The organism is Acinetobacter sp. YH01004 (assembly GCF_013420455.1).
GTDB lineage: Bacteria > Pseudomonadota > Gammaproteobacteria > Pseudomonadales > Moraxellaceae > Acinetobacter > Acinetobacter towneri.
Map to the genome: position 1 here is coordinate 1 of NZ_VOXZ01000006.1, position 57,671 is coordinate 57,671.

General features: G+C 40.3%; 54 protein-coding genes and 1 pseudogene (1 of these 55 running past the window's edge). 32 read left to right on the forward strand and 23 right to left on the reverse strand.

From position 1 onward, the window contains the following. From FTT71_RS05780 to ahpF, 5 genes are all read left to right on the forward strand, one after another. On the forward strand, window positions 1-554 hold a 554-nt coding region (locus FTT71_RS05780; protein ID WP_180160795.1), incomplete at its 5' end, for an RNA-guided endonuclease TnpB family protein. Window positions 555-726: 172 nt separating this feature from the next. Next, a complete protein-coding gene (locus tag FTT71_RS05785) occupies window positions 727-1,518 on the forward strand; it encodes a hypothetical protein (RefSeq protein ID WP_004972923.1) in 792 nt (263 codons plus the stop codon). Window positions 1,519-1,548: 30 nt separating this feature from the next. Further along, window positions 1,549-2,676, forward strand: a complete 1,128-nt coding sequence (locus tag FTT71_RS05790; protein ID WP_104852204.1) for a toxic anion resistance protein — start codon at window positions 1,549-1,551, stop codon at window positions 2,674-2,676. Window positions 2,677-2,732: 56 nt separating this feature from the next. Then, window positions 2,733-3,650: a hypothetical protein gene (locus FTT71_RS05795; protein WP_131261786.1), complete on the forward strand. Its 918-nt coding sequence runs from the start codon at window positions 2,733-2,735 to the stop codon at window positions 3,648-3,650. Window positions 3,651-3,866: 216 nt separating this feature from the next. Further along, the gene (gene ahpF / locus FTT71_RS05800; RefSeq protein WP_096901839.1) at window positions 3,867-5,432 is read left to right on the forward strand and encodes an alkyl hydroperoxide reductase subunit F; all 1,566 of its coding nucleotides are present in this window, start codon (window positions 3,867-3,869) and stop codon (window positions 5,430-5,432) included. A 236-nt stretch (window positions 5,433-5,668) separates the two neighbouring features. On the opposite strand, the gene FTT71_RS05805 is transcribed toward ahpF, so the two are convergent. The 3 genes from FTT71_RS05805 to arsC form a co-directional block, all read right to left on the reverse strand. Next, window positions 5,669-5,938, reverse strand: a complete 270-nt coding sequence (locus FTT71_RS05805) for a YfhL family 4Fe-4S dicluster ferredoxin (RefSeq protein WP_004972931.1) — start codon at window positions 5,936-5,938, stop codon at window positions 5,669-5,671. Window positions 5,939-5,965: 27 nt separating this feature from the next. Continuing rightward, window positions 5,966-7,348: a tRNA 5-hydroxyuridine modification protein YegQ gene (yegQ, locus tag FTT71_RS05810; RefSeq protein WP_180160796.1), complete on the reverse strand. Its 1,383-nt coding sequence runs from the start codon at window positions 7,346-7,348 to the stop codon at window positions 5,966-5,968. A 315-nt stretch (window positions 7,349-7,663) separates the two neighbouring features. Continuing rightward, window positions 7,664-8,092 (reverse strand): arsenate reductase (glutaredoxin), encoded by a 429-nt coding sequence (arsC, locus tag FTT71_RS05815; protein WP_154320582.1) that lies wholly within the window; start codon window positions 8,090-8,092, stop codon window positions 7,664-7,666. A 98-nt stretch (window positions 8,093-8,190) separates the two neighbouring features. Here arsC and FTT71_RS05820 point away from each other — a divergent pair, with 98 nt between their 5' ends. The 3 genes from FTT71_RS05820 (at window position 8,191) to arsH (ending at window position 10,348) form a co-directional block, all read left to right on the forward strand. Further along, window positions 8,191-8,508, forward strand: coding sequence for a metalloregulator ArsR/SmtB family transcription factor (locus tag FTT71_RS05820; protein ID WP_136144348.1), 318 nt, complete (start codon window positions 8,191-8,193; stop codon window positions 8,506-8,508). Window positions 8,509-8,512: 4 nt separating this feature from the next. Then, window positions 8,513-9,571 carry an ACR3 family arsenite efflux transporter gene (gene arsB / locus FTT71_RS05825; RefSeq protein ID WP_004972938.1) on the forward strand — a complete coding sequence of 353 codons (1,059 nt, stop codon included), beginning with the start codon at window positions 8,513-8,515 and terminating at the stop codon, window positions 9,569-9,571. A 72-nt stretch (window positions 9,572-9,643) separates the two neighbouring features. Beyond that, on the forward strand, window positions 9,644-10,348 hold the full coding sequence (gene arsH, locus FTT71_RS05830) for an arsenical resistance protein ArsH (RefSeq protein ID WP_180160797.1): 705 nt from the start codon (window positions 9,644-9,646) through the stop codon (window positions 10,346-10,348). Window positions 10,349-10,396: 48 nt separating this feature from the next. Here the strand turns inward: arsH and cadR are convergent, their stop codons facing one another. Continuing rightward, the gene (cadR, locus tag FTT71_RS05835) at window positions 10,397-10,798 is read right to left on the reverse strand and encodes a Cd(II)/Pb(II)-responsive transcriptional regulator (RefSeq protein WP_179990669.1); all 402 of its coding nucleotides are present in this window, start codon (window positions 10,796-10,798) and stop codon (window positions 10,397-10,399) included. Between the two features lie 75 nt (window positions 10,799-10,873). Between cadR and FTT71_RS05840 the strand changes: the two genes are divergently transcribed. The 3 genes from FTT71_RS05840 to FTT71_RS05850 all read left to right on the forward strand — a co-directional run bounded on the left by FTT71_RS05840 (window position 10,874) and on the right by FTT71_RS05850 (window position 12,181). Then, window positions 10,874-11,494 carry a cation transporter gene (locus FTT71_RS05840; protein ID WP_096901843.1) on the forward strand — a complete coding sequence of 207 codons (621 nt, stop codon included), beginning with the start codon at window positions 10,874-10,876 and terminating at the stop codon, window positions 11,492-11,494. Window positions 11,495-11,720: 226 nt separating this feature from the next. Then, window positions 11,721-11,975, forward strand: a complete 255-nt coding sequence (locus FTT71_RS05845; protein ID WP_004972946.1) for a hypothetical protein — start codon at window positions 11,721-11,723, stop codon at window positions 11,973-11,975. A gap of 20 nt (window positions 11,976-11,995) precedes the next feature. After that, window positions 11,996-12,181, forward strand: coding sequence for a hypothetical protein (locus tag FTT71_RS05850; protein WP_004972947.1), 186 nt, complete (start codon window positions 11,996-11,998; stop codon window positions 12,179-12,181). Between the two features lie 59 nt (window positions 12,182-12,240). Here the strand turns inward: FTT71_RS05850 and FTT71_RS05855 are convergent, their stop codons facing one another. Further along, window positions 12,241-13,020 carry a ferredoxin--NADP reductase gene (locus tag FTT71_RS05855; protein WP_004972950.1) on the reverse strand — a complete coding sequence of 260 codons (780 nt, stop codon included), beginning with the start codon at window positions 13,018-13,020 and terminating at the stop codon, window positions 12,241-12,243. Between the two features lie 102 nt (window positions 13,021-13,122). Here FTT71_RS05855 and tsaA point away from each other — a divergent pair, with 102 nt between their 5' ends. Then, window positions 13,123-13,878, forward strand: coding sequence for a tRNA (N6-threonylcarbamoyladenosine(37)-N6)-methyltransferase TrmO (tsaA, locus tag FTT71_RS05860; protein WP_035310989.1), 756 nt, complete (start codon window positions 13,123-13,125; stop codon window positions 13,876-13,878). On the opposite strand, the gene FTT71_RS05865 is transcribed toward tsaA, so the two are convergent. Next, on the reverse strand, window positions 13,875-15,134 hold the full coding sequence (locus FTT71_RS05865; RefSeq protein ID WP_180160798.1) for a DUF4010 domain-containing protein: 1,260 nt from the start codon (window positions 15,132-15,134) through the stop codon (window positions 13,875-13,877). The two genes, tsaA and FTT71_RS05865, sit on opposite strands and share 4 nt — an antisense overlap. 116 nt (window positions 15,135-15,250) lie before the next feature. Further along, a complete protein-coding gene (locus FTT71_RS05870; protein WP_180009055.1) occupies window positions 15,251-16,231 on the reverse strand; it encodes a hypothetical protein in 981 nt (326 codons plus the stop codon). A 201-nt stretch (window positions 16,232-16,432) separates the two neighbouring features. Between FTT71_RS05870 and FTT71_RS05875 the strand changes: the two genes are divergently transcribed. The 4 genes from FTT71_RS05875 (at window position 16,433) to FTT71_RS05890 (ending at window position 20,831) form a co-directional block, all read left to right on the forward strand. After that, window positions 16,433-18,190, forward strand: a complete 1,758-nt coding sequence (locus FTT71_RS05875; protein ID WP_004972956.1) for a GspE/PulE family protein — start codon at window positions 16,433-16,435, stop codon at window positions 18,188-18,190. A gap of 111 nt (window positions 18,191-18,301) precedes the next feature. Further along, on the forward strand, window positions 18,302-18,658 hold the full coding sequence (locus FTT71_RS05880) for a NirD/YgiW/YdeI family stress tolerance protein (protein ID WP_179988821.1): 357 nt from the start codon (window positions 18,302-18,304) through the stop codon (window positions 18,656-18,658). A 143-nt stretch (window positions 18,659-18,801) separates the two neighbouring features. Next, complete coding sequence (locus FTT71_RS05885) at window positions 18,802-19,464, forward strand: response regulator transcription factor (RefSeq protein WP_004972960.1); 663 nt, start codon at window positions 18,802-18,804, stop codon at window positions 19,462-19,464. A 17-nt stretch (window positions 19,465-19,481) separates the two neighbouring features. Beyond that, entirely contained in the window at window positions 19,482-20,831 is a 1,350-nt protein-coding gene (locus tag FTT71_RS05890) for a HAMP domain-containing sensor histidine kinase (RefSeq protein ID WP_004972962.1), read from the forward strand. A 111-nt stretch (window positions 20,832-20,942) separates the two neighbouring features. On the opposite strand, the gene hemP is transcribed toward FTT71_RS05890, so the two are convergent. Continuing rightward, entirely contained in the window at window positions 20,943-21,113 is a 171-nt protein-coding gene (gene hemP, locus FTT71_RS05895) for a hemin uptake protein HemP (protein WP_004972965.1), read from the reverse strand. Window positions 21,114-21,251: 138 nt separating this feature from the next. Between hemP and FTT71_RS05900 the strand changes: the two genes are divergently transcribed. Beyond that, the gene (locus tag FTT71_RS05900) at window positions 21,252-22,151 is read left to right on the forward strand and encodes an NUDIX domain-containing protein (RefSeq protein ID WP_179990675.1); all 900 of its coding nucleotides are present in this window, start codon (window positions 21,252-21,254) and stop codon (window positions 22,149-22,151) included. A gap of 74 nt (window positions 22,152-22,225) precedes the next feature. On the opposite strand, the gene FTT71_RS05905 is transcribed toward FTT71_RS05900, so the two are convergent. The 3 genes from FTT71_RS05905 to FTT71_RS05915 all read right to left on the reverse strand — a co-directional run bounded on the left by FTT71_RS05905 (window position 22,226) and on the right by FTT71_RS05915 (window position 25,844). Then, entirely contained in the window at window positions 22,226-22,744 is a 519-nt protein-coding gene (locus FTT71_RS05905; protein ID WP_096901888.1) for a hypothetical protein, read from the reverse strand. A gap of 72 nt (window positions 22,745-22,816) precedes the next feature. After that, on the reverse strand, window positions 22,817-25,210 hold the full coding sequence (mrcB, locus tag FTT71_RS05910; RefSeq protein ID WP_180160799.1) for a penicillin-binding protein 1B: 2,394 nt from the start codon (window positions 25,208-25,210) through the stop codon (window positions 22,817-22,819). 103 nt (window positions 25,211-25,313) lie between these two features. Next, window positions 25,314-25,844, reverse strand: coding sequence for a hypothetical protein (locus FTT71_RS05915; RefSeq protein ID WP_167846107.1), 531 nt, complete (start codon window positions 25,842-25,844; stop codon window positions 25,314-25,316). Window positions 25,845-26,133: 289 nt separating this feature from the next. Between FTT71_RS05915 and FTT71_RS05920 the strand changes: the two genes are divergently transcribed. Next, a complete protein-coding gene (locus FTT71_RS05920; protein ID WP_207973958.1) occupies window positions 26,134-27,051 on the forward strand; it encodes an NAD(+) kinase in 918 nt (305 codons plus the stop codon). Beyond that, window positions 27,051-27,320, forward strand: a complete 270-nt coding sequence (locus tag FTT71_RS05925; protein ID WP_004972971.1) for a YeaC family protein — start codon at window positions 27,051-27,053, stop codon at window positions 27,318-27,320. The genes FTT71_RS05920 and FTT71_RS05925 overlap by 1 nt, the downstream gene beginning before the upstream one ends. A gap of 86 nt (window positions 27,321-27,406) precedes the next feature. Here the strand turns inward: FTT71_RS05925 and FTT71_RS05930 are convergent, their stop codons facing one another. Further along, window positions 27,407-28,417, reverse strand: coding sequence for a glycosyl transferase family protein (locus FTT71_RS05930; RefSeq protein WP_180060925.1), 1,011 nt, complete (start codon window positions 28,415-28,417; stop codon window positions 27,407-27,409). Between the two features lie 240 nt (window positions 28,418-28,657). Here FTT71_RS05930 and FTT71_RS05935 point away from each other — a divergent pair, with 240 nt between their 5' ends. The 5 genes from FTT71_RS05935 (at window position 28,658) to FTT71_RS05955 (ending at window position 35,177) form a co-directional block, all read left to right on the forward strand. Beyond that, window positions 28,658-29,800, forward strand: a complete 1,143-nt coding sequence (locus tag FTT71_RS05935; RefSeq protein ID WP_096901859.1) for an acyl-CoA dehydrogenase family protein — start codon at window positions 28,658-28,660, stop codon at window positions 29,798-29,800. Between the two features lie 351 nt (window positions 29,801-30,151). After that, window positions 30,152-31,261, forward strand: a complete 1,110-nt coding sequence (gene pheA / locus FTT71_RS05940; RefSeq protein ID WP_004972976.1) for a prephenate dehydratase — start codon at window positions 30,152-30,154, stop codon at window positions 31,259-31,261. Between the two features lie 73 nt (window positions 31,262-31,334). Then, window positions 31,335-32,426, forward strand: coding sequence for a histidinol-phosphate transaminase (gene hisC / locus FTT71_RS05945; RefSeq protein WP_004972978.1), 1,092 nt, complete (start codon window positions 31,335-31,337; stop codon window positions 32,424-32,426). 3 nt (window positions 32,427-32,429) lie between these two features. Further along, the gene (locus FTT71_RS05950) at window positions 32,430-34,676 is read left to right on the forward strand and encodes a bifunctional prephenate dehydrogenase/3-phosphoshikimate 1-carboxyvinyltransferase (RefSeq protein WP_136144523.1); all 2,247 of its coding nucleotides are present in this window, start codon (window positions 32,430-32,432) and stop codon (window positions 34,674-34,676) included. Between the two features lie 135 nt (window positions 34,677-34,811). Next, window positions 34,812-35,177 (forward strand): hypothetical protein, encoded by a 366-nt coding sequence (locus FTT71_RS05955; protein ID WP_004972981.1) that lies wholly within the window; start codon window positions 34,812-34,814, stop codon window positions 35,175-35,177. 73 nt (window positions 35,178-35,250) lie between these two features. Here the strand turns inward: FTT71_RS05955 and FTT71_RS05960 are convergent. Next, window positions 35,251-35,996, reverse strand: a pseudogene (locus FTT71_RS05960) (IS5 family transposase). 450 nt (window positions 35,997-36,446) lie between these two features. On the opposite strand from FTT71_RS05960, the gene yaaA reads away from it, so the two are divergent. Beyond that, window positions 36,447-37,226, forward strand: coding sequence for a peroxide stress protein YaaA (gene yaaA / locus FTT71_RS05965; protein WP_179990676.1), 780 nt, complete (start codon window positions 36,447-36,449; stop codon window positions 37,224-37,226). An 82-nt stretch (window positions 37,227-37,308) separates the two neighbouring features. Here the strand turns inward: yaaA and FTT71_RS05970 are convergent, their stop codons facing one another. The 3 genes from FTT71_RS05970 to FTT71_RS05980 form a co-directional block, all read right to left on the reverse strand. Further along, complete coding sequence (locus tag FTT71_RS05970) at window positions 37,309-38,751, reverse strand: deoxyribodipyrimidine photo-lyase (protein ID WP_180160800.1); 1,443 nt, start codon at window positions 38,749-38,751, stop codon at window positions 37,309-37,311. A 254-nt stretch (window positions 38,752-39,005) separates the two neighbouring features. After that, complete coding sequence (gene slyD / locus FTT71_RS05975; protein WP_004972992.1) at window positions 39,006-39,488, reverse strand: peptidylprolyl isomerase; 483 nt, start codon at window positions 39,486-39,488, stop codon at window positions 39,006-39,008. Window positions 39,489-39,771: 283 nt separating this feature from the next. Continuing rightward, entirely contained in the window at window positions 39,772-41,082 is a 1,311-nt protein-coding gene (locus tag FTT71_RS05980) for a D-alanyl-D-alanine carboxypeptidase family protein (RefSeq protein ID WP_180079903.1), read from the reverse strand. A 203-nt stretch (window positions 41,083-41,285) separates the two neighbouring features. On the opposite strand from FTT71_RS05980, the gene FTT71_RS05985 reads away from it, so the two are divergent. After that, complete coding sequence (locus FTT71_RS05985; RefSeq protein WP_180160816.1) at window positions 41,286-42,989, forward strand: M61 family metallopeptidase; 1,704 nt, start codon at window positions 41,286-41,288, stop codon at window positions 42,987-42,989. Window positions 42,990-43,084: 95 nt separating this feature from the next. Here the strand turns inward: FTT71_RS05985 and FTT71_RS05990 are convergent, their stop codons facing one another. The 3 genes from FTT71_RS05990 to FTT71_RS06000 form a co-directional block, all read right to left on the reverse strand. Further along, a complete protein-coding gene (locus FTT71_RS05990) occupies window positions 43,085-43,870 on the reverse strand; it encodes an rRNA large subunit pseudouridine synthase E (RefSeq protein ID WP_096901872.1) in 786 nt (261 codons plus the stop codon). A 258-nt stretch (window positions 43,871-44,128) separates the two neighbouring features. Further along, a complete protein-coding gene (locus tag FTT71_RS05995) occupies window positions 44,129-44,395 on the reverse strand; it encodes a type II toxin-antitoxin system RelE/ParE family toxin (protein WP_154320646.1) in 267 nt (88 codons plus the stop codon). After that, on the reverse strand, window positions 44,349-44,633 hold the full coding sequence (locus FTT71_RS06000) for a type II toxin-antitoxin system Phd/YefM family antitoxin (RefSeq protein WP_154320647.1): 285 nt from the start codon (window positions 44,631-44,633) through the stop codon (window positions 44,349-44,351). Before FTT71_RS06000 ends, FTT71_RS05995 begins: the two co-directional genes overlap by 47 nt. Window positions 44,634-45,013: 380 nt before the next feature. Between FTT71_RS06000 and FTT71_RS06005 the strand changes: the two genes are divergently transcribed. Both FTT71_RS06005 and FTT71_RS06010 read left to right on the forward strand, forming a co-directional pair. Further along, window positions 45,014-45,835 carry a PhzF family phenazine biosynthesis protein gene (locus FTT71_RS06005; RefSeq protein WP_179991074.1) on the forward strand — a complete coding sequence of 274 codons (822 nt, stop codon included), beginning with the start codon at window positions 45,014-45,016 and terminating at the stop codon, window positions 45,833-45,835. A gap of 240 nt (window positions 45,836-46,075) precedes the next feature. Then, window positions 46,076-48,892, forward strand: coding sequence for a pitrilysin family protein (locus FTT71_RS06010; protein WP_154320649.1), 2,817 nt, complete (start codon window positions 46,076-46,078; stop codon window positions 48,890-48,892). A 96-nt stretch (window positions 48,893-48,988) separates the two neighbouring features. Here FTT71_RS06010 and FTT71_RS06015 read toward each other — a convergent pair whose 3' ends face one another. Both FTT71_RS06015 and FTT71_RS06020 read right to left on the reverse strand, forming a co-directional pair. Continuing rightward, a complete protein-coding gene (locus FTT71_RS06015) occupies window positions 48,989-50,053 on the reverse strand; it encodes an amidohydrolase (protein ID WP_179989590.1) in 1,065 nt (354 codons plus the stop codon). 143 nt (window positions 50,054-50,196) lie between these two features. Next, window positions 50,197-50,598 carry a DUF3144 domain-containing protein gene (locus FTT71_RS06020; protein WP_004973007.1) on the reverse strand — a complete coding sequence of 134 codons (402 nt, stop codon included), beginning with the start codon at window positions 50,596-50,598 and terminating at the stop codon, window positions 50,197-50,199. Window positions 50,599-50,706: 108 nt separating this feature from the next. Between FTT71_RS06020 and FTT71_RS06025 the strand changes: the two genes are divergently transcribed. Continuing rightward, complete coding sequence (locus FTT71_RS06025; protein ID WP_167846097.1) at window positions 50,707-51,339, forward strand: hypothetical protein; 633 nt, start codon at window positions 50,707-50,709, stop codon at window positions 51,337-51,339. 121 nt (window positions 51,340-51,460) lie between these two features. Here the strand turns inward: FTT71_RS06025 and FTT71_RS06030 are convergent, their stop codons facing one another. Further along, the gene (locus FTT71_RS06030) at window positions 51,461-52,927 is read right to left on the reverse strand and encodes a CHAD domain-containing protein (protein ID WP_167846096.1); all 1,467 of its coding nucleotides are present in this window, start codon (window positions 52,925-52,927) and stop codon (window positions 51,461-51,463) included. A 204-nt stretch (window positions 52,928-53,131) separates the two neighbouring features. After that, window positions 53,132-54,598: a CYTH domain-containing protein gene (locus tag FTT71_RS06035; RefSeq protein ID WP_179993750.1), complete on the reverse strand. Its 1,467-nt coding sequence runs from the start codon at window positions 54,596-54,598 to the stop codon at window positions 53,132-53,134. Between the two features lie 503 nt (window positions 54,599-55,101). Between FTT71_RS06035 and FTT71_RS06040 the strand changes: the two genes are divergently transcribed. The 3 genes from FTT71_RS06040 to hemL form a co-directional block, all read left to right on the forward strand. Further along, window positions 55,102-55,491: an Mpo1-like protein gene (locus FTT71_RS06040; protein WP_373682974.1), complete on the forward strand. Its 390-nt coding sequence runs from the start codon at window positions 55,102-55,104 to the stop codon at window positions 55,489-55,491. A 642-nt stretch (window positions 55,492-56,133) separates the two neighbouring features. Further along, a complete protein-coding gene (thiE, locus tag FTT71_RS06045; RefSeq protein WP_096900945.1) occupies window positions 56,134-56,754 on the forward strand; it encodes a thiamine phosphate synthase in 621 nt (206 codons plus the stop codon). A 46-nt stretch (window positions 56,755-56,800) separates the two neighbouring features. After that, a protein-coding gene (gene hemL / locus FTT71_RS06050; RefSeq protein ID WP_131260835.1) for a glutamate-1-semialdehyde 2,1-aminomutase crosses the window boundary here: on the forward strand, window positions 56,801-57,671 show its 5' portion. The gene runs 431 nt beyond the window's last position; the window shows 871 of its 1,302 coding nt (coding positions 1-871); its start codon is at window positions 56,801-56,803; its stop codon lies off the right edge, out of view.

Sequence of the window (57,671 nt, forward strand, 5' to 3'; positions counted from 1 at the left end):
CGATTGGTATTGATCTAGGCTTAAAAGATATTGCCACCTGTTCTGATGGCACTGTAATTTCAAATCCAAAATTCTATCGAAAATATGAGCAGACATTAGGTATTGCTCAGAGAGCCAGGAATAAGAAGCGTGTTCGTGCATTACACGCCAAGATTGCAAATAGTCGAAAAGATCATTTGCATAAAGCAAGCACCAAGCTTGTGAATGAAAATGCATTGATTATTGTAGGTGACTTGAGTGCTAAAAAATTAGTAAAAACCAAAATGGCAAAATCTGTTTTGGATACAGGATTTTCGGCACTAAAAACAATGCTCAAGTATAAATGCGAGAACGCAGGCGTATTGTTTGAAGAAGTCCAAGAAGCCTATACCACCCAAATCTGTTCGTGCTGCGGTGAGATCACCTCAAGTAGTCCCAAAGGTAGGACAGATCTTGGAATAAGAGAATGGGAGTGCATGAGCTGTGGTACAGTTCATGATCGAGATATAAACTCAGCTCTAAACATTCTTGCGCTTGGGCATAAGCGTCTAGCTGTAGGAATCACCCTCTTTTAAGGGGGTGAGGATGTCAAGCACTGGTGTTTTGAATCAGGCATCTTGTGACTGATGTTATGCGAATCTATAAAAAAGCATTTAAGCAGATCGAAATAAAAAATTGCAAAATATTACATGACCTTAGCCGAAAAACACGTACTATAAAATCATGTAAAGAGGGTTGTGATGGTCTATGGCTCAGTTTGAAGTGTTACTGCCTTTGCAAGAGATTACGGTGGATCGTGCAGAGCTTTTGGCGATTCAACGCAATGATTTAGTTCCGTTGTTGAATGATCAATATCGTCTAAATCATTATGCAGATCAGGTGATTCAAGCGCAGTCAGTTTTATTGGATGGGGTGGATCCACATTTAACTCAGCAATTGAGTGTGACCATTGAGCAGTTGATTCAGGCGCTTGGCAAATCTAAAAAAGTGTTAAAGCAACGTAAGTTTAATGCACTACAAAAGTGGCTAGGCATAGATTTGGAATATGGCGCGGGGCAAGTGCAATATTATAAAAACCTAGATCATTTATTAGGACAAGCAGATCGTTTAAGCCAAAAGCTGCAAATCGAAATTCAGAAATCACAATCACGTTTTCAGCAGTTGGTTGGTTTGCGTGAGCAAATGGCGAAATACATTCAAGCTGCCGATGAGTTTTTAGTGGAATATCCACGATTTGTGCGCAATCAGCATCCTTTGGATAATTTTAGCGAACGACTGGCCAAGAAAATTTATAGTTTAAAGACTTTGCAAAGTAGTAATGATATTGCGATTACTCAAATGCAACTTTCACAGCAACTCTCTTTTAGTTTGTTAGATCGCTTTAAAGAAGCGCAGCAGGTACTCATTCCTGCATGGCAATATCATGTCAAACAAAGTCAGCAAAGTGGCTCACACAGTCAGCTAGAAAAGCTGGATCAAAGTCGTGAGCATTTAATTAAGACATTAAGAAAATCCTTAGAAAAACCTGCGCAATCATAAGGCATGGTTTTGATTAGATAGAGGCGAAATATGACAACTTCTGAACAACGCAACGTCGCTGTGCAAGTGAGTGATGAACAGACTCAGCAACAATTTCAGCAACTCAATTTGCAGGAAATTGGCTTACAGCCTGATGACTTTCAGGAGGTGCTGGCTGCGCGTAAAGAATTAAGCGATCTTAGCCATCATTCGGTTGCAGAATATGGCAAAAATATCGCCACTAAAACGTCAAGTTATACCGATGAGCTTTTAGGTTTGGTGCAAAATAAGGATTTGGATGTCACAGGGCAAAAGCTGAATCAGGTGGTGCAGGTTGCACAGCAGTTAAATACCAACAGTATTTTAAATCCAAACAAAAGCAGTGGCTTTTTGGGTGGTTTATTCAATAAGTTAAAAGGCGCTAAACAAAGTTTTGATCAAAACTTTAACAGCACCAAAGCGCAAATTGATAGTCTGGTCACAGAAATTGAAAGCTCACAAAATGGTTTAAAAAACCGTGTAGATACACTGGATAAAATGTTTCATGGTGTGCAAGATGAATATAAACAATTGGGGATTTATATTGCAGCAGGTAAGTTAAAACAGCAGGAAATTCAGCAGCAAATTTCTGAATTTTCCGCGCAGCCGCAGGATCAGACCACGACTCAAAAAATTTATGATCTCAATCATCTTGCTAATAATTTAGAAAAGCGGGTGAGTGATTTGCAGGTGTTGCAACAATCTGCCATGCAAACTTTGCCGATGATTCGGATTATCCAGTCCAATAATTTAATGTTGGTCGATAAATTTTATGCGATTAAAAACATTACCTTACCTGCGTGGAAAAACCAGATTAGTTTGGCGATTTCTTTAAATGAGCAGAAAAACAGTGTGCAACTGGCCAACAGTATTGATGATGCCACCAATGAATTGCTGCGCCGTAATGCAGATTTATTGCATCAAAACTCGGTTGATACTGCCAAAGCCAATCAGCGTTCGGTGATTGATATTGAAACCCTTGAACACGTACAAAATACCCTCATTAAAACAGTGAACGATGTGATCCAGGTACAAAAAGAAGGCATGCAAAAACGTGCAGAAGCGACTACGCGTTTGCGAGCCTTACAGGAGAATCTGAATCAATTGGTGATTGGTTCAAGTCAACAGTCTGGTCAATAAATGCATTTTGACAATGACTTCATTTAATCTGAAATTTACCTGATAAGGAGTCGGATTTGCCCCCACTTGATGAATATGCCATTCAGCCACAGCAGCTAAAAACAGGTGTTGTGGCATTACAGCAGCGTCAAAAAAAGCTCAGTTTTTTGGCTGTGCTGTCTATGACGGTGGTGCTTATATCGGCAATTGGCTTTTTTATTCAGCAAGATGTGATTTATAGCTTCTTTGGTTTAAGCACTGAAGTTCAGCAATTACACATGCCTGCAAGTGTCGATGCGACTTTGGCAAATTTAGGGCAGCAACCTGATTATTTTTTCAGTTTGTTGAACTGGTTGGGTTGGTTGATTTTAAAACTGTCGGTGTCATTTATTGGTGCATTCGTACTAGTTCATCTACTCAAGAAAATTCGTTTTTTTTATATTCGCTTTCAGTCCTTTGTCTTGAAATTTGTAGCTTGGTTGCTGAGTTTTATTTTACTTTGGTCGGCATTGAGTTATGTTCAGCATGACCGACAAGATGATACGCAGCAGGTATATGCCAAAATTGTGCATTATGAAAAGCACATTCAAGAAAGTGAATTGGCGCGTTATTTACAAAATGCAGAAATGGCAGCGCCTGTTAAAGCCTATTTGTTGGCGCAAACGGCATTGATGCATCATCCCGCAGATAAAGATGCAGCCATTCCGCAAGTGTTGACCTTGGTCAAAGCAGAGCAGCAAGATCCGCAATTTTTACATTATGGATTTAAACCTGAACAATTATGGACGATGCAGCAGCAAGTTTATGGCAAAGCTTTAACGCCTATGGCGCAAAGCGTACATAAGCAAGTGCAGCAAGCACAGCAATTAAATACGCTGGTTTATTATATGAATCTCGCGGTTATGGCGCTTATGTTAATACTGTCTGCGGTACTCTGGTTTTTATCGCGACATTTACAGCAGCGTATTCTGCGGATTCAACAACAACTTGAATAAAAAATGATTAGGCTCAATTGCTTAAGGCAGACATTCAGTTTTTATGTTAATGTCTAAATTGAATAGCTTTAGGTATTTTAAATGAAATAGTAAGCTTGAAACTCACTATCATTTAAAAAAACGATCATAAATATAAAAATAAACCGTTTCCCCTATGTAACTATTTTTCGTAAGATGACATCAACAAATAAATTTACTCCCTTGGAGACGTTAGCCATGTTAGACCAAAATACTTCTACACAACTTAAAACTTTATTAGAACGTCTTGAAAGCCCAATCGAGCTTGTCGCGACTTTAGATGGTTCTGATAAATCTGCCAAAATTAAAGAATTGGTTGAAGAAATTGCAGCACTTTCGCCACAAGTTACTGCACGTTTTGACGGTAACAACGCACGTGCACCAAGTTTTGGGATTGCAAAAGTAGGTGAGCAACCGCGCGTATTCTTCGCAGGTTTACCAATGGGGCACGAGTTCACTTCATTAATTTTGGCTTTATTGCAAACTTCTGGTTATGCACCAAAAGTATCGGATGAAGTATTAACGCAAATCAAAGAATTGAATCTTTCATCTCACTTTGATGTGTTTGTATCGTTGAGCTGCCACAACTGTCCAGATGTAGTACAAGCTTTGAACCTCATTGCGATTTACAACCCTGGCACAACAGCAACCATGATTGATGGTGCATTCTTCCAAGAAGAAGTTGAGCAGCGCAAAATTATGGCTGTGCCGATGGTATTCCAAGATGGCAACCACATTGGTCAAGGTCGTATGACTTTGGAAGAAATTGTAGCTAAATTAGATACAGATTCTGCGAGCAAAGATGCAGCGAAACTGAATGCCAAAGAGGCGTTTGATGTCTTGGTAATTGGTGGCGGCCCTGCAGGGAATACATCTGCAATCTATGCAGCACGTAAAGGTATTCGTACAGGTATTGTGGCTGAGCGTATGGGCGGTCAGGTGATGGATACCATGGATATTGAAAACTTCACTTCTATCCAAAAAACACAAGGTCCAAAGTTTGCGGCAGAAATGGAAGCGCATGTGCGTGAATACGATGTCGATATTATGAATCTACAAAAAGTATCTGCCATTAAAGGTGCTGATGAAACTGCCAATGGTTTGGTCGAAGTGACTTTGGAAAATGGCGCAACACTTGAATCGAAAACGGTGATCTTGTCTACAGGTGCACGTTGGAGAGAGATGAATGTACCTGGTGAAGCAGAATACCGTACCCGCGGCGTGGCATACTGCCCACACTGTGATGGCCCGTTGTTTAAAGGCAAACGTGTTGCAGTGATTGGTGGTGGTAACTCAGGTGTAGAAGCAGCGATTGACCTTGCAGGGATTGTAGAGCATGTGACTTTGGTAGAGTTTGATACTAAATTACGTGCAGACCAAGTCTTGCAAAACAAATTGAACAGCTTGCCAAATACTACTGTAATTACCAATGCATTATCGACTGAGGTGATTGGTGATGGCGCACAAGTGACTGCATTGAAATATAAAGACCGTGCGACAGATGTTGAGCATACTGTTGAACTTGCAGGAATTTTCGTACAAATTGGTTTATTACCAAATACGGACTTCTTAAAAGAGTCAAAAGTAGAGCTGACGAATCGTGGTGAGATTGTGATAAATGAGCGCAATGAAACCAATGTAAAAGGTGTATTTGCGGCAGGTGACTGTACAACTGTACCGTACAAGCAAATCATCATTGCAACAGGTGAAGGCGCGAAAGCATCACTTTCAGCATTTGATTACATCATCCGTTCAGGTCAATAAGTCTGAACGAATACATCTGAATACGCGGATTAACCATCCTTAAATTGTATTCGCTAAAAAGATAGCGCCTGAGTTCCCCAATACTCAGGCGCTATGTTCAGTAAAGTGCGTTATCGCACAGTATTAAAAGTTTATTTATTCTATTTTTGGTTTTAAGAACTGAGTCGGCTAACAACTCAGTTCTTTTTTTATTTTTAACATCCAGTTTGATTTACAGCAGTTAGATTCATTTCAGTCTAATTAGCCTTATTATTTTGTCCAAATAAATTCAACTGATTAAACTTTTCCTGTAGCTGCTCTTTGGTTTCGACATGCTCAGGATGCGGAATAATACATTCAATTGGGCAGACTGAAACGCAGGTTTGATAGTCATAAAACCCAACACATTCTGTGCAACGCGCCACATCAATTTCATACACCTTTTCACCCTCATAAATTGCTTCATTCGGGCATTCGGGTAAGCACATATCGCAATTGATGCATTGGTCGGTAATCAGGAGTGCCATCGCAATACTCGCTTAGTTTATTGCCACTTAGTTGGCTTGATAAGCCAACGATGAGGCAGAAATATCTGCAGTCGAATTTGGTAAGTTGCGAATCAGCAGGGCATAACGCATATCGACATCTGCAGGTATAGGGATTTCTACAATATGCCCTGAACCTTTGGCATCTTCAATCAGATTGCCTTTTTTATCTTTAATTTCAGTTAAAGTGAAATAGATATTGCCTTGTGGCGTCATCAATTCTAAAGAATCGCCCACTACAAAACGGTTTTTTACATCAATTTTAATGTAGTCACCATTGCGTTCTAAGACTTCACCACAAAATTGCTGATGATCAAAACTTGATGAACCTGTTTCGTAGTTTTGGTATTCGCTGTGCACATGACGACGCAAGAAACCTTCGGTATAACCACGGTTAGCTAGGCCTTCTAATTGAGTCATTAATGCAGGGTCAAATGGTTTGCCTGCAAGTGCATCATCAATGGCTTTACGGTAAATTTGTGCAGTACGTGCGCAGTAGAAATAAGATTTGGTGCGACCTTCAATTTTTAGTGAATGGATGCCCATTTTAGTTAAACGGTCAACGTGCTGCACTGCGCGTAAATCTTTAGAATTCATAAAATAAGTGCCGTGTTCATCTTCTTCGGCAGCAAACATATCTTCGTCATTACGTTGTAATAACACAGGCTTGTTAAATTGATGCTGTGCCTGCATGTGTTGTTCATCTGCATCGGCAGTTTCAGAAAGATTTTTGACAGGAATTACGTCACCTGTTTCATCTTCTTTTGCATCGTGAATTTTATATTCCCAACGGCAGGCATTGGTACATGCGCCTTGGTTGGCATCACGTTTATTCATATAGCCTGAAAGCATGCAACGACCTGAATAGGCCATGCACAGCGCACCATGCACAAATACTTCAATTTCCATGCCAGGCACGTTGTTTTTAATTTCTTCAATTTCATCAACCGACAATTCACGCGAAAGAATGACACGGGTTAACCCCATATTTTGCCAGAATTTCACCGTTGCCCAGTTCACCGCATTGGCTTGTACCGATAAATGTACAGGCATGTCGGGGAAATTTTCACGCACCATCATAATCAGACCTGGGTCAGACATGATCAGCGCATCGGGTTGCATGGCAACCACAGGTTCTAGGTCACGAATAAAGTTTTTGAGTTTGCTGTTATGCGGTTGGATGTTCACCACCACATAAAACTTTTTGCCTAATTCATGTGCTTCTTGAATACCAATTGCTAAGTTTTCATGATCAAATTCGTTATTACGCACGCGCAAACTGTAACGCGGCTGACCTGCATAGACTGCATCTGCACCATAAGCAAAGGCATAGCGCATGTTTTTTAAAGAACCAGCAGGAGAGAGAAGTTCGGTGACGTGGGAAATGGTCATGATCAAAAAGCAATAGCAGAAATATGGCTTTATTGTATGAATCTAAATTTAGGATTCAACCTAGTAAATAGCTCGGGATTCAGAAGAAAACTCGTGCTGCTTGGGAAGGGAGATAAAAATTCAATCAGTGGTTTTGCAAGGTCGTTTTGATCTGAAATTAGAAAGCATGTTTTATCCATCACATGGAGAGCATCTGTTGTAAATGATCTTGATATAGAAAGTTCCTCATCCTGAGCCATACAGAATCTAAGAGAAGGGACTTTCATACCAATTTGACTCATTGCCTATAATCAATTTCTGATGGATAAAAGCGTGTTAACGTACTCGTTGCCCATGTTCATCAATGACCACCTCACCATCTTCTTTGCTGAAGCTTTTTAGTTGTGGTTGAGTGAGCAAGTCTAAGACCAGTTCAGAAGGGCGGCACAATTTCACACCTAACTCGGTCACGACAAATGGACGATTAATTAAAATCGGATGCTCGACCATCAATGCAATTAATTCCGCATCGCTGTGTGAGCTACCTTCAAGTTGCAACTGTTCGTATGGTTCTACATTTTTGCGGATTGCATCGCGCACGCTTAAACCTGCTTGTTGAATCATGCTAGTAAGTTCAGCTTGTGTAGGTGGGGTTTTTAAATATTCAATAATTTCAGGTTCTTGTCCTGTATTACGAATTAATTCTAAAGTATTGCGTGACGTTCCACAGGCAGGGTTATGAAAAATTTTGATGCTGTTGCTCATGTGTAGTGACCCGTTTTAGTCCGATAAAAATTCAATATTGCATTTATATATGGATATGCGTATATTCGCAATAGTTAATATTGAAGTGCAGATAAAAAATGAATCAAACTGATTTTTTTAAATGTTTGTCAGACCCAACCCGACTGGACATTCTGAAATTGGTGATGGCTCAACACAATATTTGTGTATGCGAATTGACAGAACAATTGCAGTTAAATCAACCGAAAATATCACGTCATTTGGCGTTGTTACGGAATTTATCTATTTTGCTAGATCAACGTCAGGGGCAGTGGGTGTATTACCGTTTGAACCCAGATTTACCCGAATGGGCGTTTGCTGTTTTAAATATTATCGCGCAGCAAGATGTCAGCCCGATGAAGCACATCAACCCTACAATTGCAACACATTGCGAGTAAGCACATGGCACAGTCCAAACTTTCTTTTTTAGATCGTAATCTGACCTTATGGATTTTTATTGCCATGGGGCTAGGTGTTGCGATTGGCGTGGTATTTCCTGCAGTATCGGCAAGCTTAGATCAAATGAGTGTGGGAACAGTCAATCTTCCCATTGCGATTGGTTTGATTTTGATGATGTATCCACCATTGGCAAAAGTCGATTACGCAGCTTTGCCAGAAGTGTTTAAAGACCGCCGAACCTTGTTGTTGTCTTTGGTACAAAACTGGTTGATTGCTCCGTGTTTGATGTTCGCTTTGGCGATTATTTTCTTGCAAAACTATCCTGAATATATGACAGGTTTGATTTTAATTGGTCTGGCACGCTGTATCGCGATGGTCTTGGTCTGGAACAACTTGGCTTGTGGTGATAACCAATACGTGGCTGCATTAGTTGCGTTTAACAGTATTTTTCAGATTGTATTCTTTAGTACTTATGCATGGCTGTTTCTGAGTTTCTTGCCGCCGTATTTTGGCGTGGCAGGACAAGTGATTGATGTTGGTTTTTGGACAATCACCCAAGCTGTTTTAATCTATTTGGGTATTCCTTTTTTGATGGGCTTTTTAACACGCTTGATTTTAGTGAAAAGCAAAGGCTTAGATTGGTATCAAACGTCTTTTTTACCCAAAATTAGCCCATTTAGTCTGTTGGCATTGCTATTTACCATTGTGGCGATGTTCGCACTAAAAGGCGCAGAAGTACTGAGCTTGCCGATGGATGTTTTACGAATTTCCATTCCATTGATTATTTACTTCGTTGCCATGTTCTTTATTAGCTTCTTTATGAGCAAATGGATGGGCAATGATTATCCACGGACGACCGCCATTTCCTTTACCGCAGCAGGGAATAATTTTGAATTAGCACTTGCTGTTGCCATTGCAACGTTTGGCTTGGCTTCTCCCGTTGCATTTACCACGATTATTGGCCCTTTGGTTGAAGTGCCTGTGTTGATTGCTTTGGTGAGTGTGTCTTTATGGCTGCGTAAAAAGTTTTATCAAAATGAGTCGATTGTCAGTTCAAAGTAATTTTCTTCATTTTGAGGTTTAAGATAAAAACATGGGCATGCGTTGCCCATTTTAGTTTTAAGAGTATGCAGCATGGTATTACCCAATATTGATTTAGATTTATTGCCTACACCAAGTTTTGAACAGGTGCAGGCAAAGCCGTTGAACCATCCGCCACGTATTTTATTGATGTACGGTTCAAACCGTGAGCGTTCTTATAGTCGTTTGGCGGTACAGGAAGCGGGCAGAATTTTGGAGCACTTTGGCGCTGAGGTAAAAATTTTCCATCCCAAAGGTTTGCCTTTACCTGAAGATGGCGATGCTTCACATCCCAAAGTTCAAGAGCTGCATGAATTGTTGGCGTGGGCAGAAGGTATGGTTTGGTGTAGCCCAGAACGTCATGGTTCGATGAGCTCAATTTTTAAAGCACAAATTGACTGGATTCCACTTGCTGCAGGTGCAATTCGTGCCACACAAGGTAAAACGCTTGCTTTAATGCAAGTGTGTGGCGGGTCGCAGTCATTTAACAGCGTCAATCAATTGCGTATTTTAGGACGTTGGATGCGGATGATCACCATTCCCAATCAGTCTTCTATTCCTAAAGCCTTTTTAGAGTTTGAGGAAGATGGCCGCATGAAAGCGTCTAGCTATTACGACCGTATTGTCGATGTGATGGAAGAGTTATATAAATTTACTTTGCTGACTCGCGGGCAAGCAGCATATTTGGTAGATCGTTATTCTGAACGTGTGGAAACTGCCGAGCAGTTGTCGCAACGTGTTAATCAGAAGTGTTTATAATTCAATTTTAGATAAGCAAAACCGCATGAGAAAAGGCTGAGAGAGCGATTATTCGGCTTCAAGTCGCTTTAAAATCTGACAATCATCAATGGTTGTTTGCGTGGTGCAGGCTTGTCTAAGTTGCTGAAGTTGTAGCTGAAAATGCTGCAACTCGGCAATTTTATCTTCTACATGCCTTAAATGTTCATCAATCAATTCATTCACAGCGCAGCAGTTTTGTTTCGGCTGTTTTTCTAATTCAATCAAAGCTTCAATTTCTTTTAAGTTCATATCTAAAGCACGACAACGCTTAATAAAAATCAAACGCTTGAGTGCCTCATCATTGTAATAGCGATAATTATTTTCGGCACGAAAGCTTGGGGTGAGTAAGTGTTTCTTTTCATAAAAACGAATTGTATCTGTGCTGACTCCAACTTTTTTAGCTAATTCATGAATTAAATATTGTGTCATGCTTGACCTTGGACTAAGTCTATAGTTTTAAATGAGCATAATCGAAACAATTTCATTTTGAAAGAAGGTGTGTCTATGGCATGTACGTGTAGTCATGAACCTGCGCCAATCAAACCGAATAGTAAATTTAGAACCGCGTTATGGATTGCATTGGTGATCAATCTCAGCATGTTTTTTATCGAGTTGATAGGTGGTGCCTATGCCCATTCATCATCCCTATGGGCAGATTCACTGGATTTCTTTGGAGATGCTGTCAATTACGGGATTTCACTTGCGGTGTTAAGTGCAAGTTTGTATTGGCGTGCTACTGTGGCTTTGGTCAAAGGCATCACGATGGCCTTGTTTGGTGTGGTGGTGATGGGCAAGGTTATCTATGCCTATATACAGGGTATTCCACCTGAAGCCATAACCATGGGTATTATTGGGATCATCGCCTTATTAGCCAATGTGGTTACTGCATTGATTTTATATGCATTTCGAGATGGTGATTCGAATATGAAATCGGTGTGGTTATGTAGCCGTAATGATGCGATTGGTAATTTCGCAGTTATTTTGGCGGCAGTGGGTGTATTTGGTACGGGTAGTTTGATTCCAGATCTTGTGGTAGCCGTGATTATGGCGAGTTTGGGCTTAACAGCGGGGTATCATGTGATTCAGCAAGCTTTGGCTGAACGAAGAATGAATGTACCAGAATAAAGAATAAACGTAAAAAGCACTCCATCTGATTTGAGTGATTTAGATGGAGTGCTTTTAATTTTTTGTAGTCGCAATAATTTTAAAATTTGAAGTAAAAATAACGATAAGTTATTCCAAATTGCTATTTACAAAAAATAATATATAACTAAAATTAAAAATAAATTGATGTATTTAAAAATAATTTACACGATGAATAATATTTAATTTTTTTTAAATTGAGGGTTAAATGAAACTAATTAAATTATTTTCTATAGCAAGCCTGATTGCTTTGGCTGGCTGTAGTTCTAAAGTAGTGACTTATGATACTGCAGGGCAAGTGATTGGTTCATGTGTCGCTACACAGGGCTTTATTTTGGGGGCTAAAGCTGTGTGTTATGGTGGTGCCAACATACAAGGCATTAACTATTCTAAAGTAGATGAGCGCACGGGTTTATTGCCAACCATACCAAATAATTCGCAGATTTCACTGCAACAAGACTAATTTTTTAGAGGGGTAATACAATGAAAATTTCTAGTTTAATCGCATTAACAGCGGCTATTTTGATGACAGGTTGTGCTTCAAAAGTGACAACTTATGATTCGAGTGGTCGTATGATTGGTTCATGTCAGGCAGAGCGTGGGTTTGTAATTGGTGGTGGTGCACACTGTGAAGGACGTGCTAACCAAGAAGGTCGCAGTGTACGTTAATTGATGCTAATGACAAAAAACCGAGCTATTTAGCTCGGTTTTTTTAGATTCAACAGCTTTTATTTTTCAACGAAAGCACGTTCAATCACGTAATCGCCCAATTCACCCATACGTGGTGATTCTTTTAAACCATGTTGGTCAAGTAATGCTGCAACATCTTTTAAGAATGCAGGGCTACCACATAACATGGCACGGTCAGTTTCAGGGTTAAAACGTGGTAAACCAATTTTTTCAAAGATTTCACCCGATTCAATTGCCGTGGTCACACGTCCTTGGTTTGGATATTCTTCACGTGTAACGGTTGGGTAATATACCAGTTTTTCACGAATACCAAGTTCTTGGAAAAACTCGTGATTTGGTAATTCATTTAGAATTAAATCTTGATAAGCCAATTCAGAAATGAAACGTGTACCGTGAACCACAATCACTTTTTCAAAGCGTTCATAAGTTTCAGGGTCGCGGATGGTTGCCAAAAATGGAGCTAGACCTGTACCTGAAGAAAGTAAGTATAGGTTTTTACCAGGATTTAAATCATCCAGTACCAAAGTGCCTGTAGGTTTTTTAGAAACCAGCAATTCATCGCCCACTTTTACTTTTTGTAAAATAGACGTTAAAGGGCCATCAGGTACTTTAATTGAGAAGAATTCTAGCTCTTCTTCATAGTTAGCACTGGCAATCGAGTAAGCGCGCATTAAAGGCTTGCCATTTACTTCCAGACCAATCATCACAAATTGACCGTTTTTAAAACGTAGTGCGGTATCGCGAGTCGTTTTAAAACTGAATAAAGTGTCATTCCAGTGGTGTACGTGAGTAATCTTTTCGACGTTGAAAGCAGCCATTAAAGGTCTCAATAAATTATCAAATTAGAACAGCTTGCTATTCTAATCTAAAATCATTCTCTATAAACTGAATATATTTAATTGAGCTTATCAGAAAAAGTGATGAAGACTGATCTAAAAATGCCAATAATCGGATTTATGCACTCTCCCTACCGAGAAAAATTTGGTATTCCTCGTCAACCGAATCTGGTACAAGTCGAATCGTATATTGAAATGCAGGCGCCTTATAACGATGTGTTGGCATTTGAAGGGATCGAAGCGTTTAGTCACTTATGGTTAATCTGGCAATTTCACGACAATAAAAACCAAACCGATGCTCATCCAACCGTACAGAAACAGCAAAACCCCTGTTTTCGTGCACAAGTGCGTCCGCCACGTTTGGGTGGTAATCAAAAAATAGGTGTGTTTGCGACGCGCAGCATGTATCGACCTGCACCCATTGGTTTGTCTGTGGTGCAATTTAAACAGGTCAAAAAAGTGGGTAAGTCACTGCGAGTTTATGTGACAGGGGCAGATTTACTGCATGGCACGCCTATTTTGGATATTAAACCTTATATCCAATATTCAGATGCTGTGCCTGATGCACAAAGTGGTTATGCGCAAGATGAACCCATAAGAAAAACAGTGCTATGGATGGACACAGCAGAAGCGCAAAAAAATCAGTTACTCGGCTCAGGCGTATTGCAACCACAAATTGTGCAGGAATTGGAACAGGTCTTGTCTTTAGATCCACGACCTGCATATCAGGATGATGCTGAACGAATTTACACCATGAATTTTGCAGATTTTGATGTCAGTTTCCGTGTTGATCAGCACGCAGTGCATATCCTAAAAATTGTTTTAATCGCTGTCGATTAAACCAGCATATATAAAATAGCCACCAACGCCAGCATGTGCAGAATTTGGGCAGGGGCGAAATACAGTGCAAAGCGCAAACCACCAATGAGCGCGGCATTGACGCATTTGGCAATCGCATGTGCCACCACACCTAAAATTAAGGCATACAAAAGTACCTGCTGGCTCGGTGGACCTTGCATCACCACGGTTGCAATTGCGGCATGAACCTCAAATAACGAGGCGAGCAGGGTACCAATGATTAAACCTGCATCCCCAAGGGTTTGTTCCAAGCCGTATACCATCGCTTGAATTGCGGTTAAGGTCGCCACAATAATAGCGGCTTCTTTAAGGCTAAACATACGGGTGTCGGCTTCAGGTTTTGCTGTTGTCGTACTTTTATGTTTTTTGAGCAACCAGACACCCGCTACAACCAAAATCGCGATTCCGACCAAACTTGGAATAATTAATAACTTAAACCAAATCAGATTGACACCCGCCACAATAATCAACATTTGCGCTAAAGTCGCCACGCAAGACATCAGCGCTGCACCTGCATTGGCACGTGCGTCGCCACGACCTGCGCGTACTTCCATGCCTAAACTGGCAATGGTTGCGGTGCTTGATACAAAACCTGAAGCAATTGCAGATAATATGAGGGCGTTGCTGCTTGAGAGTAAACGCTTGGCGATATGCGCCAAAGCCTGCACACTTAGAATTAAAATCAATAATTTTAAAATCACATAAGGATTAAGCACATTGCCCCATAGTGCAGTATTAGGCGTCAGTGGCAAGGCAATTAACACCAAAGCCAGTAAAAACAAGCCATCACGTAGTTCAGCTTCGGTAATCCACTGACTGACAATGCCATGCATGGTGTGCTTGGTCATGAGTAAACCTGTCAAAATGACCGATAAACCTGCTGCCAATGGAATATTCCATAAACACAAGGCACCAATAAAATAGGTCATGACGAAGGCCAGTTCTGTGGTTGCACCTGGGTCATCTTCCGCTTGATTTTTGAGGGAATATAAGCCTATTCCGCCAACAATCAGTGCGCCTACAATGGCAATGCTCATGCCCAATAAGAAGCAAATTGCACCTAATAATGCGCAAATTCCAAAGGTGCGTACGCCTGCAAAATGATGATGTTGTCCATTTTTTTTACTGCGTTCGCGCTCTAATCCAATCAGTAAGCCACAGCCGAGTGCTGCTGCAAACATGGTGAGCAGTTCGGGAAATGCCGCATTGAGCAGGAGAGGGTGGAGATTTTGGTTCATATTCTTCTGGAAATTTTTATATATTCTTATTTTATATGAGTTATAGTATATTCAAAATGTATATCAATAAAATATAAAAAAAGGTGGTTATTTGCATAACCACCTCTGTAAAAAAATTATTTTAATTTTTGTGCAATATCAATTGCTTGGCTTGCAGTGCTGTTGAATAAAGTACATTCCTTTTCAAGAGATTTAATATAGTTTTCTTGGAACCTAATTTGGTAAGCATCAGGAGTTGGCTCACTTTGTAACTCTTTTAAAATCTCACGTTCGTTTTGAATGTCAGAACTAAGTGAGTATGTTACACCTTGACGATGATAGTCACCAATTAAATATTCATTCTCTATATTTAATAAAGCAGTTGTTCCATAATTTGGGTCAGTTTCTTTGCTCAAATAGAGAGGATAATTACCTAACTTAGAGGTATTGTAATTACCACTACCAAAATATGACTCAGGAGAGTCTATAGTATTAAAATCGTTGCTTTCAAAATATGAGGTATTGGTAGAACTTGATGTACCTCGTAGGCAATATGAACCTTTAGGGAAAGTTTGTCCTTTTAATGTATCGCTGTATAACTTGTCAAAAGTACCACCTGCATCATTTAAACCGCTATAGTGTGAATATGTATCAATATATTCACTCATAGGTTTTGATGCTAGATCGACTAATTCAAAGTTTTCTGTGAGTTGTAGATCTTTAGCGTTTGTTGGAGAATATGGAGTTATAACCCATTTTGAATTGCTTTGACTTATAAGTGTGCCAAATTTATAGCCAATTTGAGTTTTTAGCGTTGAAATTTCATAGAAGCTATTTGCGGTGACATAATATGATGCAACTTGTGAAATATCAAATACATCGGTTGCATTAGCAAGATATTCTGGATTGATATACAGTTCGTTATTTTGGATTGTGAATTTTATTTTAGTAAATAAATTCTCTGCGTCTGCCTGATCGTTGCTAGCGTAGCTCGCCCATTCTGTTTCATTTAACTGAACATCTTTGCCTTGGTAAGAACTATCACCATCACTTCCACCACCACAAGCCGTCAATGTAAAAGCTGCAAAAATTGCACATGATAAAGTTTTTAATTTCATGATTATCCCTCAGAAATTTAATTTTTAGTGTGTTGAATTATTAAGCAAGAGCATCATAATAGATATTTATTTTAATTGAAATATTAAAAACACAAATAAAATTAATAGTTAAGTTTTACTTTAAATTAAAACTTATAAAATAGTTTTTATTAAATAATGCTTATTTTGCTATAGTAAACCCAGATTTTGGGGCATATAACAATGAATTTTAATTTTGAAATAGACAGTACTTGGTGCTTAGAACAATTAGTCAAAGATGGCAAAATTACCGAACGTGATCAGGCTTTGGTACAAACCACGCATCGTCAACGTGATCAATTAAAATGGCATCCACTACAATGGATTGCCAACTTTAATTTGGTCGATCAAAGTCATCCCCAAACCACTTTAACTTTAAACCGTTTATGCCAATGGCTGGCTGATAAATCAGGCTTGCCATTCTATATTATTGATCCGTTAAAAGCCGATGTTGCTGCTTTAACAGCTGTGATGTCGCAGGAATTTGCACTGCGTAACCGTATTTTAGCGGTGGAAGTGACTGCAGATGCGGTGTTAATTGCGACAGATCAACCTTATAAAAAAGAATGGGTTGCCAACTTAGAACATAGTTTATTGCCCAAAAAAATTCAGCGAGTTTTACTCAGCCCAGATCAATTACAGCGTTATTTGATCGAATATTACCAAGTGAGTCGCGCAGTACACTCATCACAAAAATCTTCTGCACATGACCGTGAAAATAAAGGGGTCGAGGCTTTATTGCAATTGGGCGATACCCAAAACCCAGATGCCAATGATCAACATATTGTGAAGTTGGTGGATTGGGTGCTGCAATTTGCCTTTGAACAAGGCGCAAGTGATATTCACCTCGAACCACGTAAAGACACAGGCAAAGTACGTTTTCGTATTGATGGCGTGTTGCACACCATCTATAACATGCCTGCCAATACGCTTACCGCAGTCATCTCACGGATTAAAATTTTAGGGCGTATGAATGTAGCCGAAAAACGTAAACCGCAAGATGGACGTTTAAAAACCCGAACTCCAAAAGGACAAGAAACTGAACTGCGTTTATCGACCTTACCAACGGCGTTTGGCGAAAAACTGGTGATGCGTATTTTTGACCCAGAAGTATTGGTACGCAGTTTTCAGCAATTGGGTTTTGATAGTCGTTTGTTGAATGAATGGCATGCCCTGACTGCACATAGTCACGGCATTATTTTGGTTACAGGCCCTACAGGTTCGGGTAAAACCACCACGCTGTATTCATCGCTAAAGCAATTGGCTACCGATGAAGTCAATGTCTGCACCATTGAAGACCCGATTGAAATGTTAGAACCGAGTTTTAACCAAATGCAGGTGAATACTGCAATTGATTTAGGTTTTGCCGATGGTGTGCGTGCCTTAATGCGTCAAGACCCTGACATTATTATGGTCGGAGAAATTCGAGATCAGGATACCGCAAATATGGCGATTCAAGCGGCACTGACGGGGCATTTAGTTTTATCGACACTGCATACTAATGATGCGCCGTCAAGTTTGACTCGTTTGCATGATTTGGGCGTGCAGCCATTTTTGACTGCTGCCACAATTTTAGGCGTTTTGGCACAGCGTTTGGTGCGTAAGCTATGTCCGCATTGTAAGCAGGAAGGCTCAATAAATGAAAAAGACTGGGAACATTTGACCTTTGACTACATTATGGAAATGCCTGCACAAGTGTTTAAACCTGTCGGATGCGATGAATGTCGTCAAACGGGCTATAAAGGTCGGGTCGGAATTTATGAGTTTATGCCTTTAAGTTTAGACACCAAACAGCTCATCAGTGCCAATGCCAATTTAAATGAATTACGTCAGCAAGCTAAAAAAGAGGGCATTGAACCGTTGCGTATTGCAGGCGCACGCAAAGTTTTAGAAGGCATGACCACTTTAGAGGAGGTGTTGCGAGTCGTGCCATTAAATTAGCAGATTCAAACTTTTTACGATGAATTTTAAAAAATGGAAATCTTAAGATTCAGCTCATCTTGCTTTGTTTTAATCACCATAACGAAATGAGCAACACAAAAAGGTGAAGCAATGAAATTTACAATGAAAGCAATGTTGATGGCAGGTTTAATGGCAATGGCTTCAATCACCATGGCAAACGACAGCATTAACACCCAAGCACTACATCAAAATGTAACTGTAAAACAAGCTTTAAGCCTGAAAGATGACAGCAAAGTGCAGTTAAAAGGTTATGTGGTGAAATCTATTGGTGATGAAAAATATCAGTTCCGTGATAACACAGGCACTATTACGGTCGATATTGATGATGACTTATGGAATGGCAAAGCAGTTTCTGCCAAAACGCCTGTTACCTTAATTGGTGAAGTGGATATTGATCACAAGCCTACAAAACGTATTGAAATAGATGTGGATCAAGTTCGTTTCTAAATCTACGCTGTGTAAAACAGCATTAGTTGCTACACAAAACTGATTTCACTCAAAAACCACATACGCTGTAAGGTGTATGTGGTTTTATCATGTAAAGTATTTTGAAATCATAAAATTTTGAAGCATAAATAACAGAGGAAGATATGCGCTTACTCTTGGCTGAAGACGATGTATCACAAGCAGAAAGTATAAAAACTTGGCTGGAAATGGATGGTTATAATGTCGATTGGGTTGAACGTGGTGATCATGCCATTTTAGCGATTCAGCAGCATCATTATGATTGTGTGTTGTTAGACCGTGGGTTGCCTAAAAATAGCGGTGATGAAATTCTGCACGCTTTACGACAGCAGCAACAGGACACACCTGTTATTTTTATTACTGCGCGCGATAGTATTCAAGATCGGGTACAGGGACTTGATTTAGGTGCCAATGATTATTTGGTCAAACCGTTTAGCCTTGAAGAACTATCGGCGCGGGTACGCAGTCAGTTACGCAGTGCGCAAAGTCATCCGACACAGCAGCTTGAATTTGCCAACTTGGTTTTAGATACGCAAAGCAAACAAGTGAAAGTGGATGATCAACAGGTCAATTTAACGGCCAAGGAATTCCAGATTTTACATAAACTGATGCAAAACCCGCAGCATGTGGTGACTCGTGAACAGCTCGAAGAGTCTTTATATGCATGGGGCGATGAAATTGAAAGTAATGCGATTGAAGTATTTATTTATCAATTACGCAAAAAAATTGGCAGTAGCCGCATTAAAACCATCCGAGGTTTAGGCTATCGTATGCAGCAAGATAACTAATTCAGTTTGATCTCCGCATGTCTAAACAGGTCATTTCTTTACAGTCCAAACTGGTTAAAAGCTCCGTTTTAAGTTCGGTCTTGGCGGGTGGACTCGCCCTGATTTTATTATTGGCGGTTGCCAGTTATCAGACCATGCGCGTGCATGATGACATTATGGATGAAATAGCCGATATGTTGCTGCGAGCAGACTTGCGTGACCATGCAGGCAATCAGGTCGATGAGTTGAGTGAGCAATTTCATATTGCCTATCAATTGGGATTAGATGATCTGATTTTGACTACCTCTGAAGATGAACATGACATTTCTCAGCTTCACTTGTCTCAGCTTGCCGTGGTATCTGAGCATGGTTTTTCATTTCACTGGCAAGATGGACAAATTTGGCGCAGCTATGTGGCAGAGGAAGATGGCTTGCATGTGATTGTCGCGCAGCCGCTTAAATATCGCTTCAAGGAAATTGCTGCAACCAGTTTAGGTTATGCCGCTATTTTATTGCTGTTGTGGTTGCTGCAATGGGCCATTGTGCATTTTATGATTGGTCGTCAATTTAAGCGGATTCAGCAACTCTCCCAACAAATTGCAGAAAAAAATCAACATGATTTGACGCCAATTATCCCCACACAACCTGAATTGAAAGAACTGCAACCCATGCTGCAGCAATTGAATAAATTGTTGGGGCGAGTAGAGCAGTCTTTAATTGCAGAACAGCGATTTACAGCAGATGCTTCGCATGAATTACGCTCTCCTTTATCTGCCATTCAATTGCGTTTGCAGGTGCTAAAACGTAAATACCAACAACAACCTGAGTTGGCACAAGATTTAGAGCAAATTCAGCGTGATGTCAGTCGTGGTACACAAGTATTGGAAAATTTGCTGTTATTGGCACGTTTAGACCCGACAGATGCGGCATCGTTAAATAAAAGTGCGGTATCTATAGCAGACTTGGTGCAGGAAGTTTTACAAAGTCTGACGCCGTTTATTCAGGAAAAAGCCATTCAGATTCAGTCAGATATTCAACCGATACAAGTGCAAGGCAATCCTGAATTGCTATTTAGCTGCCTGCGCAACTTGATTGACAACGCAGTGCGTTATGCAGCACCTCAAGGACGTATTTGGATTGAAGCGAAACCGCATGAATTGATGCAGGAAATTTGCATCGCCGACAATGGTCATGCAGTGACTGATGACGTTTTGGCACGTTTGGGCGAACGCTTTTACCGTGCTTTAGGCAGTAAAACTCAAGGTTCTGGTTTAGGACTGTCGATTTGTAAGAAAATTATAGAGTTGCATGCAGGAAAAATTGAATTTTCACGTGCTGAACAAGGTGGTTTAAAAGTGCGTATTTTGTTGCCTAAAGCCCAGTTGTAAATATGATTGGTTTTAGGAAGCAAGTTAAAATTAGACAAGTCAGAACTTAAAAGCAGTATGCGCTGATTCATACTGCTGTTTCCACGTTTATTATTGTGTTGATTATTTTAATTATTTTGTGAGAATAAGACGATTGTTACGGGTTAAGCGTAAACGATATTCTTCGCCTGCATGCAAAATACGAATTTCGCGTCCTAGCGCAAACAAGTTATTTGAATGTAACATAGGTAGGGCATGCTGAGTGTCTGAATGACGTGAAAATAAATTAAATGGGGCGTTCATTTTGAGTTACTCCGTGGTGTGTAAGAATTGTTTTAAATGATAATCATTATCATATAAGCCTGTCAACGGATTATTTTTGATTTTATAAAAGTCTACAATTTGCAGTTAAACGTACATTGCAGAAAAGGAAACGGGTTCATGTCCAAGCCAAATATTCATGTGGCAATTGCGCTGTTATTTCATCAAAACAAAGTGTTAGTGGGTTGGCGCGAAGCCAAACAACATCAGGGCAATAAACACGAGTTTCCTGGTGGAAAAGTGGAAGCAGGCGAAACTCCTGTAGATGCCTGCCGCCGTGAGGTGTTTGAAGAAGTTGGTATTGGCATACAGCATTGGCATGCCTTTGATATTATTTGCCATGAATATGATGATGTGATTGTCAATCTGCATATTTTTCAGGCTGCTGTACCTGCGGCTTTATTAAAAGATATTCAAGTGCCTTGGACATGGTTTAGCCGTCCGCAACTTTTAGAGCTGAATTTTCCGCAAGCCAATCGTGCAATTGTGCAACGACTGGCGTGGCAACAGGCTATTAAAGTCAGTGAAGATTTAAAACATTTAGCAAATTTGCCTAAGCAAAAACTGCTGTATTGGCGGGTTGAGCCCAATGCTGCCTGCAAGGTTGAATTGTCAGAATATTGCATTGAGCAACTGGGGCAAGTGATTATCAATTTGGAATTGTGGAAGCAATTAAATACGATTCAGCAACACGCGATTGCAGCAATTCATTTGAAACAATCGCAACTAATGCAATTCCAAAAGGGCGATTTAAAAGTCGGGCAGCGTTATATTGCAGCATGTCATGACATTGTTTCGGCACAACATGCACAGCAAATTGGCTGTGAAGCAATTTTGCTCAGCCCTGTTTTAGCAACTACTACGCATCATGATGCCACACCTTTAGGATGGGAAAAATTCCAACAGATTGCTGAGTTTGTCGATATTCCTGTTTTTGCTTTGGGTGGCTTAACTCAGGATGATTTTGCTACGGCAGAGCAGCATCATGCCTATGGCATTGCAGGCGTACGTTTTATTTGAATTTCTGGTTTGACAAATAAAAAATCGCTGATGTAATTACACTCAGCGATTTTTAGTTTATTAAATCATCGTCCTTACAAATCCTTCAAAGCTTGTTGGGCTTGCGCAAGGCTTTTGGCATTATTTTGTTGCTGTGCTGCTTTTTGAATGACTAACCACAATTGACGTTTCATGGCATCGCTTTGTGCATAGCTTAAACCACGACGTGCCAAGGCTTCTGCATTGGCAGGTTGCTTTTTTTGGTTGGCAATTAAAGCCAAATATAAATAGGTTTCAGCCGCTTGCGGGGCAAGTCGCTGCGCTTGCAAAGCTGCTGTTTCGGCCTGATTGAATTGACCTTGTTTATAAGCGGTCTGGGTTTGCTGCATCAACTTTTGAAAAGCAGGCAAACTACGACCATCCTCTAATTTTTGTTGCACGGTTTGTTGTGGCACCACCACTTGCAACGATTGACGCTTAATTTCTTCACGTTCATAAGGACGAATCACCACACCTTCTGGTGTCGTCACAGTTTTAGGTTTTTCAGGCACAGGCTGAGGAGCAGGCGGTTCAGGTAAACTCTGGCAAGCTACAATCGTTGCCATCGCACCCATAGCGAATGTGGTGAAAAAAACCTGTCTTAAACGTGATAATTTCATAAGCGTAACTGACCGATATCCTCAAGTTTAATTGATATAACTGCCACTTGAGATGACACGACCATCGGTATTGTCATCTGTTACGGGTTCAGTTTCACGGATATAATTTTCGATACTGTCACTGGTTTCAGGAGCTGTTTGCTGAGTTTCAGTATCGGGTTGGTAAACGGGTTCAACTTGATAGTGTGAAAAACCACATGCGGTTGCCTGACGCGGTACATTATTACGATTCACTGGAATATACATCGCACCTTCACAGCCTTGTGCAGATAAATGCCCAGAACTGCGGTCAATCCAATGCCATTGAATTTGTTCGGTCTGACGTAAGTTGACAGGTTTTTGACGCAATTGCTGCATCACATTACTCCAGACAGGCAAAGCACCAGACGAGCCTGTTAAGCCTGTGACTTTGTTATCATCCAAACCAAGCCATACAACGGCTAAATAATTGCCTGAATAGCCCGCAAACCATGAATCACGAGTATCATTGGTTGTACCTGATTTGCCTGCCAATTTTAAATCTGTCGATAAGCTATTATAAGCTGAACGACCTGTACCAGAACTCATCACTTGCTGTAAGCCATAATTCAAAATATAGGCGGCAGAAGGATCAATAGTTTGTTGTACAGTTAAACCATAACGATCCAGTAAACGTCCATTGGCATCGACCACGGTACGAATCGCTTTGGTCGGATATTTAAAACCACCTGTGGCAAAGTTGCCATAAATATCCATCACCTGCATTGGTGATAAATCTACCGCACCCAAGAAAATAGATGGATATTGCGGAATCGCATCACTTGGTACACCAAATTTAATGAGGTGATTACGGAAGGTGGATAGTCCAAACTCCTGACCCAAACGAACTGCAGACAGGTTATAAGACTGCGATAAGGCTTGTGACATAGACACAATCCCATGGTCGCTGCCACTGTAATTACGTGGTGTCCAAGATTTACCATCAATTGGGATGCTGATCTGACTGTCTTCTACAGGACTTGCCCAGTTATATCGACCAGACTCAATTGCACTTAAATAAATAATCGGTTTGAGCAATGAGCCAACTTGACGTTTGGCATCCAAGGCACGGTTAAAACCCGTAAAATCTTGCGTAGAACCTACCGCTGCCACTAACTCGCCATTTTCAGGATGAGAAATCAGCACCGCGCCTTGTAAATCTTTTAAACGCTTTGGATTGGCTTTACTTAAACGCTCAACCGATGCTTTAAAGGCATTTTGTACATTGGTTTGTGCAATCGGATCAAGCGTCGTGAAGATACGCAAACCCTGATTGGTCAAATCTCCTTCTTGATATTCAGTACGTAATTGGCGGCGGACAATATCTAAAAAGTCAGGGAAACGGGCAGGGCCAATGGTCGGTTTTGTAATGACATTTAAGGGACGCGCAGTTTCTTTTTCATATTGTTCTTGGTTTAAATAACCCATCACCAACATATTGTTTAGTACAATGTCACGACGTTTTTTGGCAGCTTCAGGGTTGCGCCAAGGATTATATAATGATGGACCTTGTACCAAACCGACCAAAAAGGCTTGTTGTGAAATGTTTAGCTCACGCAACGGCATACCAAAATAAAACTGTGAAGCTAGACCATAACCATTAATAGAATAGTTACCGTTTTGACCTAAATTCACCTCATTTAAATAGGCTTCTAAAATTTCATCTTTGCTGTAATGCAACTCAATCAGCATAGCCATGAGTGCTTCATTGGCTTTACGTTTTAAAGTGCGCTCTGGGCTTAAATAAAAGTTTTTCACCAATTGCTGCGTAAGGGTAGAACCACCCTGACGTTTGCCACCCGTGACGTTGCTGACAATGGCACGTGCAGTACCACGAATTGAAACGCCGTGGTGTTGATAGAAATTACGATCTTCGGTGGCAATAAGAGCTTCAATGAGTGGTTTAGGCACTTTATTCAGTTTAATCAGCACTCGATCTTCATTGTGCTGCGGATAGATTCCGCCAATCAACATCGGTTCTAAACGTGCAATGCCTGTATTAGAAGGCTTGGTGGCACTCACCTCACTAATTTGATTATTGGCAAAGCTGACTTTTAAAACCTGTTCAGGTTCAACACTATCGCCAAAGTCAAAACCACGGGTATGCACAAATAAAGTATTACCATCGCTGACATAACTGCCTGATTTAGCGTAATTATCTGTATTTTTATAGCCAAGCAGTTTTAGTTCTTGAGTAAAGTCGGTCTGGCTGACAGGTGCATTGTTATACACTTCTAATGGGCGTGCAAAAACCTTGGCTGGAATATCCCAACGCTGTCCTTCAAATTTGTCTCTGACAATATTATCCAGACGAATCAAGTAGATACTAAATGCAATAAATCCACCAATAACGATGATGCAAAATAGTAATGCAATTATGCCTATGCCACGCTCAGACTTCATAAATCGCGATAAGATCCTGATAAATTTTGCTAATCATGCGAAGCTTTTACTGAATTTGCAATAATTAATCTGTGACTGAAGGGAAAAATTATGCTCAATTTAATTAAATAGTATTAGCTTGTTGTAAACCTTCGCAGTGATTAAGGTTGGTGCTTAAGTCCAAGATACGATTCATGTGTAGGTCAAAAAATTTATAAGTAAAACTAAAACCTGCATTTAAATAAGGTTGCAAATATTCATCATTACAATTGGTTTCAGTAATCAAGCGAATATATTCTGCGGTAAAATCAGATTTTGTTAGCGGGGTAATAATGGTATAGGCAACATCTTTATCTATGAGAATTACATCTATAAAGGTTGATTTATCTTCATTTTGCAAAGGGAAGGACAGTTTTGTATCTTCTATATCTACTTTAAGTTGTTCCAAAAGATTTTTGTCTGACTGATTTGGTAGGGTGTTTTGAGAAAGACTAACCTTGTTTTCAATAGGCTGAACAAAACTTACGGGTTTATTAGTGTTAAATTCTTGCGCTTTTTCTTGATAGAAATTTAAGTAATCATGTTTAGCCAAAAACATAAGTCCAGCAAAAAATATTCCTGCTCCGTAAATGGCTAAATATTTATTAAGATTCATAAAAATGACCGATATATTCTTTAGAATTTAAGAGTAAAAAAAGATGTGGTTAGAAGTGTGTAGCATACAGATTTTTTATTGTTTTAGCTTGTTAGAAATTTTAAATATATTTGATTTTTCTCGTTTTATAGTTATCTTATTTTGCGAAAAATTTGTGTATGAAAAAGTTTGATAATATAACGATAAATGATGAGAAATAGTGTACTAAAAAATTAGAATTTTGAATCACTAAAGTTTTTTTAAATCAACTAGGTTAGTGCTATGATAGGCGTCGAATCGTAGCGGAGCGATATCGCAGGTGCAAATTTCACATAAGAACTTTCGGAACATTGGACTGATTGGTCGTCCAGACAAATATTCTGTTGTAGAAACATTATGTCTGATTCACGACCATATTTTAGGATTGGGTTTGCATCCCGTTTTTGATTCTGACACTGCTCAACTTGTACCTTATAACAATACCCAAACAGTTAGCCGTGCTTTATTAGGCGAAGTGGTCGATTTGGTGATTGTGGTGGGTGGTGATGGTTCATTGCTGCATGCAGCACGCGCTTTGGTTAAATACAATACCCCTGTAATTGGTGTGAACCGCGGGCGTTTAGGCTTTTTAACCGATATTAAACCGACAGAAGTAATCTTTAAACTTGATCAGGTTTTGCAAGGGCATTTTCAGTCAGACCGCCGTTTTTTACTGGAAATGGAAGTGCGCTCTAAAGGCGAAATCATTTATGAAGCCATTGCCTTAAATGATGTGGTGCTACATTCGGGTAAGTCGGTTCACATGATTGACTTTGAACTGAATATTGATGGGCAATATGTCTATCGTCAGCACAGTGATGGTTTAATCGTTTCGACCCCAACAGGTTCAACGGCTTATGCTTTGTCGGGTGGTGGCCCAATTGTACATCCGAGCATGGATGCAATTGCATTGGTGCCTATGCATCCACATACCTTGTCTTCACGCCCAATTGTGGTGGGTGGACACAGCGAAATTAAAATCAATATTCGTGAAAACCGTGTGTTGCCGATGGTTAGTGCTGACGGTCAACATAGTGTTTCATTAAATGTCGGAGATAGTTTGCATATCCGCAAACATCCTTATAAATTAAATTTATTACATCCACCAGGTTATGACTTCTATATGGCATGTCGTACCAAATTAGGGTGGAATCAAGATTTTGAATCAATGCAACAGCAGGATGAATGATGAATATTGAACAAATGCTTGCCGTACTCGATCCTGAAATTGTTGGACGTTTAAAAACGGCAATTGAAATTGGCAAGTGGCCAAACGGTGTTGCGCTGACCCAAGAGCAACGTCAAATTTGTATGCAAGCAGTGTATGCGTGGGAAATGAAAAACCTGCCTGAAACTGAGCGTAGTGGCTATATTGACCGTGGCACTAAAGAAGAAGGCGAGCAGTGTGATGACGATCATCACAAGCATGAAGAATTTAAACCGATTCGTTTTGTTTAAATGATGTAAGAAAGCTTTCAGAAAAATTGAAAATACAAAAAAAGACACCTGAGATGGGTGTCTTTTTTTGTATTTTCAATGACGTTTTAGTTGTGACGATTTTGCCAAAGCTGCTGTGCGTTTTGCATCGCTACAGCATAATCATCACAAACGCCCATGGTATATAAAGCGATACCTATGGTTTCGGTAATGGCGACTTCACCATACTCATGAGTTTGCTGATCTAGCCAGACGGCTTTAAATACTGCCAAATCCAGTTCTTCTTCTATAGGGCTGCGGTTATCGGTCAGTTTAGGCAGTTCGTGTTCATATAAAGCGCCATTTTTGATGCCACAAATTAAAGTTTTGGCATCGGGGTTGCGTTCAAACTCGCCACCTTCGCCTTTAATCACTGCACTGTTTTGATAACCCAGCTGAAATGCGGCTTGTTGATGTGAACTGCGATAAGCGGGGTGGAAGATCGCCTGCATGGTGGCTTTGGCATTAAAAGGATTGATTAAACGGGCAAGGGTATGAATAGGAGAACGTAAACCCATCACATTGCGTAAATTAATCAACTCACTCAAAATCGGTGAAATAACATCTAAAGGTAAATAAGCAAAATTACGCTGCGCTAATTGTTGCTCAACGTCTAGGTCATTTTGGCAAATTGGATAATCTAAATATTGCAGTGCTTGTTCGGTATATAAACGGTTGATGGTATGCCCAGAAGCACCATGCATCACCACTTTATAGCCATGTTTTGCTAAAGTCAGCGCTGCCAATAAAAACCACGGATAATGTCTGCGTTTACCTGCATAAGATGACCAGTCTAAATCGACCTGAAGCGGTTTAAATTGCAGTTGATCACGGGTAGCTTGTACAAAACCTGCCAACTCCTCTACAGATTCTTCCTTCACACGCAGCAACATTAAAAAAGCACCCAATTGCACATCCAACACTTCATTGCGCAAAATCATAGAAAAAGCTTGATAGGCCTCGTCATAGGTCAGTGAACGTGCGCCTGTTTTGCCTTTGCCAATAATTCGAATAAATTGTGCGAATGGATGTTCTGCATCTTTATAAATATTTCTTTTATTGGGGTTTGTATTTGGCATAAGCGAGTTCACACACATCTTTAGTTAGTATACTAGTGTATAAACTTCGGCAACAGTTTGCAGCACTATTCACAGCTTCAGCTTGTACGAGCTGCCACAAGTTTCATTGCATATCTGAAATGACGACTAAAGTTTGACTGTAAAGTAAGACAATCTGTAGGGATAAAACATGACAGCCTGTATAAAAATGCATAGCATGGATACTATTGAAAACAACAATTGAAAAATAAAGGATTGGATATGCTGGCTTATGATGCTGATTTAGAATTATTTAGAGATAACTTTCGACGTTTTATGCAGGAGCATATTGCACCGCATTATGCTGCGTGGGAACGTGAGGGCATCATGCCGCGCAGCGTGTGGAATCTGTTAGGTGAAAATGGCTTTTTATGTATTGATGTGCCTGAAGAATATGGCGGCTATGGTGTTCCAACGCATTATTCCCTAATGTTGGTCGAAGAGTCGGCACGTGCAGGTTATAGCGCACTCTCTACAGGTATTTCCTGTCACTCTGAAATCGCTGCGCCGTACATTTTGCATATTGGTACAGAAGAACAAAAACAATACTGGCTGCCTAAAATGGTGTCGGGTGAAGTGGTTGGTGCAATTGGCATGACCGAGCCAGGTGCGGGTTCAGACTTACAAGCCATGCGTACCAACGCCATTTTGCAAGATGATCATTATGTACTGAATGGTTCTAAAACCTTTATTTCTAACGGTCAGCATGCAGACTTAGTGGTTTTGGCAGTAAAAACAGATCCGCAAGCACGTGCCAAAGGCGTGTCGCTCATGTTGGTCGATACTCATTTAGAAGGCTTTAAAAAAGGCACCAATTTGGAAAAAATTGGTTTGCATTCACAAGACACGTCAGAGCTATTCTTTGACAATGTCAAAGTGCCGAAAAATCAATTGTTAGGACAGGCAGGGCATGGTTTTGCCTATTTAATGCAAGAATTGCCACGTGAACGTACTGCGATTGCAGCTACTGCATTGGGTGCTATTCGAGGTTCAATTGATGTGACCACACAATATGTGCAAGAGCGTCAGGCGTTTGGACAAGCCATTGGTCAGTTCCAGAACACCCGTTTTGTTTTGGCACAGGCTAAAATTGATGAATTGGCAACCGCTGCTTTTTATAATCAAAACGTCGAATTGTATATGCAGGGCAAACTGGACGTCGAAACTGCAGCCGCTTTAAAAAGCTTTGCGACAGATATGCAAATGAAAATTGCCGATCAATTGCTGCAACTGTTTGGCGGTTATGGCTATATGACGGAATACCCGATTTCTCGTTTCTTTGTCGATGCGCGAATCCAGCGAATTTACGGTGGAACCAATGAAATTATGAAAGAAATTGTCGCGCGTGGTTTATTGGGGCGTTAAAACAATGCCTAAAAGTCCAATTGAATAAAGATCAAGGATCATCTCCAGAGTCAGCCCAGTGCTGGCTCTTTTTTTATGAATTTGATCAGACTTAAAAGCAATGAGCTGATTGATAATTACACTTAAAAATAAAATTACACCGCTTAGAATTAGAGATGCAAAAAAGAAAAGCATAGTTGCCCAGTTTTAAGCGGTACGTTGTGCAAAGTTGCGGCTTAAATGTATAGATTGGTGATGCTTTGATCAACTGTATGTTTTTAAATCTGAAACACTGAAAGTTGTATTGCGCAACATTTGAAAGCTAACTATTGTTATACTATTTGCAAAATGTTTATGAAGGGCGACATAACAATGATCCAAGACGATCAGAACACAACGACTTCTCTTGATCTCGCTAAAATCCGTGAAGATATTGACTCTGTAGATCAACAGATTCAGCAGCTGATTAACCGTCGAGCACGACTTGCTGAAGCGGTGGCGAAAGCAAAATTTGCAGCAGAAGAGAGCCCGTTGTTTTACCGTCCTGAACGTGAGGCGCAAGTTTTACGTAATGTTATGGAACGCAACGAAGGGCCGTTGTCTGATGTGACCATGGCACGTTTATTCCGTGAAATTATGTCGGCATGTTTGGCACTTGAAGCGCCACAAAGTATTGCGTTTTTAGGGCCAATTGGTACTTATACGCATTCCGCAGTACTTAAACATTTTGGTCAAGATGCGATTGTGCGTCCTTTGCCTACTATTGATGAAGTTTTCCGTGAAGTGGAAGCAGGCAGTGCACACTATGGTTTAGTACCTGTCGAAAACTCATCTGAAGGTGTGGTGAACCATACTTTAGATTGCTTTAAATCATCGCCATTAAATGTGATTGGTGAAGTAGAATTGCGTATTCATCACCAATTCCTTGTGTCAGAAAACACTCGTAAAGACAGCATTAAACAAATTTATGCGCATCAGCAAACTTTGGCACAATGCCGTAAATGGTTAGATGTACATTATCCGGGTGTAGAACGTGTGGCACTCAGCTCCAATGCAGAAGCAGCGCGCCGTATTCGTAATGAATGGCATTCTGCTGCAATTGCTTCTGAAATTGCGGCCAATATTTACGAACTCGAAATTTTACATAGCAATATTGAAGATAACCCAGAAAATACCACACGTTTCTTGGTGATTGGTCGTGAGAAAGTTCCACCAAGTGGCAATGATAAAACTTCATTGTTGGTGTCTGCACATGACCGCGCAGGGGCATTGCTTGAGATTCTTGCACCATTTGCGAAGCACAATATTAGCTTGACCAGTATTGAAACACGTCCTGCCTTGCCTGAAAAATGGGCCTATGTATTCTTCATTGACCTAGAAGGGCATGTCGAGCAAGACAATGTCCGTGCAGCGATTGAAGAAATCCGTCCATTGGTGAAAGAAATTCGTGTCTTGGGTTCTTATCCTGCTGCCGTGTTGTAATCGTATTTAATTCAGTGATGTGCATGTTTGTCATGCGCGCCACATTCACCACCTAGTCAACTGGAAGTGTAAAATGTCGTTTGTCCCAGCCAATGAAGGCATCTCGAAGTTAAAGCCTTATCAACCAGGTAAACCAATCAGTGAACTTGAGCGTGAGTTGGGGATTACAGATATCGTCAAACTTGCTTCAAATGAAAACCCATTGGGCTGTTCAGACAAAGTCAAAGAAGCCGTTGCAGCAGAAATTGCTGAAATTGGTCGCTATCCAGATGGTGGTGGTTTTATTTTAAAAGACCAAATTCAAAAACAATTTGGCTTTGCGCATGACCGTATTACTTTGGGTAATGGTTCAAACGATTTGCTAGAAATGTTTGCTCGCGCATTCGTTTCAGATCAAGATTCAGTGTTGTATAGCCAACATGCCTTTGCAGTATATGCTTTGGTAACGCAAGCGATTAATGCTCAAGCGATTGAAGTGCCTGCCAAAGGCTTCTCACATGACTTGGATGCTATGGCAGCAGCAATTCAAGACAACACCAAGTTAATTTTTATTGCTAACCCAAATAACCCAACAGGCACATGGTTTGAAGAGGCTGAATTTGAAGCCTTTATGCAAAAAGTTCCTGCACGGGTGATTGTGGTATTAGATGAAGCCTATGTGGAATATTTCCCAGAAAACTTCAACAGCCTTAAATTCCTTGAGCAATATCCAAACTTAATCGTGAGCCGTACTTTATCTAAGTGCTATGGTTTGGCGGCGCTGCGCGTTGGTTTTGCTTTAGCTTCTGCAGAAGTGACCGATTATTTAAACCGTATTCGTCAACCATTTAACGTCAATCACTTGGCAATGGTGGCTGCGGTTGCGGCATTAAAAGACGAAGATTTTATCGAAAAATCACGTATTGCCAACAAAGCAGGCATGGCGCAATTGGAAGCAGGCTTTAAAGCATTGGGTCTGAATTATGTGCCTTCACGTGCTAACTTTATTTTGGTAGATGTAGAAGCCGATCCGGGTCAAACTTTTAATGCCTTATTGAAAGAAGGTGTAATTGTACGTCCTGTGGGTATTACGACCCATTTACGTGTTTCAATTGGCACAGAAGCAGAAAATGCCAAGTTCCTGCGTGCATTAGCCAAAGTATTGGGCAAGGAAGCGAAGGCATAAAACATGGCGCAACCATTGTTTGAAAAAGTTGCATTTATCGGACTCGGGCTAATAGGCTCGAGTTTGGCACGTGTAATGCTGGCAGAAAACTTAAGTCGGCATATTGTGGCATCGACCCGTTCTGAAAAAACGCTGCAAGATGCTTTGGAATTAGGATTAATTGAACAAGGCTTTAACAATCCTGTAGATGCGGTACAAGGCGCAGATTTAGTGGTGTTGGCGCTACCTGTGCAAGCTACAGAAAAAGTCTTGCGATTAATTCAGCCACATTTGGCAGATAATGTAATTCTGACCGATGTAGGCAGCACCAAAGGCAGTGTCGTGGCTGCAGCCAAAGCGGTTTTTGGAGAACATTTACCTGCAGGTTTTGTACCCGGGCATCCAATTGCTGGGGCAGAGCATACAGGCGTGCATGCAGGCAAGGTTGATTTATTTGCCAATCACAAAGTCATTTTGACACCATTGCCAAGCAGTGCGCCGTGGGCAGTCAATAAACTGATTCAAATGTGGGAAAGCGCCAAAGCCGAAGTAATTTGCATGGATGTGGAAAAACATGATGAGGTATTGGCGTATACCAGTCATCTTCCACATTTAATGGCCTTTAATTTGGTCGAACAATTGGCAAATCGGGAAGATAATTTAGACATTTTCCGCTATGCTGCAGGTGGCTTTCGTGACTTCTCACGTATTGCTGCCAGCGATCCACAAATGTGGCATGACATTTTCTTGGCCAATAAAACTGCATTGTTAAAAGCGGTGGATGGCTTTGAAAGTCAACTCGCGATTATTCGCCAACTGATTGAACAAGAAGACTCGCATGCTTTAATGGGCTTGCTTGGACATGCACAAGCGGCACGACAGCATTTTAATCATATGCTCGCCAAGAAACCTTTTATGGAGAACAATAACGTGACACAACAATTTACGATTTTGCCGGGTGCTAAGACTTTCCAAGGTAAATTTACCGTACCGGGTGACAAATCTGTGTCACATCGTTCCATTATGTTTGGTGCAATTGCCGAAGGCACTACGCATGTGACAGGTTTCCTTGAAGGTGAAGATGCATTGGCGACTTTGCAAGCATTTCGTGATATGGGTGTGAGCATTGAAGGCCCTAAAAATGGTGAAGTCACCATTCATGGCGTAGGCATGCAAGGTTTAAAAGCACCTGCAAGCGCAATTTATATGGGCAACTCAGGCACATCTATGCGTTTGTTGGCAGGCATGTTATCTGCACAGCAGTTTGATTCTGTTATGACAGGTGATGCGTCATTGACCAAGCGTCCAATGGAACGTATTGCTAAACCATTGCGTGAAATGGGTGCACAAATTCAAACGACGGGTGAACGTGGCACACCGCCAGTATCGATTACAGGTGCGCAAGCGCTGAAAGGTATTCACTATGATTTGCCAATGGCATCTGCACAGGTGAAATCAGGTATTTTATTGGCAGGGCTTTGGGCAGAAGGTGAAACTTCAGTGACTGAGCCTGAACCAACGCGTGACCATACCGAACGTATGTTACGTGCATTTGGTTATGAAGTGAAAACTGAAGGTAACCGTATTTCATTGCAAGGCGGCGGTAAATTGGTGGGTACAGATATTCAAGTACCTTCTGATATTTCATCTGCGGCATTCTTCATGGTGGGTGCAGCCATTACAGAAAATTCAGATGTAACCTTAGAAGCGGTGGGCATTAACCCAACCCGTACAGGTGTGATTGAAATTCTGAAACAAATGGGTGCAGACCTGAGCGTGGAAAATGAACGTATTGCAGGCGGTGAACCAATTGCAGATATTCGTATTCGTGGTTCACGTACTTTAAAAGGGATTCATGTTCCTGAAGATCAAGTGCCATTGGCGATTGATGAATTTCCTGCATTGTTCATTGCTGCAGCTTGTGCTGAAGGTCAAACTGTACTGACAGGTGCTGCAGAATTGCGCGTAAAAGAATCAGACCGTATTCAAGTGATGGCAGATGGTTTAAAAACCATGGGCATTGACTGCACACCAACTGACGATGGCATCATCATTCAGGGTAAAGGCAAAGCAGGCGACTGGTCAGCGATATTTACAGGCGGCGAGATTGAATCACATCATGACCATCGTATCGCCATGAGTTTCTCTATGGCAGGCTTGCGTACTTCTGGTGAAATTAAAATTGTAGGTACAGAAACAGTAGCAACAAGTTTCCCTACCTTTACTGAGCTTGCAGGTGTGGCAGGTCTGAATATTCAAGTGACAGAATAAGCCAAAACGATAGGGGCTGCGATGAAGAGTCGCAAAGCCTAGACTTTATGCTGAAACAGCCAAGCTTTTGCTTGGCTGTTTGCGTTTTATTGCTTATGCTAAACCCATACAAGAAAAAAGCCTTTGGGTTCGAGCATGCGCAAATTAAAATTTATGGCGAATTGTGAAAATAAACAAGAGTTACAAGATTGCACTTTGGCACAGAATTATGTGGCGAATTTACTTTCACAAAACTTATCTCACTATGGCTTTCAAACGTTGCCGCAGAGTGGTGCACAAGTCGCTGTAAGTGTAGATCAACATGCGCTGCCTTTGGCTGTGAACTGTCAAAGCCGTGGTGAAGATGGACATCTTGTTTGTGAAATTACTTCATACCCCAATGAAGAACAAGACTGGCTAGAACGGATTACAGAGCAAAGTTTATTAAATCAATTGGCGCAAGCGGTAGAAAATACTCTGAAAGAAGACCAATCTTTTAGTGAATTTGAGTGGAAAGGTTAAACTAGGACGATATGTGTTGGATGTTTAAAATCTATACATGATTTTTAAATTAAAAATAGGGTCTGTTGACATTTCATAAAGGCAGCCACAGATAAATACAAGCTAAGGCAACTGCGCTTCGAAAGTTTCGCTTTAGTTTATCAAACCGTGTAGCAATTCCTCGGAATTGCTTCAAACGGCAAAAAGCATTCTCAACTAAGTGTCTGATTTTATATAAATACCAGTCCATATGATCATTACTTGATTTCGTGTTTGATTTCTTCGGTATATTCGCTTTAGCACTTTAATTTTTAATCTGCTCTCTTAATATTTCAGAATCATAGCCTTTATCCATACAGACTATTTCAGTGTCAGTTAAATCTAATTGTTCGACTAAAATAGGGGCAACTTTGACATCATGGGTGGTTCCATCTGAAATAATAAATTCGATCGGGTTACCGTGAGAGTCAATAGCTAAGTGAATTTTAGAACTATTACCCCCAACACTTTTTGAAATATCCTGATTAGGGATTTCTGCTGAATGTTGGTGTGCTCTAACATGAGTAGCATCAATAAATATCCATTCACGATCAGCGTTCTCTGAGAATATTTTAAATATTTTCATTATCTTATCTTTATTAGACCAGCGATTGTACTTTTTAAAAATTGAGTTCGGATTACCAAAAACCTCGGGTAAATCTCTCGAAGGGCATCCTGTTCTAATACGATATAGGATTGCCTCAAAAAAATTTCTCAAATTTGATTTGAGATAAATATTAAAATTGCGAGAATAGCTTTTAACTTAGACCAGTGTTGATCATTCAACATTTTACGAGGTATAGCGAGTAGTGAATTTGGTTTGGCGATTGAATTTTACTATCTCGCTATTTTTTTATACAGCAAATGTCAACAGATCCTATTCATTTTTTAATTGAAATGTCATCTAAATGACACATCGCAACCGTATATTAAGCAGCAAGAACAATACAACAAAATAATTTTTATTTAACCCGCTTAATTTGGGAGAGTTAAGTGGGTTTTTTATTGCCTAGAGAAATGTTGCAAGTACTATAAAAAAAATAAGCTCAACTGATCAGAGTGAATCAATGTTTTTTTAAAGCAGACACTGAAATAAAAGCACCTCAGCCTCCACGTTGGATTGATCTAAGAGATCATCTTCTAGCAATACAACGCAACGTGTTTTTCCGATAGGGTTAAACAAAAACACGCATTGGAGTTTGTTGAAAGCTGCTGCTATAGTGAGCGCAGTATTTTTTATTTAGGTGGTTTATGCTCGCTTTAATTTCTCCAGCCAAGACTTTAGATTATGAAACTGCATTACCAAGCGATGAATATACTCAACCTAGATTACTTCAACATTCACAAGAGTTAATTGATGTAGCACGTAAACTTTCTGCTACAGAAATTGCCAGTTTAATGAGTGTCAGTGAAAAAATTGCCACTTTGAATGTCGAGCGTTTTCGTGACTGGCAAGCAGAGTTTGATCTTGCCAATGCACGTCAGGCCATGTTTGCCTTTAAAGGTGATGTGTACACAGGCTTAGATGCTTATAGTTTATCTGCTGCAGAGATTGAGTTTGCTCAACAACACTTGCGCATGCTTTCTGGCTTATATGGCTTATTGCGTCCATTGGATTTAATGATGCCGTATCGTTTGGAAATGGGCACTAAGTTGCATAATGCGCGCGGTGAAAATTTGTATCGTTTCTGGGGCGATATCATCACCAATTTAATTAACCAAGATTTAAAACATAACCAGTCGGCATTATTGGTGAATCTAGCTTCCGATGAATATTATAAGTCGGTGCAGGAAGCAAAAATTCAGGCTGAAATTATTAAACCTGTATTTTTAGATCAGAAAAATGGTAAATATAAAGTCATCAGTTTTTATGCCAAAAAAGCCCGTGGTTTGATGGCACGTTTTATCATCGAGAATAAATTAGAACGCGCAGAAGACTTAAAAGCATTCAATAGTGAAGGTTATTATTTCGATGCAGACAGTTCTTTAAAAGGCGAATTGGTCTTTAAACGTGACGAGCAAGCCGCCTAACTGTCGGTTTAATCGTTGAATCTCCCATCATGCTAACCTATGGCAGATGGGGGCGAGACTGACCAATCTCCTGTTTGTACTCTTAAAGCTGTTTAAAGGCTTCTATGGCACGTAATCGGCTAAGTTTTAAATCTACAATTGGATGAGGATAATCCAGTTTTAGATTTGGATTTTTCGCATATGGTTCATGAATATTTTTGGCATCTAAATGAGCCAGTTTAGGTAGCCATGTGCGAATATAATCACCATTGGGGTCAAACTTTTGTGATTGGCTCACAGGGTTGAAAATCCTAAAATAGGGCACTGCATCTGTACCAGTCGAGGCACACCATTGCCAGCCACCGTTATTGGCAGCCAAATCACCATCAATTAAATGTTGCATAAACCACTGTTCGCCCAAGCGCCAGTCAATTAACAGGTTTTTGCACAGAAACATTGCGCAAATCATTCTGACTCGATTATGCATCCAGCCCGTTTGCAAAAGTTGTTGCATGCCTGCATCCACAATGGGGATGCCTGTTTTTCCTTGTTGCCATGCTGCTAAACCTGCAGGATCATTTCGCCACGCCACCTGTGCGGTCTGATCTTTAAAAGGGCGGTGCTTTGAAACTTTGGGATAATCAAACAAAATATGTTGATAAAACTCACGCCAAAGTAATTCATCTAACCAAGTTTGTTGTCCTACATTTTCGAGATGAAAATGCCCTTGTGAATGAGCAAAAACCGCAGCCAGACATTGCCGAATGGAGAGAATGCCACAGTTTAAATACGCAGATAATTGGCTGGTACCAGACAACGCAGGAAAATCACGCTGTTGCTGATAATCGTGCATTTTTTCACGTGTAAAATCATCCAACAAGTGATGTGCATGTTGTTCCGTGACTGCCCATAAGTTTTGTTGTGCCGTTGGAAGCGGGTCGAAACCTAAGTGTTCTAAACTTGGTACAGTAGAGAGATATTGTTCAGGAAGTTGAATCGACGTTTGAGCTTGTGGCAGAGGAAAGCAACGCGGAATACTGACATTCAACTGTTGATAGGCATACTTTTTAAATGCGCTGAATACCTGATACGGTTTCATGCTCTGATTGCGCACCGTACCCACAGGAAAAAGCGTGCGGTCATGGTACAAAACCAAATCCTGACCGTGTTGGTTCAAGGTTTGTTGAACTTCAAGATCACGTTTTAGCTCATTCACTCCCAATTCAATATTGGCATAAATATTTTGAATCGGATGAGAGTCCTTCAATGTTTGGCATAGTTGGAGCAGTGTTTGTGCAATGTCAGCCCAAGATGGTGTAATTTGAACAATCAGTGGGATATTGAGTTGTGCGAGTTCGTCTTTTAGTGCATTTAATTGACGCAAGTAAAAGTCAATTTTAATGGGCGCATCGTGATGTAAACGATATTGCTGAGGCGAAAGAATCACCACGCCAATACAAGCTCCTGCTTGGCTAGCATGCCAAAGTGCGGTGTGATCTGAAATTCTTAAATCTTGTCGGAACCAAACTAAATTATAGTTTTGCATGGGAAGAATGCTTGATGTGAGCGCTAGAAAGGTGACTTCATTATAAGCATGACTGGGTAAAATTGTCTTAAATGCGAAGGGTTTAATTGTCCAATAAAACGACAATGTGCTGTGTTGATTTTTCCTGTAATGATCTTTCCGCAATAGTCTGCCTGAAAGGATCTTTCAGTCATGTGCTTATCCTGAATTTTAGAATGACAAACAAAAAAGGCAAAGTAAAAATACTTTGCCTTTTGCTTCGATCAATACTGATCTTAGTGGTGATGACCACCCGCACCGTGTACGTGACCGTGATCTAATTCTTCTTGAGAAGCTTCACGGATTTCAACGATTTCTACTTCAAACGTTAAATCTTGACCAGCAAGTGGGAAGTTTGCATCAACAATTACGTTGTCACCTTCAACTGCTTTTACAGTTACGATTTGAACGCCATCATCAGTTTGCGCTTGGAACTGCATGCCCGCTTGGATGTTGTCTACACCTTGGAACATTTGTGCAGGAACTTCTTGTACTAAGTCTGGGTTGTATTCGCCATAACCTTCAGCTGCAGGTACGTTTACAGTAAATTTTTCACCTACTGTTTTACCTTCTAACGCTTTTTCTAAACCAGGGATGATATTACCTGCACCATGCAAATAGGCAAGTGGTTCACCTTGAGATTTGTCGAGAGTTTCACCCTCTGCGTTAGTCAATGTGTAGTGGAAAGAAACCACGAGGTCATTTGCAATAGCAGTCATGTTATTGATCCATTCAATTTTTTAAGGGTACATCATAAAGTGAAACGTGGAATTTGTTATAGACATTTCTGCAAATTCTTCACTTTTCCGAGTTTTTTATGACATTTTTTAGTTAATCGGGGCAAATTTTATAATTTCAATGCAAATTTATGCGTCATACCTATAAATTTGCAGATTTTATGGCAGGCTCATTTTAAGCCCTTTGTATGATGTGTAGATGACAATAAAAAAGATGGGACATTGCCCATCTTGGTGATATTTAATTCTTGAGGATCATCGGCTTCTAACCGAGTGAAGTTTTCTCATCTTCTACAGGTTGATGGCTAAAGAAATTAAACAAACTACCAAACCACATCATGATTCTTTCAAAAATATTGGCTTCAACAATGTTGACATGTTCTTCAATCGCAAAGCTGTTAATCAATTGATTATTTTGATAAACGTGTACGGTTGCAAGTTTCATGACCTGTGCCAATGGCGCAGTCAGCAATTTTTCAGACAATTCAATATTGACATGCGTTTGTGTACGCTGTGCAGGTTCAAGTGTTTCTAATCCACCTTGTGCATTCAGAAGTTGTAAACGTTGAGTGCTTTGATCAAACTGCGCCATGTTAATTGCATGTGGCTGTTCATACAGCGATGTCGTCACAAACTTTGGCTGACTGCTTTCAATCTTAAACATGCGTAAAGTCGATTTCACCACAGGCAATTCTGCAATCATTTGTTTGGGTTTAATCGCGACTTCATTACGGGTATAGCTATAGGCTAAATTTAATAATTGATGTGCCACCTCAGCGCGTTTTTGCGCACTCTTGGTTCCCATCACCACCACTACCAAACGACGTTCAGGTGCATCACTGTCCAGTGTTGGGCGGTTTGCGGTTAGGGCAAGGTTGTAGCCTGCAGCTTTGGTGAAGCCTGTTTTTAATCCATCTACACTTGGGTCTTGTTTTAATAAAATATTGGTCGCACGGTGAAAGTGCTGATTATAGGTAAAACTGGTCTGTTTTGAATAAGCCAAATAATCGGGTGTTTCAGTCACAATCGCTTGTGCCAAACGTGCCATATCTGCCGCAGAAGAATAATGGTTTGGCATGGTCACACCAGACGGATTCTGAAAATGTGTGTCTTGCATACCCAAAGCTTGCGCTTCCTGATTCATTCGGGCAATAAACTGCGGCACACCACCTGCAACACGTTCACCTAAAGTGAGTGCAGCATCGTTAGCAGACATAATAATTAAGCCTGCCAATAATTGATCTACCGAAATCTGCTCACCTGCTTTTAGATACATTTGTGATTCATCCCACATCACTTGTTCTACCACAGGTGTTGCGGTCAAAATTTCATGTCGGTCTAATTTACCTGCCTGAATATCTTTCAGCACAATATAGGCCACCATCATTTTAGTGAGTGAAGCAGGTGCACGTTGTACGTGACTATTGTGTTCTGCAATCACTTGCCCAGATTGTGGGTCTAAAATTGCCCATGCTTCGGCTTCGACACTTTCAGCTTGAATATTCAATAATGCGGCATGCGTGATTGCGCTGCAGAGCCAGCAGAGCGCCGCAATCAGATAGATAACACGTTTCAAAGAAGTTCCTTATTTACACCAATCCATTGGTGTCACAATGGTTTTAAGCAGCAAAAACAATAACAATTGACTAGGGAATGCTATGCCTTTTTTGCTCAGATGGCTACCCATAAATGCAGACAAATCTCATCTTGACGCATCAATTGCTAAAAAATGTTAAGCTTGTTGCCAAGTTCTTATTTATACATTTTGTATTGCCCATTATGTTGCATTATCAAATCGAATTTGACGATTATCGTCAGCATCTTATGCATGTCACCGTGCGTTTTTTGGCTAATCCTACTCAGGTTTTATCTCTACCCACTTGGATTCCAGGCAGCTATTTAATTCGTGAATTTTCCAAACATCTTGAGTCGGTACGTGCTTATGATGAAGCGGGGCGTATCCTCAAAATTCAGAAATTTGAAAAGAATAAATGGCGCTTATTTAACACCGATCATGAATTGATTACGGTGGAATATGATGTCTACGCTTATGATTTGTCAGTGCGTGGCGCTTATGTCGATCAAACCCGTTTATACGTCAATCCTGCCTGTGCCTGTTTGGGCTTAGATGGGCAAGAAGATAAAGCTATTGAAGTTGAATTATTTTTACCAGACGAGCTGAAGCATTTTCAGCTTGCGACAGGTTTGGCAGCAAAAAGTTTGGTGAAAGGGCGTTATACCTTAAAAGCCAAAAACTATGCCGAACTGATTGATGCACCGTTTGAATTGGCAGAACAAACCCGTTTTAGTTTTACCGCAGCAGATATTCCACACGAATTTGTGGTTTCGGGCAAACATGCAATGAACGCTGCGCGTATGCAGCAAGATATTGAAAAAATTTGTGCTACACAAATTACCATGTTTGGTTCTGCGCCATTTGAAAACTATACCTTTATGACCATGGCAACAGGCAATAGCTATGGCGGTTTAGAGCATCCAAACAGTACCAGTTTAATTACACCGCGTGATGATTTGCCGAAAGCTAACGAACCTGAACAACCTTCTAAAGATTATCAGCGCTTTTTAGGTCTGTGCAGCCATGAGTATTTTCATAGTTGGTTGGTGAAATTCATTCGTCCTGAAAGCTTTGTGAATTATGATCTGAATCAGGAAGGTTATACATCGCTGTTATGGATTTTTGAAGGCTTTACGTCTTATTACGATGATTTGTTATTGCTGCGTAGTGGTGTAATTGATCAGGCGGCTTATTTGGAGTTGCTCAAAGCACAAATTGATCGTTATTTGCAAAATCCGGGTCGTGCGATTCAAACGGTAGCAGAATCCAGTTTTGATGCTTGGGTCAAGTTCTATCGTCAAGATGAAAACTCGAACAATGCAGGAACCAGCTACTATAACAAAGGCTGTTTGGTGGCTTTATGTTTAGATTTGGGCTTGCGTTTACGTGGTTCAAGCTTAGATGCCTTAATGCAGAAATTGTACGCTAATGCGCAACAGGGCATTCAAGTGCATGAGCGCACTATCTTTGAATTATGTAAAGAATTGACAGGAGATGATTGGTCGGAGCAAATCCATCATTTAATTAACACGACTGATGAATTGCCGCTCGATCAGTTATTGCCTGAATTTGGCGTTGATTATCAGCTAAAACAGGATAAGTCTTTGCCGTTTGGTTTAAAATTGGCAGATAAACCTGAAGGGGTGTTGGTACAAGCTGCCCATCGTGAAGGTGCTGCGGCAAAAGCAGGACTTTCTGCGCTTGATGTGATTGTTGCGATTGATGGCTTAAAGGCATCTGTAAAATCACTTGAGCAATATGCCAAACAGGATGCAGCTTATACTGTTCATGCATTTCGCCGTGATGAGTTGATGACTTTTGAACTGAATGCTGCGCAGATTGAATTGCCAGAAGTGGCATTAAGCGTTACAGATCAGGCAAAAGTAGAACAGTGGTTAAAAGGCTGAGTTAAAGTTTAATTTAAAGTTCAGCTATAAAAAAATGGATGCTTCGGCATCCATTTTTGTATCTTGAACAAGTTGAGTTTTGACTCACCAACTCATTAACGTGCCCGACGTCCACGGCTTTTGGTATTAGGGCGTGTAGTACCATTGGTCTTACGACGAGGTTTCTCACTTTCTTCCATTTGCCAAATACGTGGCGTACCTGATTTTTTCTTGGTAGTGCCATCTTTATTTTTCTTTTGATGGATTGGCTTGCCACCCGTACCACCAGGTTTTTTCACATAAGAACGCGAGCGATACGGTTCAGCAGCAGGCACATCTTTAAAATCAGGATACAACAACGGTTCGATTTCTTTAGTTTCACCGGGTTGTAAACCCAACTGTACCAAGTCAATCGAACCAATTTTGGTGCGGATTAAACGCAAAGTTGGAAAACCAACCGCAGCCGTCATACGACGCACTTGGCGGTTGCGACCTTCACAAATTGAAATTTCAATCCACGAAGTAGGTACAGAAGCACGGAAACGTACAGGAGGATCACGCTCCCACAACCATTCAGGCTCATCGACTTTATACGCTTGCGCAGGCAAAGTCATGCCATCTTTCAGTTCCACGCCTTTACGCAATTGTGCCAAGGCATCTTCAGTGACATCACCATCGACTTGAACCAAATAGGTTTTGTATTTTTTATTGGCTGGATTGGTAATAAACTGATTCAAGCCGCCATGATCAGTCAAGAACACCAAGCCTTCCGAATCCATATCTAAACGACCAGCTAAACGTAAGTCTGGATCATCAACAAAAGCCGACATGGTGAGATGTTTTTCATCTTCACGGAATTGAGAGAGAACGTCATATGGTTTATTTAAGATGACGATTTTCATAAGAAATGCTTCTTTAAATTCAATAAATTGGGAAAATTGAGAGTATTTAAAAGGAAAAACGGGCGATTTCCAATTAAATCGCAAATACAGTGCGTTTGAGATGGCTCTATTATGCGATAAGAATGGGGGAAAGTATTGCTTATTGATAAATATTTTTTTGGTGTGCTTGCCAAAATGAGCAGCAGTATCACAACGATTAAAAACTAGAAAGCTAAGCGCTAAAAAGCCCTACAATCTGAAATTGAGGGCTAATCTAGCTTACATATTTTTATAGACAGTATCTCGCCGATCAACATCTAGGACTAATACAAGAACCCTATCGTCAATAACTTGGTACACCAATCTATATCCTGCAGATTTAAGCTTTAGTTTATAAAGATCAGAAGATCCACGTAACTTATTTTTAGGTATCTTGGGAAAATCTAAGATTGCTTCCAACTTTTTAATAAATTGTTCAGCAATTTGTGGATTTAGTTTATCAAACTTCTTCAGAGCTGCGTCTGCGAACTCTAGCTCGTAGGTCATTAATAGATACCTTTACTGTTTCTGTAGTATCAACTTGTTCAGCCAGTTTTATAAGCTCTCGATCTTCAATTAAGTCCATCATTTCTTCATATAACTCAGCAGGAACACAGTAAAAAGCAGGGGTATTTCTATTCAGAATAGCGACAGCTTCACCAAATCCTTCATTGACGACTTTCATTGGGTTTTCTTTAAGCTTCGAAACACTAGCGACAAATCGACTGTGAATAATGTTGTTCATTAGCATCACTCCACAATATGTACAGACAATATAATCAATTTAAAGACCTGATGCAAGTCCTGTTAATAGGTCTATAAAGATGCTATTACGAAATGAAAGCTAATGAATACAAATGACCGTCTTTCCTCGATTAAGCCGTATTAAATGCTGGACAAGCAATCTTCTACTTAATCAAATATTGGAATAAAGAAGGCAGCTTTTACAAACTTGGCATCACAGCCAATAACATACTTACTAGATATTACAGCTCGCTTTATGCCGAATTAATCCAAAATCAAACTACTAGGCAGATTGAAAGTATAGAAATTGGCTAGGCACTTATAGTGAAAAGAACTTAAGATGAAATAAGTGTATATATTTTTAGGATCATGAGTTCATTAATGAAAATTTACCAAGTCGATGCTTTTAGCCATGAATTATTTAAAGGCAATCCTGCTGCCGTACTTGTTAGTAAAACATGGTTAGCCGATGATTTAATGCAAAATATCGCATTGGAAAATAATCTGTCTGAAACCGCTTTTGTCAAAATGATAGATGCGGAAAACTTTGAAATTCGCTGGTTTACACCCACAACAGAAGTCGATTTTTGTGGACATGCGACACTTGCCAGCGGCTTTGTTTTATTTAAGGATTATACCGAGACAAAGACAATTCAATTTCATGTGAAAAAATTGGGGATTTTTACAGTTCAGCAACAGCAAGATGGCAAAATTTGCATGAATTTCCCAATTCGTGCTGCCCAACAAGTTGAAGATTATCCCGATATTTTACGCCAAGCTTTGACTAAACCATTTAAAAACGTCTATATCAATGCGCAAGCCTATATTGTGGAATATGAATCGGTACAAGATGTGTTAGATGAACAGCCTAACCTTGAATTATTAAAACAATTGGGACAGTTGCGCACAGCCATTACGGCACAGTCGAGTGTTGATGTTGCGATTACTGTCTCTGCAAATACACAGTATGACTGCGTATCGCGTTATTTTGCACCAGCCATGGGCATTGCAGAAGATCCTGTTACAGGTTCAATTCATACTGCAATTGCACCGCTATGGGCAGAAAAATTACAGCAAACCGAACTTGTGGCATATCAGGCTTCTGCCCGAGGTGGCGTACTGTATTGCAAGATTTTGCCTAATGATCGCATCGAAATTTCAGGTTATGCGCAGTTATATTTGCAGGGTGAAATCATGATTTAAACATGCACAGCATTAGACCTCTTTCATCCATTTAAAAATGTTCAAATGCAGGGTCAAAATTGAGTTTTCATTTTACTTTATTTTGGAGATGAAGCTGAGATGAGAGAAGTCTGCTGGATTTTTTTCTTGGTTTTAACTTACATCATTTGCAAATATTTACTGTGGGTTTAATTGCAGCTTGTTATGCTGTTTGCGCTCAAGTTGAAAATTGTCATATTTCATGGCAAATCAAAAAATAGAATGAAATCAATCGGGAAAAAGAAGTTGCTACGTTTTAAAACTCTCACTTTATCTTTATGTGTACTGGCATTTAATGGCGTGATTTTCGCGCAGCCAGTTTTAGTAAAATCTAAGCAAGAAATACAAGAATATCAACTTGATAATGGCTTAAAAGTCATTTTGGCACCCAATCAGAAAGAAAATAAAGTCTTTATGAATATGGTGTATTTAACGGGTTCATTGAATGATCCACAAGGCAAAGGTGGTTTGGCACACTTGTTGGAACATTTGGCATTTAAAGGTACAGAAAACGTACCTGCCGAGGAGTTTCAGCGCCGTTTAGATCAATATAGTTTAATGCACAATGCCAGCACCGACTATTACTCGACTAAATACACCAACATCATTCGTCCTGAAACTCGCGCCGTCAATGAGATGATTTATCTTGAAGCGGAACGCATGGATAAATTGGTCATGCAGGAAAAATATGTGCCTGCCGAAATTGCGATTGTAAAGCGTGAACGCGAAGTGCGTATGGATCAACCGTTTTCAGTCTTGTTAGATCAGGTGTGGAAATCGGCCTATGGTAATCAGTATTTCGGACGCTTACCCATTGGCGATTTAAACGAACTGCAATCCATTAAAATGCAGGAGTTAAATCAATTTTACCGCACATGGTACGCGCCTAATAATGCTATTTTAGTGATGACAGGCAAGTTTGATCAGGCAGCGGTGTTAAAACAAATTGATCAACATTTTAGTCCAATTGCAGCACGACAAATTCCCAAACAAGTACAAGTGCCTCGATTAGACAGTAACAAAATTCAGCAACGAAATTTTGTGGTACAAAAGGGCAGTCAACTGGCCAAGTTTAATCTGTATTTAAATGGCAATGACGAAAAGATCAAAACCGCTTTGGTGCTGTCACCATATTTACATACATTGCAACCGAGTGGGCATTTGTATCAAGCACTGGTAGAAACAGGCAAAAGTACCATGGTGCAGTCTAGCACATGGTTAGATCAAGATTTTAATTTGGTGTTGATGGGGGCTTTGTATGCACCCAATCATGATGCCAAGCAAGTACAAACTGGCTTGAATCAAAGCATCGAACAGGCAAAAAACTTTGATGATGCCGAGTTACAACGTGTTAAAAACTTGATTCAAAATCAGGCTGACAGTGTCATGAATGATGCAGTGGCTTTGGGTGGTCGCTTGAGTGATTATGCTGTGGCTTATCAGGGGAATTGGACACAATACTGGCAAGATTTACAAGATATTCAGCAGTTAAATGTAGATACTCTTAATCAGCATTTAAAACAATTTTTTACTGCAGAACATCGCATAATAGGGGATATTCAACCCACCCCTGAAGATCAAAAACAGGCACTTACAGCAAAGAAAGCGGCTGAAACAGCAAAAACTTTAGATCAGCAAGATGCACCTGTTGCACCGTTGAAAGACGTGCAAAGTTATCAGCAAGAAGTGACAGACTATGTGCAAAAATCCAAACAAGCTTTGATTCAAAATGAAAAAAAGATTCAGCGTGGCAGCTTAAAAAATGGTGCCAAGTATGCATTATTTCCAACTGCAACGCGTGATGATAAAACCTATGCCACTATTTCGGTAAATTTTGGTACGGCACAATCTTTATTTAAGCAGGGCGAAATTTTAGATTTAACCGCGTATTTGTTGCTGCGTGCATCTCAAGAGCATAGTTTGCAAGACATCGCCGATCAGTCAATTGCTGCAGGTGGTTCGGCTTTTGCACAAGCCGATGCTAATGCGATTCATATTCAAATTGTGGCAAAAAAAGAAAAGTTTAATGCGTTTTTTAATTTTGTTTTAGATGTCATGCAAAACCCAAGTTTTGAGCAAAGTCAGTTTGATTTAATTCGTTCTCAAAGTTTATCCAGTTTAGAACGACCTTATACCGAGCCTGAAACTGTGGCTGCTTTGACTATGGCGCGTTTAATTGAAATTTACCCGCAGGGCGATTTACGCTATCACTTCGAACCTGGATTTGCGAAGCAACAACTGCAAGCTGCAACCCAAGCGCAGGTGCAGCAGTTATATCGTCAATTTTTCGCCATGAATTATGCACAGATTGCCATTACAGGTGAGTTTGATCCGAAACAAATTAAAAAAACTTTAGTTCAGCGTTTGGGGCAATCGCGTAATACGGAAGTGTATCAACGCTTAGATTCAGCCTATACGGCATATCCTGCGAAAAAGTTGCATGTATTGGCAGAACAGCGCGAATTTGGCAGTTATCAAAGTTTATTGACCTTGCCTTTGGGCGTAAATCATCCTGACACACCTGCCATGATGGTGCTGAGTTATATTTTGGGCGAATCGCAATTGTCTTCACGTTTGGCGCAAGAATTACGTGAAAAAAATGCATTGGTTTATGGTTTTAGTAGTGGTTTGAGTTTAAGTGAATTTGAACAATCGGGTGCGCTCAGTATTTCTGCGCAATACAGTGCAGGCAAGTCGGCTCAAGTGTCACAGGCGGTGCATAAAGTGTTGCAGGAATTGCGCCGTGATGGTGTCAGCTTGCAAGAAGTTGAAGCTGCAAAAGCCGATATTTTGAAAAAACGTGTGACTGCCTTGGAAGATGAACGCAGTATCCACCGTATGTTAGTGCCACAATTAGAACAAGGTCGTGATTTACGTTACCGTGAGCGACGTGATCAAGCGTTAGCAAAACTCAGCAAAGCCGATGTAGATGCTGTGATTCAGAAATATTTACGCTTAGAACATTTGCTTGAAGTAGCCGCCGATCAATATGGTCAAGCCAATGTTGAGGTGCTGCCGTTAAAGCCGCAGTCTAAATAAAGATTCAATTTAATTTTGAGCAGATACAAAAAACGCATCCATTTCGATGCGTTTTTTGTCTTCAAGTTTGCTATCTATGCTCAATTGGCTAAAGCTTTATAAACGATAAAACTGTTTGGCATTATGATGAAACACTTGCTGCAAAGCATTTGGATGATAGGCCGCAACAATATCACTAGTCGCATCAATTAAATTGACCAAAGACGTGCTCACTCGATCTATTGGAAAATTGGAAGCAAACATCAACCGATATATTCCAAAGCTTTGTAAGGCATGCTGAATCAGTGGTGCAGTTAAATCTATAATTTCCTGTTTTGAGGCTTCACGTTTTTGCAAGTGAAATTGATGTCCTAAAACAGGCATAAATAACCCTGAAATTTTGCTGTAAACATTTGGGCAGTGTGCCAACTCGGCAATATCTTCTTGCCAACGAAATAGAATATTTTCTCGTGCTGTTTTGGTCACGCCTGTATGTGTGCCAACTTGCCCGAACAGCCCCGCGGGTGTGCCCAAATGCTCAAGCACAATAGAAGTTTCTGGAAATTGTTTGGCCAATGCCAAGACATCACCCAATTGGGTCGAATACGTCCATGCATCAAAACTTAAATTATATTGCGCCAAAGCTTCAAAACCTTTTAGAAACTTTTTGTTCCGATATAAGTGTGGTTCGTCTGCCCAAGCAAAAATCCCGCGATCTTCATGCACGGCTGCCATTTTACGAATTCCGCGAAAATGCGGAGAAGCTTTGTGATGTAATTTGAGAATTTTCTTAAAATTAGAATCGCGCGGGTCTGCAGTGGCGACAATCGCGCCCAAAGCCAAACCATTATTTTTAAAATCCAGACTTTCTATAAATTCGGTTTCACCAACTACGCCTTTGCCTTTATGGTCGTGCCAATTGGCTTCAATATGCACGACTTTTTCAGCCGTATAAAAACCTAAGTCACGGGCATAATGCTCAGGTAAATAGGGCGATGTGACGTGCTCGGTGCGTCCTAAAGTTTCAATGAGTGTTTTTGGTTTTATCAGGCGGATGGTTTTATCTAGCAAATTGGGATGCTTGCCCAAAAGCTTAACAGCAAGTCGTGCGCTGTGCGGCGTGTTGTACGGATCCCACTGATGAATATGTGCATCAATGAGTGCAAATCCTAGGTTCTGCATAATCATCCTGTTTTTATGACGCTAGTATTTCACTATTCAAAGCCATCATGTTGCAAAAGGGAAGGGTTATTTATCGAAAAACTACAAATTTGAAAAATTGCCGCAATAAAAAAAGCCCTGTAGGGCTTTGTTTATACGCAAAATTAATGATCGTGCGAGTGGTCGTGATCATGTTTATGGGTATGGAATTCTTCGTTGTGGCGGAAGCGCAAATAGTTTTCAAACTGTTCGCAATATTCGTCATAGTTATCTTCAAGCATCATTTGAAATTGCTGCAAGATATATGACATAACTTGGTCTTTGGCATCGCGCATTTCATTGCCATCTTTAAAATTATTGGCTGCCACCCAAGTATTAAAACGTGCAGTAGCAAATAACATGGCAGCACTCACCTGACCACGAATTTCGGCAGGTTTTACTGTCGAGCCTTTTTCAAAATGACAGAAGCCATTGGCCTGTTTAATAAATTCATCGGCACGTTCAAAAAAAGCCGCATTTAATGCTTCTTCTTCGGTTACATCGGTTGCTTCAATCTTTTGAACCATGAATTTTTCCTAAGCTAAAAATCTGAATGTTTCATTATAGGCAAAGCCTTGCAGAAACAAAACCTTTGCCTTAAGCTAAAAATAGCCTAAGCAAAATTGGAGTGGTTGATGCAAGATGCGATTGCGGTACAAAGTTTAAAAAGCGACATTGCTTTATTACGTCAAAATATTTGGCCACCCGTGCAACTTGCCCATGTTGAAGGCTTGCCGATTTATTATGGAACACGCGCAGAAGTAGCAGAATACTATAAACAATGGACAGGGTTGATTGAACGTGCACAGGATTTATTTCAGCCTTTTATGCAAGATGCAGTCATTGATGCGGTGCATTTACCCAGTCATTTGAACTTGCCCTTATTTTATTTTCATGTCGATCGGATTCGAGTGAATAAAACCCGCGCCAAAGAATCGAAAACTTTTCGGGGGATTGCCAGCCTGATCGAAAAATGTGGGCAATTTGAACCGCAGGAAATTCAGCTCATGCAGCGTTGGTTAGACAGTGATGACAATGCAGCACTGGTGGCACATCGTGAGTTTATTGATTTGCGTACTTATGTGTTTCAGCATGGGCAAAGTGACTACACGCGCACCCGTTTTTATGTGAATGGTATTGTATTAAGTGTCGAACCATATTTTGAACTGGTCGATGCCCGAGATAAGCCACGTAAGCAGCGTAGTGACAGTTATCAAGACCCTTTGGCAGATAACCAAACATGGAAAGTATTTGGTAAATATCGTTAATCTTTTAGAAAGTTTGGAATTTGCAGATTAAATACTAATCTAAGATATAAAAAATAAGCTCAACATGAAATGAATCCCTGTTGAGCTTAAATGTGATCATTGATTGATGATCAAACTTCAACTACGACCAAAAAGGCTGACTTTCAGCAAACTGCTGTAAATCCTGTTCAATCTGTATGGAAATATGACGTTCTTCCGACGCAATCCAACCCAATACAAACCATGTTTTCGGTTCAGTTTGAGCATGGCTTTCATATAGACCTTGTGCCACCATTAAATCATTAAAATGCCCTAAAGTTTCCTGTAATGGTTTTAGGGTTTTTAAATACGTTTTGACGTCATCTTCTGCAAATAAACTACTCACAAACTCCACGGTATAGCGTAAACGTTTTACACGCTTACGCGTGCGGTGTTTAGATTCCACATCCAAGGTTTGGAAATGACCTGTATCATCACAAATTTGTTGATGCATTTTCTGCAAGCGTTTACGTAATACTTTTTTGAATGGTTTTGATTCTGCATCTGCAATCGCAGCCGAATGTGCAAAACTCATAAGTTGTAACAGTAATAAGGTTGTGGTCGGTGAGCGGAAAATTGCATCAATCGCAATGTTTTCAGATGCTGCAGGTGGTAGTTCGGTAATAGGTGAGCCTGCATTTTCAAGTTGCGGAATCAGACTTTCGCGCAAAGCATCTTGATCGCGGGTCGAACCTAACTGCTGAAAAAGTGTCGCCAATTGACTTTCCCAATTGTTATTTGCCAACGCATCATATTCAGCAAAAATTTTTAAGGCACTGCGTAAACGTCGAATGGCAACACGCGCTTGATGCACATGCCCACTGGCATAATCTTGACTGGCAATCGCAGTTGCATTTGGCAGCAAGTGTGCCAAACAATTCTGGGTAATTTGCGCCAACAACTCATGCATATTTTCGGGGTGTTGCAATTGCAAGGTACTTTGCTGCTGTACAGGAATCATGGTTTCATTGTTATACAGCATATTGCCACGCTGCGATTTACTGCGTGTGTCGAGCCATAAATGATATTTTTTAATCCACGGCTGAATATAGGCAATTAAGTCTGCAATTTCACCTTGTTTCAGTTCAAACTCAACTTCGTAAATTTCAACCGAATTTTTGCCTTGGCGGATTTCACCTAAATCAAAAGCAACTTCAATTTGGCTGTTTTTATAATGTGCCAATTGGCTGTAGCGTAAAACATCGGTTTCAAACTGCAGGGTTAAATCTACCTCTGAACCGTCTAAGGCTTTTTTTAAAATCTTTCGTGCTTGTTTATGATTTTCATAACATGCCAAATCACACAATTCAGGCGCATCATGTCCTAATTCATGTTCAAGCTCAAAGCGTTCATAATGTTGTGGACTAGGCGCTTTTAAAGTTTGTTTCCAAATATCGCCCTCTAAACGCTGACGCAGGGCAATGCGTTGCTTGGCTAAGTGCTGTTCAGGACTATCATAATATTTAGCCCATAAGCGTTGTTGTTGAACCAGTTTGTTCTTTTTAAATGCTTTTTCAAATGCCGCACGATAGTTGTGTGGAATTTGAAATTTTAATTCTATTTCACACATCGGGAATGCCCTTGATGAAACAAGATAAGTTCTCTTTACTATAGTGTAAATCTATAAATGAACAAGGGGAGAACTGTGAACAAAAGCTTGAAAAATAAAATAATTTGTATTTAGTTTTTAACACAAAGCAGCCGAATGAATATTCACAAGGCTGCCGTTGTATTGCAGTATTTTTAGCGTGTGCTTTGAGGATGTTAAGGATACTTATTTTAAGAATTTACGGCTCACCATAAATTGTTCTGTCGCTTCCAATAAACGCTGTGCATACACTTCCTGTTTTGCAGTGAGCCAACCTAAAACAAACCAGTCGCTCGCTTCCAATTCAGTTTGTTGAATGTATGCTGCAGAAGATGCCAACACTTGATATTCCTGTGCTGCAAGCTGTGCATCATTCAAAGCTTTACTATATTTCTGCAAATTTTTGACATCATAAATATGCGTCAAAATGGGGAAGCTAAATTTTAGTTCCTGAATACGCAAGGCCAGTTGATCTAAACTTTCAAAATCGTGAATATCACTGTGCTGTAATTGTTCATGCAACTGCTTATATTGCTGTTGCAACGTGTTTTGTGCGGCAGTTTTTAAGTCTAAACCTGAGTGATCGCTCGCGGCTAAACTAAACATCAATAATTCTAAATAGTGATGCACATTTTGCGTTGAACGGACTAAATTGACCAATTTTTCTTGGGCGTACAAGGTATCTTTTTTTAGGTTCTCTGCAGTCGTCGGGTTCTGTAAAAATGCGCCGAGTGTGGCTTGCATGTGTTCCAAATGCTGCAGGTGATCAAAATGTTGTTTAAATGCTGCAATTTGCATTGCCCATTTATCGCCTAAATGCTTCGACCAATCTTTAAATAAGGATAGTGTTAGTTGTAAATGTTGCAAAGCGAACTGCGCCTGATCAATATGACTTTGTTCGGCAACTTGAGCAGAAATTGCGGCAATATTGGGCAATAAATGCTGTAATTGTTGTGCAATTAACAGGCGTAAATTTTGGTCGGCATGGTCTTTTTTACTGAATTGAAATTCTTTGCTCTGAGCCGCAGGGCTGACTTTTTGCTGCACAGAAAGCAAATGTCCAATTTCTGCTTTATTGCGCACATCCAGCCATAAATGAAATTTTTTCACCCATTCAAAACTAAAAGCCAGCAATTGCTGAATTGAACCTTGTTTCAGTTCAAACTCAACTTCATGTACTTCAACTTCAGCATCTGCACAACGAATGTGACCAACATCTAAACTGATTTCAATGTCAGTATCTTCAACGGTCATTAGTCGTGAGGTACGTTGAATATCGGTTTCAAATTGTAGTTGCAACTGATCCCAATTTTGTCCCAAAGCTTGATTTAGCAATTGTTGTGCTTCGGGAATACTTTGATAAATTTGCAGATCAAGTTGTGGTGGAGTATCTGGATTTTCAGTTGGCGCAAGTGGATGGTTATGTTCAAAACTATGAAAATGACTTTGACCTGCCGCTTTTAAAGTTTGTACCCATTGCTCACCTTCTAAACGCAGTCTTAACGCCATGCCATGATGCGCCAAGCTGTGCGCAGATGTATCAAAATAGCGTGCTTCTAATGGAATTTGAGTCGATTTTTTCGGGTCTAAAGTTTTGAGTAGTGCAGTACGACGTGCGACTGGAATTTGAAATTTTAATTCAACTTCGACCATGAAAAATATCCTGAACGTAAAGCATGTTGCGCCAAAGCAGCGGCAAACAAATTGGTATTATAAATTTGTGAAAATTGCAGAACTAAGGTTTTGCAAAAGTGCGTTTGATTGTAACTAAAATATGCCAAGAAGTAAGGCTTGACCTTGGCTTTTTTAGGGTCTGTTGGCATTTCCTAAATGGCTTGCGCTGTAGGCTAAAACTGAGCAGATCAGGCATGAAACGTAGGGTATAGCGAGACTATTGCCAAGTTTCATAACGCAATCTGAGAAAGTTTTAGCCACAGCCTTTCAGGACAAGCATATTTTTTGCTGCTATTGCGTTATGAGTCAGTTATTTAGAATGACTAAATTTCCTGTCTCATGCCTTATATCAGCTGAAAAATATGCGTTGTCGCAAACATAGACGAAGTGTCAACAGACCCTTGAGTTTGGTTTTTTTTTGGCTTAGTTTAAAGTGTCGTTGAGCGTAGCAAAAATAATTCAAACCTATAAACATCAGGATGATGAACATGAACGCAGCATTAAACCCCGAATTTGAGCCGACACCAGATCCCAAGTTTGAATTGCCAATTCAGGATTATTCAACATTTTATCGCTTTTATTTAACTGAACACCGCAACATTATGAGCCGTCGTTTGCACGTTGTTGGCAGTAGTATCGGTTTATATTGTGTGAGTAAAGCCATACGCCATAAAAAAGCCAAATATGTACTCTATGGTTTGCTGGCAGGCTATGCTTGTGCATGGGTCGGGCACTTTGTTTTTGAAAAAAATAAACCTGCCAGTTTTAAACAGCCTGTGTATAGTTTTATTTCAGACTGGCGGATGTTTGCCGATGTTTTGCGTGGTCATTTAAGTTTGCAAGATCGTGCTAAAGATAAAATTCCAAGTTGAATTGAGCGCTTAGTTATACCGTTTAGGCAAAAACTAGACGATATGTGATTATTTTCATAAAAAATGTACAAATAAAATTAATTTTTTGTTGAAATGATAGAGTGAATATTCTAATAATGTGTCATCAAATTTATTGATAAAAGTTTGTGACTTTCCAAGCCTAGAGTGACCTTTCTCTAGGCTTTTTTTATGTGAAAAATTATATTCAGAATGGTGTTAAATCAGAAATCATTCATCTTTAAGCAAGGATATAGAGCAAGCAGGTTACTGATAGAGCGGCATGAAAAAATATAGACACATGATCATTTGTCGCATCCCCACATGCGCTCTGGCACAAATGATCATGTGTCTAAATGGGCGACCTAAATATGTCGTTATTCGCTGTAGTCACCCGTATGGATTTTAAAATCCATATCTTATTGAACTGGTTGCAGTTCTTGTTTTGCGCAGTTCAATTAAAGCTAAATCTATCTTTTAGCGCTATCACTAGAATTTGGTATTTTTAAGTTTTTGACTCAATAAAACCCAAACAAAATAGAAGCTTATAGAGCCTATATAAAAAAACTTGTTGAGCCTGAGGTTCTGACACATGCCGCCTGAATGTGTAATAATACAGACCTTGTATTATTTGTGGCTGAGATTATGCGCGGTTTATATTTGATTACCAATGATGATCCTATCGAACTGCTTTTGGCAAAATTAGAAGGGGCGATGGCAACTTATGAAGTCGCGGTGTTGCAATATCGCCGTAAAAATGTGCCTCAAGCTCAGCAGGCATACGAAATTGAATATATGAAATCGATGTGTGATCAATACAAAGTGCCATTTGTGATTAATGATGATCTTGAAACTGCAGTGAAATATGGTGTTGGCGTACATTTGGGTCAAGAAGATGGCTCTATTGTTGAAGCGGTTGCACGTTTACCACAAGATGTATTGATTGGTCGCAGTTGTAATAACTCGATTGAATTGGCAGAGCAAGCCATTGCCGATGGTGCAAACTACGTGGCTTTTGGTGCAGTCTATGCAACTGAAACTAAACCTGAGGCAAGTACACTTACATTAGACACGCTCACACTGGCGAAGCAACAACTCAATGTGCCAATTTGCGCGATTGGTGGTTTAACTGTTGAAAACAGTCAGCCTGTCATTGAAGCAGGTGCAGATTTATGTGCAGTGATTAGTGATATATTAAGACGTCCGATGCATACTGTTGCACAGCGTGTTTATGATTGGTCTGCACTTTTCAAAGCAGACACTTAAAGCAGACAGCTAATTTTTTATTTTATTTTTTGAGTTGAGTGCCTCCATGAGCTTATCTCCAAAGCAAGAACAATTGTTTAAACAAGCCAATAAGCATATTCCAGGTGGTGTCAATTCACCTGTACGCGCATTTAACGGGGTAGGCGGAACCCCTGTATTTATTGAAAAAGCCAAAGGTGCTTATTTGTACGATGTCGATGGCAAACGCTATGTCGACTATGTAGGTTCTTGGGGACCAATGATTTTAGGTCATGCCCATCCTGCTATTATTCAGGCGGTGCAAGCTGCAGCTGAAGATGGTTTGAGTTTTGGTGCGCCAACGGTGCATGAAACGACTTTGGCCGATATTATTTGCGAAATTATGCCTTCAATTGAGTTGGTTCGCATGACCAACTCAGGTACAGAAGCCACCATGACCGCAATTCGTTTGGCGCGTGGTTATACAGGTCGTGACAAAATCGTCAAATTTGAAGGTTGCTATCATGGACACTCAGATTCGCTGTTGGTCAAAGCAGGCTCAGGACTTTTAACCAGTGGTGAAGGTGAAGCAACTTCTGCGGGTGTTCCTGCCGATTTTGCCAAACACACGTTGACTTTGCCCTATAACGATATCGCCACTTTAAAAGAATGTTTTGCAAAGTTTGGTGCTGAAATTGCGGGGGTGATTGTTGAACCTGTTGCGGGCAACATGAACTTGGTTAAACCGATTGATGGTTTCTTGCAAGCGATTCGTGATGTCTGTGATGAACACGGTGCAGTTTTTATCATTGATGAAGTGATGACTGGTTTCCGTGTTAGCTTGGGCGGTGCTCAGGCACATTATAATGTTAAACCAGACTTGACCACACTCGGTAAAATTATTGGTGCAGGCTTACCAGTAGGTGCATTTGGTGGTAAACGCGAAATCATGGAGTGTA

Coding starts and splice junctions, on each gene's coding strand:
- FTT71_RS05785 (WP_004972923.1), top strand. CDS start 727: ATGGCTCAGTTTGAAGTGTTACTGCCTTTGCAAGAGATTACGGTGGAT.
- FTT71_RS05790 (WP_104852204.1), top strand. CDS start 1,549: ATGACAACTTCTGAACAACGCAACGTCGCTGTGCAAGTGAGTGATGAA.
- ahpF (WP_096901839.1), top strand. CDS start 3,867: ATGTTAGACCAAAATACTTCTACACAACTTAAAACTTTATTAGAACGT.
- FTT71_RS05805 (WP_004972931.1), bottom strand. CDS start 5,938: ATGGCACTCCTGATTACCGACCAATGCATCAATTGCGATATGTGCTTA.
- yegQ (WP_180160796.1), bottom strand. CDS start 7,348: ATGACCATTTCCCACGTCACCGAACTTCTCTCTCCTGCTGGTTCTTTA.
- arsC (WP_154320582.1), bottom strand. CDS start 8,092: ATGAGCAACAGCATCAAAATTTTTCATAACCCTGCCTGTGGAACGTCA.
- FTT71_RS05820 (WP_136144348.1), top strand. CDS start 8,191: ATGAATCAAACTGATTTTTTTAAATGTTTGTCAGACCCAACCCGACTG.
- arsB (WP_004972938.1), top strand. CDS start 8,513: ATGGCACAGTCCAAACTTTCTTTTTTAGATCGTAATCTGACCTTATGG.
- arsH (WP_180160797.1), top strand. CDS start 9,644: ATGGTATTACCCAATATTGATTTAGATTTATTGCCTACACCAAGTTTT.
- cadR (WP_179990669.1), bottom strand. CDS start 10,798: ATGACACAATATTTAATTCATGAATTAGCTAAAAAAGTTGGAGTCAGC.
- FTT71_RS05840 (WP_096901843.1), top strand. CDS start 10,874: ATGGCATGTACGTGTAGTCATGAACCTGCGCCAATCAAACCGAATAGT.
- FTT71_RS05845 (WP_004972946.1), top strand. CDS start 11,721: ATGAAACTAATTAAATTATTTTCTATAGCAAGCCTGATTGCTTTGGCT.
- FTT71_RS05850 (WP_004972947.1), top strand. CDS start 11,996: ATGAAAATTTCTAGTTTAATCGCATTAACAGCGGCTATTTTGATGACA.
- FTT71_RS05855 (WP_004972950.1), bottom strand. CDS start 13,020: ATGGCTGCTTTCAACGTCGAAAAGATTACTCACGTACACCACTGGAAT.
- tsaA (WP_035310989.1), top strand. CDS start 13,123: ATGAAGACTGATCTAAAAATGCCAATAATCGGATTTATGCACTCTCCC.
- FTT71_RS05865 (WP_180160798.1), bottom strand. CDS start 15,134: ATGAACCAAAATCTCCACCCTCTCCTGCTCAATGCGGCATTTCCCGAA.
- FTT71_RS05870 (WP_180009055.1), bottom strand. CDS start 16,231: ATGAAATTAAAAACTTTATCATGTGCAATTTTTGCAGCTTTTACATTG.
- FTT71_RS05875 (WP_004972956.1), top strand. CDS start 16,433: ATGAATTTTAATTTTGAAATAGACAGTACTTGGTGCTTAGAACAATTA.
- FTT71_RS05880 (WP_179988821.1), top strand. CDS start 18,302: ATGAAATTTACAATGAAAGCAATGTTGATGGCAGGTTTAATGGCAATG.
- FTT71_RS05885 (WP_004972960.1), top strand. CDS start 18,802: ATGCGCTTACTCTTGGCTGAAGACGATGTATCACAAGCAGAAAGTATA.
- FTT71_RS05890 (WP_004972962.1), top strand. CDS start 19,482: ATGTCTAAACAGGTCATTTCTTTACAGTCCAAACTGGTTAAAAGCTCC.
- hemP (WP_004972965.1), bottom strand. CDS start 21,113: ATGAACGCCCCATTTAATTTATTTTCACGTCATTCAGACACTCAGCAT.
- FTT71_RS05900 (WP_179990675.1), top strand. CDS start 21,252: ATGTCCAAGCCAAATATTCATGTGGCAATTGCGCTGTTATTTCATCAA.
- FTT71_RS05905 (WP_096901888.1), bottom strand. CDS start 22,744: ATGGGTGCGATGGCAACGATTGTAGCTTGCCAGAGTTTACCTGAACCG.
- mrcB (WP_180160799.1), bottom strand. CDS start 25,210: ATGAAGTCTGAGCGTGGCATAGGCATAATTGCATTACTATTTTGCATC.
- FTT71_RS05915 (WP_167846107.1), bottom strand. CDS start 25,844: ATGAATCTTAATAAATATTTAGCCATTTACGGAGCAGGAATATTTTTT.
- FTT71_RS05925 (WP_004972971.1), top strand. CDS start 27,051: ATGAATATTGAACAAATGCTTGCCGTACTCGATCCTGAAATTGTTGGA.
- FTT71_RS05930 (WP_180060925.1), bottom strand. CDS start 28,417: ATGCCAAATACAAACCCCAATAAAAGAAATATTTATAAAGATGCAGAA.
- FTT71_RS05935 (WP_096901859.1), top strand. CDS start 28,658: ATGCTGGCTTATGATGCTGATTTAGAATTATTTAGAGATAACTTTCGA.
- pheA (WP_004972976.1), top strand. CDS start 30,152: ATGATCCAAGACGATCAGAACACAACGACTTCTCTTGATCTCGCTAAA.
- hisC (WP_004972978.1), top strand. CDS start 31,335: ATGTCGTTTGTCCCAGCCAATGAAGGCATCTCGAAGTTAAAGCCTTAT.
- FTT71_RS05950 (WP_136144523.1), top strand. CDS start 32,430: ATGGCGCAACCATTGTTTGAAAAAGTTGCATTTATCGGACTCGGGCTA.
- FTT71_RS05955 (WP_004972981.1), top strand. CDS start 34,812: ATGCGCAAATTAAAATTTATGGCGAATTGTGAAAATAAACAAGAGTTA.
- yaaA (WP_179990676.1), top strand. CDS start 36,447: ATGCTCGCTTTAATTTCTCCAGCCAAGACTTTAGATTATGAAACTGCA.
- FTT71_RS05970 (WP_180160800.1), bottom strand. CDS start 38,751: ATGCAAAACTATAATTTAGTTTGGTTCCGACAAGATTTAAGAATTTCA.
- slyD (WP_004972992.1), bottom strand. CDS start 39,488: ATGACTGCTATTGCAAATGACCTCGTGGTTTCTTTCCACTACACATTG.
- FTT71_RS05985 (WP_180160816.1), top strand. CDS start 41,286: ATGTTGCATTATCAAATCGAATTTGACGATTATCGTCAGCATCTTATG.
- FTT71_RS05990 (WP_096901872.1), bottom strand. CDS start 43,870: ATGAAAATCGTCATCTTAAATAAACCATATGACGTTCTCTCTCAATTC.
- FTT71_RS05995 (WP_154320646.1), bottom strand. CDS start 44,395: ATGACCTACGAGCTAGAGTTCGCAGACGCAGCTCTGAAGAAGTTTGAT.
- FTT71_RS06000 (WP_154320647.1), bottom strand. CDS start 44,633: ATGAACAACATTATTCACAGTCGATTTGTCGCTAGTGTTTCGAAGCTT.
- FTT71_RS06005 (WP_179991074.1), top strand. CDS start 45,014: ATGAAAATTTACCAAGTCGATGCTTTTAGCCATGAATTATTTAAAGGC.
- FTT71_RS06010 (WP_154320649.1), top strand. CDS start 46,076: ATGAAATCAATCGGGAAAAAGAAGTTGCTACGTTTTAAAACTCTCACT.
- FTT71_RS06015 (WP_179989590.1), bottom strand. CDS start 50,053: ATGCAGAACCTAGGATTTGCACTCATTGATGCACATATTCATCAGTGG.
- FTT71_RS06020 (WP_004973007.1), bottom strand. CDS start 50,598: ATGGTTCAAAAGATTGAAGCAACCGATGTAACCGAAGAAGAAGCATTA.
- FTT71_RS06025 (WP_167846097.1), top strand. CDS start 50,707: ATGCAAGATGCGATTGCGGTACAAAGTTTAAAAAGCGACATTGCTTTA.
- FTT71_RS06030 (WP_167846096.1), bottom strand. CDS start 52,927: ATGTGTGAAATAGAATTAAAATTTCAAATTCCACACAACTATCGTGCG.
- FTT71_RS06035 (WP_179993750.1), bottom strand. CDS start 54,598: ATGGTCGAAGTTGAATTAAAATTTCAAATTCCAGTCGCACGTCGTACT.
- FTT71_RS06040 (WP_373682974.1), top strand. CDS start 55,102: ATGAACATGAACGCAGCATTAAACCCCGAATTTGAGCCGACACCAGAT.
- thiE (WP_096900945.1), top strand. CDS start 56,134: ATGCGCGGTTTATATTTGATTACCAATGATGATCCTATCGAACTGCTT.